The sequence below is a fragment of the Janthinobacterium longum genome (assembly GCF_051380735.1).
GTDB lineage: Bacteria > Pseudomonadota > Gammaproteobacteria > Burkholderiales > Burkholderiaceae_D > Janthinobacterium.
Genome location: NZ_JBNYXQ010000009.1, coordinates 57,672 through 115,002, shown reverse-complemented (window position 1 = coordinate 115,002; position 57,331 = coordinate 57,672). Strand labels below are relative to the sequence as shown.

The window sequence follows — 57,331 nt, the reverse complement described above, 5'->3', positions numbered from 1 at the left end:
GCCGTTTCCACCGACGCATCGTCACGCAATGCCGCCAGCAATGGCGCCTGGCGGCCCGGCTCCACCTCGAGCATGTAGGCGCCGGTGACGGTGGGGCCGCCGATGATCTGGGCGCCGTTGGCCTGCAGGATGCGCTGCACGTCCTGCAGGCGTGCATCGGGCCTGAAGACGACCAGCAGGTCCGGCGTCGACGCCGGGCCGCGCCCCAGCGCCTGGTAAGCCGGCGCTTCGTCGCGCGGCAGCAGCTGCACCGCCACCAGCGCGACGATCGCGGCGAACTGCGCGCCCATGGCCCAGCCTTGCCAGGCTGCGCCTGCCAGCCAGGCGCGCAGGCGCTGGCCCGGCCCGCGCGAGGTAGCCGGCGAGGCCAGTTGCGGCATCAGGCGCGCCAGCGCGCGCTCCGGGTCCAGCCCTGCGGGCAGAGGGCCTTCCGTTTCCAGCAGCTTGCGCTGCCAGGCCAGATCGTCGCGGCAGACGGCGCAGCCGCGCAGGTGTTGCTGCATGCGCTCGGCTTCGGCATCGCCCAGCGCACCGGACGCATACCAGGGCAGCAAATCCTGCAGCGCCTGGTGCTCGGTATCGCTCATTGTGCTTGGGGTACTCATCGCATCTCTTCCCTATGATCGGACAGCATGTCCTTCAGCTTTTGCCGCGCGTGGAACATGCGCGTTTTTACCGTGTTGACGGGGCAGCCCATGGTCTCGGCGATTTCCTGATACGCCATGCCGTGGTAATAGGTCAGGCTGACCACTACCCGCTGTTCCACCGGCAGCGTATCGAGCGCCCGGCTGACGCCGCGCTGCAACTGGCGCGCCGCCAGCGCATGCTCGGGCTGGGCCGCGGCCGCACCCAATTGATCCTCCTGCTGCTCGAGCGGTTCATCGAGTCCGCGCAGCGCCTTCAAACCCTGCCGATAGGCGATGCCAAAAACCCAGGTGGACAGCTTGCAGCTGCCGTCAAAGGTATCGGCCTTCTGCCACACCACCAGCATGGTGTCGTTGATGATCTCTTCGATCAGCGGCACATTGCGGGTCAGCCGGTCCAGAAACCGCGCCAGGCGGGAAAAATAGGCGCGATACAGGGCCTGGAAGGCGAGCCTGTCGCCGCCCCTGATTCGCCCCAGCAAGGCCATTTCATCCAGCTCGTCCGACACAGCCCCCCCAATCCGCATGCAAATTCTTTTTTGACCCGGTATATACCCGGTCGAGGAAAAAAGGTTCTGCGCAAACGCAAAAATATATTTCTCACCTGAAATTGAACCATGTTGGCACGGGCCGGTATAGACCGCGACAACATTAACGGATTGCTCAACCAGCGTGCTTGCCTCGCCCCCCTCCCTGTTTTGCGGCCCGGCCTTGCTGTCGCCAGACATCGCCGCCGTGGCGCGCCTGCTGCTGCTCGCACCTGTGCTCGAAGAGTGGATCATACGCGCCGGCTTGCAGGAGTGGCTGTTGCGCCGGATCTCGCCCATGCCGGCGCTGCTGGCCAGCGCCGCCGTCTTCAGCGCCCTGCATCTCGGCTCGGGTCTAGCGGCAGCGGCGCTGGTGTTCTGGCCCGGGCTGTTGTTTGGCGCAGTGTACCAGCGCTGGCGGGACTGGCGCCTGTGCGTGCTGGCGCATGCCTTGTGCAACTGCTTCGCGATCACTGTTTGTGGGTCTGTTTCTGGATCTGTTTCTGGATCTGTTTTTGGATCTGTTTTTGTACCGCATTTTGCACCCTGATTCGTACCTTGATCTGACTGGAGAACCGATGAAAAGAATTCGACCGCCCCATGGCCGTGCGTTATGCACGGCCGGCATATGGGCCTTGCTGGCGCTCGGCGTCTCGGCGCAAGCCGCCGATGCGCTGAACGGCAAGAGCCTGTACCTGAATGGCCCGGCGTCCGGCGGCACCTCCTGCGCTTCCTGCCACGGCGCGTCACCGGCGGCCAACGTGAACGGCATCCGCGCGGCGGCCAACAATCCCGGCGTGATCAGCAACGCCTTCGCCGCCAACCGTGGCGGCATGGGATCTCTTTTCAACAGCAAGTTCAGCGCGGCAGAAATAGCCGACCTGGCGGCCTTCATCGGCAATCCGGACGTGAGCTCCGCACCGGCAGCGACGCTGGCGCCGGCCACGCTGGCCTTCGGCGGCACCACCGTCGGCCAGGCCAGCACGGCCCTGGGCACGACACTGACCAACAGCGGCAATGCGGCGCTCAATATCAGCGCGCTGGCCGTCGGCGGCGCCAACCCGGGCGACTTCGCCATCAGCGGCGGCAGCTGCGCCGCCGGTGCCAGCGTGGCGGCAGGCGCCAGCTGCAATGTGCAACTGGTATTCCGTCCGAGCGGCACTGGCGCGCGTGGCGCGGCGCTCACTATCAGCCACAACGCCACGGGCGCCAGCAGCAGCGTGGCGCTGAGCGGCACCGGCAATGCGGCCGCCAGTGCCACCGTTGCGCTGTCGGCGAACGCACTGAACTTCGGCGCACTGCTGACCGGCAGCGCGTCGCCCGTACAAAGCATCACCGTCAACAACACCGGCCAGGCGGCGCTGAGCCTGAGCGGCATCAGCCTGTCCGGCGCCAATGCCGCTGTCTTCACGCTCGGTGGCAGCTGCGCCACGGCCACCGCCGTACCAGCGGGCGGCAGTTGCACCGTGACGGTAGTCGCCACGCCCACCACGGCCGGCGCGTTCGCGGCAAATCTGAATCTGGCCTCGAACGCCAGCAATGGCGGCATCACGGTCAGCCTGGCGGGCAGCGCCAGCGCGGCGGCGCCTGCGCTGTCGGCCAATCCGACTGCGCTCTCGTTCGGCGCGCAGACCATCGGCGCCGGCGCCACCACGCAAAGCGTGGCCATCACCAACCGCGGCAACGTGCCAGTGACCTTTGCCAGCGTCGCCGTCAGCGGCGCACCGTCGGTGACCATCGGCAGCGGCGGCTGCGCCGGCACGCTGGCGGTGGCGGCCAGCTGCAATGTGCCGCTGGCCTTCGCGCCCACCACCGAAGGCAGTGTGAACGCCACACTGCTGCTGCGCTCGAACGCGGCCGATGTGTCGGTGGCCGTCACCGGTTCCGGCACCACAGCCGCCGTGGCGCGCCCTGCGCTGTCTGAAACCGGACCAGTCGCTTTTGCCGATACGCAGGTAGGCCAGCAGGCTGCTGCGCACCGCATCACGCTAAGCAACAATGGCAGCGCAGCGCTGAAAATCACCACCCTCACGCTGGGCGGCGGCAATCCGGGCGACTTCGCACTGGCCGGCACCTGCGCCGTGGGCGGCAGCGTCAGCCCCGGCGCCAGCTGCACCATCGACGCCAGCTTCAAGCCTGCCGTCGCTGGCACCCGCAGCGCCGACCTGGTGCTGGTGACCGATGGCGGCGCGCAACTGAGCCTGCGCCTCAATGGCAATGGCCTGGCCGTGCCCACCACCACGGCGTCCCTGAGCGCCAGTCCGCAAGCGTTCGACTTCGGCAGCGCCACTGTGGGCGATACAGGTCTGCTCAAGCGCTTCACGCTGACCAATAGCGGCAGCGCGGCGCTGACCATCAACAGCGCGACCTTCAGCGGCCCCTACGCCGCCGACACCACCGACACCACGGCCTGCGGCGCTTTTCCACTGACTCTGGCAGCCGGTGCCTCGTGCGAGCTGCCGGTGCGCTTTACCCCGACCACCGCCGGCAGCGCAAACGGCAACCTGACGTTGCAAGCGGCTGGCGCCAGCTGGACCATCGCACTGAGCGGCCAGGGCGCGGCATCGGTCGTCGTCAGCGGGCAGTCGCAGAACCATGGCGGCGGCGGCTGCTCCGCCGCCCAGGATGGCAATGATCCGACGCTGGCGCTGCTGGTGCTGCTGGCAGCCGGTGTGCTGGTATGGCGCCGCCGCATGCCGCGCGCGGCCGCCGTGGCCGGCACGCTGGCCGGCGTCGCCGCCTGCGCCCTGTTCGCGCTGCCCCCACCAGCGTCGGCGCTGGAAACGGGCACGCAAGCGCCAGCCTTCGCGCTGAGCGGCCCGGATGGCGCCGTCAAGCTGGAGCAGTACCGCGGAAAACTGGTGTACCTCGATTTCTGGGCCTCGTGGTGCGGCCCCTGCCGCCAGTCCTTCCCGTGGATGAACGAAATGCAGGCGCGCTACGGCAGCCAGGGTTTGCAAATCGTCGGTATCAATGTCGATGCCAAGGCCGATGATGCGCGCAGCTTCCTCGGCACCACGCCGGCCCGCTTCGCCATCGCCTTCGATCCCGGCGGCGCCACGCCGCGCACCTACGGCGTCAAGGGCATGCCCAGCAGCGTGCTGATCGGCCCGGACGGCAAGGTGCTGTTTGAGCACAGCGGCTTTCGTGCCGCCGACCGCGAAGCGCTGGAAAGCCGCATCAAGACCGCACTGGGAGCGATGAAATGAATACACGCACGTTGACACGAACCGTGCTGGCGCTGTGCACCACCGTGGCCGGCTTGTCCGGCTGCGCACTGCCACCGGTGCAGCCGTGGGAAAAAGGCCAGCTGGCGCGTCCGGACATGCTGATCCAGGGCGATGGCCTGGCCACCCGCTTCAATGAACACATCTACGCCAGCAAGGAAGCCGCCTCCGGCGGCAGCGCGGTTGGCGGCGGCGGCTGCGGCTGCAACTGACAAGGACGACCATGGATCACAACAAACAGCCTTCGGCAGGACAAGCGCTGCTGGCGGCAGCCATGCTGCTGCCGGCATTGGTGCACGCCGAAACGCCGCCCGAGCGCGGCGCCATCAGCGTGAAATACCTGGACTACAGGGAAGATCAGCCGGGCCTGGACCGGATTCGGGTGCACGCCCCGTCGATCTCGGTGCTGGCGCCGGTGGCAGGCGATTGGGCGATCGCCGCCAGCGCGACCACCGACGATGTCTCCGGCGCTTCGCCGCGCTACCATACGGCGGTGTCGGGCGCCTCGCGCATGGACGATCTGCGCAAGGCGGGCGATGTCTCCGTCACGCGCTACCGACCCGGCGGCACCATCAGCCTGGGCGCGGCCTTCTCCACCGAGCATGACTACCGCTCGCGCGCCCTGTCGCTGCAAGGAACGGTGGACAGCGAAGACAAGAACACCACCTGGGCCTTCGGCGTGGGCGGTTCGGACGACGCCATCAATCCGGTCAACCGCATCGTCGCCAATGAAGGCCGGCAGACCGTGAACCTGCTGGCCGGCGTGACGCACGTGTTTACGCCGGTCGATATCGGCCAGCTCACCTACACACACACCAGCGGCCATGGTTATTACTCCGATCCGTACAAGCTGGTCGACAACCGTCCGCGCAAGCGCGATCAGGATACCCTGCTGGCACAGTGGAACCACCGTTTCGTGGGCTTTGATGCCACCAGCCGCCTGAGCTACCGCTATTACCGCGACAGCTTCGGCGTCAGCGCGCATACGCTGTCGACGGAGTGGGTGCAATCGCTGGCCGGCGGCTGGACGCTCACGCCAGCCCTGCGCCTGTATTCGCAGCGCGCGGCGCACTTTTATTTCGACCCGGTGTACGGTGCCAGTACCGGCGCGCCTTTCCCGCCCGGCTATGTGTTCGGCGGCACGGCCTTTACCTCGGCCGACCAGCGCCTGTCCGGGTTTGGCGCCGTCACGGCCGGCATCAAGGTCGCCAAACAGATCGACCAGGACTGGAGCGTGGACCTGAAGCTGGAGCGCTATGAGCAGCGCGGCGCCTGGCGCGTGTTCGGCGACGGTAGTCCGGGCCTGGCGCCGCTGCGTGCCACCAGCGTGCAAATCGGTTTCACGCGACTGTGGTAGCCGACATCCACAGCGTCGCCTTCACGGCCATGGGCAGCCGCTGCGACATTCGCGTGGTGGCTGACGATGGCGAGGCGGCGCGCCTGATCGCCGCACCGGCCATCGCCGAAGTACGCCGGATTGAAAACAAATATTCGCGCTACCGCAGCGACAGCATCATCAGCCGCATCAATGCCGCCGCAGGGCTGTCAGTGGTCGAGTGCGACGATGAGACGGCAGCGCTGCTGGCCTATGCCGACCGGCTGCATGCGGCCAGCGGGGCGCTGTTCGACATCACTTCCGGCGTGCTGCGCAAGGTCTGGGATTTCCGCAACAGCCGTCTGCCCAAGTCCGACGCCTTGAACAAGTTGCTGCCCCTGGTCGGCTGGAACAAGGTCGTGCGCGGCAATGCCAGGGTGTTTCTGCCCATGCGGGGCATGGAACTCGATTTCGGCGGCTTCGGCAAGGAGTACGCCGTCGACCAGGCCGCCGCAGTATTGGCGGAGATGGGCGTGGAGCACGGCTACGTGAACCTGGGCGGCGACATGCGCTTTCTCGGGCCGCGTGCCGATGGCGCCGCGTGGAGCATCGGCATCCAGGACCCGCGCGCCATGGCGGACACGGTCGCGAGCCTGCCGATCAGCCGCGGCGCCCTGGCCACCAGCGGTGATTACGAACGTTTTATTGAAGTCAATGGCCGGCGCTACTGCCATGTGCTCGATCCGCGCACCGGCATGCCGGTATCGTACTGGCGCTCGATCAGCGTGGTGGCGCCACTGGCGCTCACCGCCGGCAGCTGCACCACCATCGCCATGCTGATGGAGGAAGACGGACTCGATTTTCTTGACCGTTGCGGCATGGGCTATCTGGCCATTGATCAGCAAGGACACATTTTCAGGAGAACCCCATGAAGTCGATTTTTAACTGGCTGTGCGCGCTGCTGCTGGCCGCCTGGCTGCCGTTTGCTGCGGCGGCGGACTTTCTGCCGCCCGAGCAGGCGTTTGTAGTGAAGGCGGAACTGCGCGATGCGCATACGGTCGCGTTGCGCTGGGCCATTCCGCCGGGATATCACCTGTATCGCGAGCGGCTGTCCTTCACCGGTCCCGGCGTGGGGCAGCCGCAGCTGCCTGCGGGCAAGCGCAAGTTCGACGAAAACTTCGGCAAGGAAATGGAGACGTATTACACCTCGCTCGCGCTGGACGTCCCGGTCAGCGGCACGGCGCCGTTTGATCTGACGCTCGGCTACCAGGGCTGTGCCGACGCAGGGCTGTGCTATCCGCCCGTGGTGCTGACCTACACCGTCAATCCGGCAGCGCCCGGCGTGCTGACCGCCAGGACTGCCGATGATGCCGGCGTACCTGCCGCCACCGCGTCCGCCAAGCCGGCAAAGGCCGCCATACCTGCCCACGCCGAGGACGACACCTCGCTCGCCCAGCGCACCTTGCAAAGCGGCAGCCTGTGGCGCATCGGCGGTGCTTTCCTGGTATTCGGCCTGCTGCTGTCCTTTACGCCCTGCGTGCTGCCGATGGTGCCCATCCTGTCGTCCATCATCGTCGGTGAAGGTGGCGTGACCCGCAGGCGCGGCCTGCTGCTGGCCGCCGCCTACAGCCTGGGCATGGCCCTGGTCTACACCGCGCTCGGCGTAGCGGCGGGCCTGGCCGGCGAAGGCCTGGCCGGCGCCCTGCAAAAGCCCTGGGTGCTGCTGACCTTTGGCGCGCTGCTGTTCGCCCTGGCCCTGTCGATGTTCGACGTCTATCAGTTGCAGCTGCCCGGTTCCCTGCAAAGCCGCCTGAGCGAATCGAGCGGACGCCAGAGCGGTGGCAAGCTGGCAGGCGTCTTCATCATGGGGGCGTTATCGGCAATGATCGTCGGCCCCTGCGTGGCGGGACCGCTGGCCGGCGCCCTGCTCTACATCAGCAAGACCGGCAATGCCGCCACCGGCGGCTGGGCGCTGTTCGCCATGGCCACCGGCATGAGCGTGCCACTGCTGCTGACGGGCCTGTCGGCTGGCAGCCTGCTGCCGCGCGCGGGGGCCTGGATGAACAACGTCAAGAAGGTCTTCGGCCTGCTGCTGATCGCGGTGGCAATCTGGATGATCGGCCCGGTACTGTCGGTCACGGCCAGCATGGCGCTGTGGGGCGTACTCGCCATCCTGTGCGCGAGCTTCCTGCTTGCCGGCGCAGCGTTGCCGAAAGGCGCGGGCATCGGCGCCTACGCCGCCAGGGCGCTGGGCGTGGTGATGCTGCTGGCCGGTCTGTTTGAACTGGTCGGCGCCGCCAGCTCCGGCACCGACGTGCTGCAGCCGCTGGCGCATCTGCGCGGCGGCGGTGCGGTGGCAGGCGCCACGACGACGGCGCATGAGGGACCGCGCTTCACCCGTATCCGCACTGTCGCCGAGCTCGATCAGGTGCTGGCCAGCGCCGGCAAGCCGGTCATGCTCGACTTCTACGCCGACTGGTGCGTGGCCTGCAAGGAGATGGAGCGCATGACCTTCTCCGACGGCCGCGTCGCCACAGCCATGGGCGGCATGCGGCTGGTCCAGGTCGATGTCACCGCCAACAATGCCGACGACCGCGCGCTGATGAAGCGCTTCGAGCTGTTCGGGCCACCCGGCATCATCTTGTTCAACGCCCATGGCAAGGAAGTGCCGGAGGCGCGCGTGATCGGCTTCATGCCGCCCGAAACTTTTGTGCGCCAGCTGCAGCGCACAGCCACTTGACAGGAGCTTGCATGAACCACCACCGTCTTCTTATCCTCGGTTCCGGCCCGGCCGGCTACTCGGCCGCCGTGTACGCGGCGCGCGCCAACCTGCAGCCGACGCTGATCACCGGCATCGCTCAGGGCGGCCAGCTGATGACCACCACCGACGTCGAAAACTGGCCCGCCGATCCGCTCGGCGTGCAGGGCCCGGAACTGATGGAACGCTTCCGCCAGCACGCCGAACGCTTCGGCACGCGCATGGTGTTCGACCATATCCACACTGCCCATCTGGAAGAAAAACCGATCCGCCTGGTCGGTGATGGCGGCCAGTACACCTGCGACGCGCTGATCATCGCCACCGGCGCCTCGGCCCAGTACCTGGGACTGCCGTCCGAGCAAGCGTATATGGGACGCGGCGTGTCGGCCTGCGCCACCTGCGACGGCTTCTTCTATCGTGGCCGTGAGGTTGCCGTCATCGGCGGCGGCAATACGGCGGTAGAGGAAGCGCTGTATCTGTCGACCATCGCCTCGCGCGTGACACTGGTACACCGGCGCGATCAATTCCGCGCCGAGCCGATCCTGGTTGACCGCCTGATGGCGAAGGTGGCGCAAGGCTCGATTGTGCTGAAACTGAACGCCAGCCTGCACGAAGTATGCGGCGATGACAGCGGCGTGACGGGCGTCGCCCTGCGGCGCCAGGATGGCGAGCTGGAACAGCTGCCCGTGCACGGCGTGTTTGTCGCCATCGGCCACCGGCCGAACACCGCCATCTTCGAAGGTCAACTGGCCATGCACAATGGTTATCTGCGTACCCGCAGCGGCACCGAAGGCATGGCAACCGCCACCTCCATCCCGGGCGTATTCGCTGCCGGCGACGTGCAGGACCATATCTACCGCCAGGCCATCACCAGCGCCGGCACCGGCTGCATGGCGGCGCTCGATGCGCAGCGCTACCTGGAGGCCGCGCAGATGTGACGTTTGCATGGCATTGGACCGCCTGGCTTGGCACCTCGAGTCAAACGCCTTCGCCCTGTGCCTCACGCAATAGCCAATGACCGGTTTCAGACCAGCCAAGAAATTGGCGGCCTTGTTTTTCGGTTGACAACGGCGCAGAAGGCATGCGGGCTGATGCGCATGATTTGAGTCCATCCAGCACCGGCCGGTAGCGCAACTGGAATTGTTCCGACTGCTGTTTGTAATACTCCTCCATCCAGTCGAGCGTCAATTTCAGTTCTCCGGGTGGGAGCATGGACAGGAAAAAGACCATCTGGCGCCACGCATAGGCAGAGTTCTTGATTCGGATGAGCTTTGCGTGCCAGTCGACCACCTGCAACTGATTGCGGGCACATATCCATCGGAAGCACGATTGCGCCATGTCGCGGAACCTGCTCTGCAAAGTGTTTTTTAGTTGCAAGCCGGAGATCAATGCCGCCAGGTTGTGGGTTGTCAGAATCTGTTGCTGCTCAATGATCATGCCGTTTGACGCCGGGCACCATTGGCCGAGTTGTACTCCAGCACGTTGCGCGCAAAGCTGCGCGAATCCCGTTTTTGCCTGGCGCTTCGGCGCTGGTTCGCGAGCATGGCTTTCCGCAAGGCTTTCGATTTGGGCTGCATCGATTTCGTAGTAGTCGGCGTAGAGCGAGCCTTGTAGCATCCCGCAGGCGAGCTTTGCCGCTCGCGTGAACTTGGATCCGAACTTGCCCATGAAGATATCGCTTGCGAGTTCCTCCACGAGCGGGATCGCCAGGCCGGAACGTGACGCGAGGTCCGCGATTTCGCGCACAAGCTTGTTCGGCAGAATCGCGTGTGGGAAGTACTCCAATGTGAGGATGACAATCTGCTCCAACGCCTGGCGCGATGCGGCAGCTGCCGAAAAATCCTTGCGGCGGAAGCCCTCAATCGCATTCACCCAAGGCAACTCGGTCAAGCGTACCTGGCTCTCCAGGTTCAGGAGCAACAAGGAACGGCGCTGCCTGAACGCTCGATAGATGGCCGCGTACAACTGTTGCAGACTTCCATCCTCAAGTCCCAGGCTATGCATTCCAGATGTCACTTGCGGGAGCACTTTCGCCATTACCTCTCCCGACGAGATCAAGCCGCGGCGGGTCAGTTCCTCGATAGAGTCCCTGAGGCATCGATCAATCTTGCGCCGTACCGACCGCGGAATTGCGGTTCCCGCCGGCACCCTCGGGGTCGCTTCGGTCTGCGTGACTGCCATCTTGCACAGGTCTGTGTCGTCCAGTCCGTCCAGCTGTTCGAATGACTTCAACCGCTGTTCTATCAGATGAGCGATCTCGGCATGCAGCGGCGCTGAAACTTCCGCGCGATGAAGCTGCCGAACTTGTGCATTTTGCGCTGAAAGCGGATGCCCCCTTTTGGCCACACTGCAACGGAATAATTGACGAATGCGTTCCAGATCTTTCGCTGGCAGCGAACCGAAATCCATGGCACAGGCCTGCAGATAGCCACGAAGCTGGAGATGATGGCTACCAGCTTTACGATATCTGGACGGTAGACTGCTCGCTTGATCGGCCTCTTCGCACTCCAACAATAGCTCACGCGCCCGGTCAACCCAATCCGCTGGACAGACCTGGCACGGCCAGTCATCGTGCGTCATGGTTTGTGCGAACAATGCCAGCAGGCGGTCGTGCAAGGGTGCATATACCGCTACAGCATGACGCTGCGCCAGAATGGCAGCATTCGGCGCGATACGGCGCAGCTGTTCGCGTGTCGTCGCAACGTCTTGAACCTGTACACCTGCGTCGTAACGGTGTGGGCGGAAATCCGGCACTGGATAGAAACGTAGCGTCGGGAACAGCGGTGAGATTATGCTGAGGATATCCCGGGCCATCTCCGCATGTCCTTCACGGCACATCCAGGCAATAGCAAGCAGTGCGCCTTCTTCCGGGTAACGGATCGCGTAGCGTCTGTCATCGAGCCACGACAATAGCTCACCCATCCCTTGATCCGTCACGAAATATGCGTTCAGACGCAGCCTGGCATCCTCGTTTTCCGGGATGGACAGACGCTTGATCAGTTGCGTTTCGTAGGCCTCCAACGGGCCGCCGGCAAGCAGACGGCCGGTTGCAAATCCGCCCGTGGCGACTTCCAGCGTCGCCCATGCCGGGGTATCCGGCAACGGTGTACGTGAGCCGTAGCGCGCTGCGCCACTGAGAACGTTGGAGACAATTTCCTGCCACTGTGTAACGCGGCGCGCTGCCCGTTCCGCCAGTCCGGCATCTTCTGTTTGTTCAGTCGCCAACAATGCCTTGGCTAATTGCCCAGCTGCATAAGCCGAGCATACTGGGACGTCAACACCAGCAACGTCGTCGTCGTTTGATTTCCGCACTGGTTCCTGGTCCTTTGCCTGGGTTCGGGGGCTGGAATCGAACCAGCGCCATCTCGGTTCAGAGCCGAGCGTTCTTCCACTGAACTACCCCGAAATTGTCTGCTGCAGCGTACAGAAAAATAGAAGAATGAGCAACTTGCATGTCTCACAACATCCGTGAACACGTACGCGCTTCCCGGCCCAGCGATCTAAAATCTTTTGTCAGGCTGGACACTTCCGTTCCGGAAACCAAGCCCTCATCATCGCTTGCTCGGAAAAGTGTCAACCTGTTACCGCACGGGTCAGAACAATAAAAAAGCCTCACCAATCATGGCGAGGCTTTGAGTTGTTTACACTTTTAAATGTCTTCCATTAGAACGGAATATCGTCATCCATATCCGAGAAGTTCGGCGCTGGCTTCGGTGCCGGGCGTGGTGCCGGTGCCGGGGCTGGACGCGGGGCTGGGGCCTGGCGTGGGGCCGGGGCGTCGTAGCCACCGCTGTTGCCACCATAGCTGTCGTCGCCACCGCCGGCGTCGCCACCCATGCCGGAACGGCCGCCCAGCATTTGCATGTTTTCCGCGATGATGTCGGTAGCGTATTTCTCGACGCCATCTTTATCCGTGTATTTACGGGTTTGCAGGCGGCCTTCGACGTAGACAGAGGAACCTTTTTTCAGGTATTGGCCGACGATTTCAGCGAGGCGGCCGAAGAACGAGATGCGGTGCCATTCGGTCAACTCTTTTTGTTCGCCCGTGTTGCGGTCCTTCGATTTGTACGAAGTGGCCACGGCGATATTGGCGATCGCGTCGCCGCTAGGCATGTAGCGGATTTCCGGGTCGCGGCCCAGATTGCCGACGATAATGACTTTGTTGACTGATGCCATGAATAACTCCTGTTGAACTGCTGCGGGAGGTGCCGCGCGTTGGATTTTTTACTAAACGACGATTATAAGCGACTCCAAAGCACAAGGCGACTTGTATTGAGGCACGTGCAAGGTGCCATGCAGCGGTGTGGCACGGTCCCGTTTTTTTCAGCAGCGGTGAAAACAAGAAACTTGAATACTGGTATTATATACAGTATTAAAACGGCTGTACGCATCTGCATCAACCTTTGTCCGCACACGCCGGCCAGGCGGCAAAATCCGCCAGGCACGGCCTCAGGCGTGCGCAACAAAACCCGGCTATAGTAACAAATTGGCCGTTGTCGCCCCATCCCGGTCGCCACGTGTCCACCGCATCCCACTGAAAGCAAGGCTAATCACATGGAACAGATCCGCATTCGCGGTGCTCGCACGCATAACCTCAAGAATATCAATCTCGATTTGCCGCGCAACAAGCTGATCGTGATTACCGGCCTGTCCGGTTCCGGCAAGTCCTCGCTGGCCTTTGACACCCTGTACGCTGAAGGCCAGCGTCGCTATGTTGAGTCGCTGTCGGCCTATGCGCGCCAGTTCCTGCAACTGATGGAAAAACCGGACGTCGACCTGATCGAAGGCCTGTCGCCGGCGATTTCCATCGAACAAAAAGCGACCTCGCACAACCCGCGCTCCACCGTGGGCACGGTGACGGAAATCCACGATTATCTGCGCCTGCTGTATGCGCGCGTCGGCACGCCGTATTGCATCAACCATCCGGAACACGCGCTGGCCGCGCAGACCGTGTCGCAAATGGTCGACGCCGTGCTGGCCATGCCGGAAGACACCAAGCTGATGATACTGGCGCCGGTGGTGGCCAACCGCAAGGGCGAACATGTGGATCTGTTCGAGCAGATGCAGGCGCAGGGCTTCGTGCGTTTTCGCGTGCAGAGCGGCACGCACGAGGCGAAGATCTATGAGGTCGACGACCTGCCGAAACTGAAGAAAACCGAAAAGCACACGATCGACGTGGTGATCGACCGGGTGAAGGTCAACCAGGACATCAAGCAGCGCCTGGCGGAAAGTTTCGAGACCGCCCTGCGCCTGGCCGATGGCCGCGCCGTGGCCTACGAAATGGATACCGCGCAAGAGCAGGTATTCTCGAACAAGTTCGCCTGCAACGAGTGCGGCTATTCGCTGCAGGAACTCGAACCACGGCTGTTCTCGTTCAACAACCCGATGGGCGCCTGCCCGGAATGCGATGGTCTCGGTCATATTGAATTCTTTGACCCGAAACGCATCGTCGCGTTCCCGAACCTGTCGCTGGCCTCGGGTGCCGTCAAGGGCTGGGATCGCCGCAACCAGTTTTACTTCCAGATGTTGTCGAACCTGGCCGACTTTTACGAGTTTGACCTGGACCTGCCGTTCGAGCAGCTGGAACTGAACGCCCAGCAAGCCGTGCTGTACGGCTCGGGCAAGCAGTCGATTCCATTCAGCTATGTGAACGAGCGCGGCCGCACGGTGGTCAAGGAACACACGTTTGAAGGCGTGGTCAACAATCTGTCGCGCCGCTACCGCGAAACCGATTCGATGGCGGTCAAGGAAGAACTGGCCAAGTTCATCAATGAAAAATGCTGCCCGTCCTGCGAAGGCGCGCGCCTGCGCGTGGAAGCGCGCCATGTGAAGGTCGGTACCGGCAAGCAGCAGCGCGCGATCTATGAAGTGGCGGAAAAACCGCTGCGCGAGACGCTCGATTTCTTTGAAAAACTGAAACTGACGGGCGCCAAGAAAGAGATCGCCGACCGCGTGGTGAAGGAGATCATTTCGCGCCTGAAGTTCCTCAACAATGTGGGCCTCGATTACCTGTCGCTCGACCGCAGCGCCGATACCTTGTCGGGCGGCGAAGCGCAGCGGATTCGCCTGGCGTCGCAGATCGGTTCGGGCCTGACGGGCGTGATGTATGTACTCGATGAACCCTCGATCGGCCTGCACCAGCGCGACAACGACCGCCTGATCGAAACGCTGAAACACTTGCGCGATATCGGCAACAGCGTGCTGGTGGTCGAGCATGACGAAGACGCGATCCGCACCGCCGACTATATCGTCGACATGGGCGTGGGCGCCGGCGTGCACGGCGGCGAGATCATCGCCGAAGGCACGTTGAAAGACATTCTGAAGAACAAGAAGTCGCTGACGGCGCAGTACCTGAACGGCAAGCTGAAAATCGCCGTGCCGAAAAAACGTCATGAAAGCAATCCGGAAAAGCAGCTGGTGATTACTGGCGCGACCGGCAACAACCTGAAAAAGGTGTCGCTGAGCCTGCCGGTGGGGCTGATGACCTGCGTAACGGGCGTATCGGGTTCGGGCAAATCGTCGCTGGTAAACGATACCTTGTACCCTGCCCTGTCGCGCCATTTGTACGGCTCGCAAACGGAACCGGCGCCGCACGATTCGATCAGTGGCCTCGAGCATTTCGACAAGGTCATTTCGGTCGACCAGGCGCCGATCGGGCGCACGCCGCGTTCGAATCCCGCCACCTACACGGGCTTGTTTACGCCGATCCGCGATCTGTTCTCGACTGTGCCGACGGCCAAGGAGCGCGGCTACAGCGCGGGCCGCTTCTCGTTCAACGTCAAGGGCGGGCGCTGCGAAGCGTGCCAGGGCGATGGCGTGATCAAGGTCGAGATGCACTTCCTGCCGGACGTCTATGTGCCGTGCGATGTCTGCCACGGCAAGCGCTACAACCGCGAAACGCTGGAAGTGCAATACAAGGGCAAGAACATCACCGAAGTGCTGGGCATGACGGTGGAAGAGGCGCATGAATTCTTCAAGCCGGTGCCGCTGATCGCGCGCAAGCTGCAGACCCTGCTGGACGTGGGCCTGGGCTACATCAAGCTGGGCCAGAGCGCCACCACCCTGTCGGGCGGCGAGGCGCAGCGCGTGAAACTGTCGCTGGAACTGTCCAAGCGCGACACCGGCCGCACCCTGTATATCCTGGACGAGCCGACCACCGGCCTGCACTTCCACGATATCGACCTGCTGATGAAAGTGATACACCGCCTGCGCGACCAGGGCAATACTTTGGTGATCATCGAGCACAATCTGGACGTGATCAAGACGGCCGACTGGATCGTCGACTTGGGCCCCGAAGGCGGCGCCGGCGGCGGACAGATCATCGCCACCGGTACGCCGGAAGACGTGGCGCAGAATCCAGCCAGCGTGACGGGTAAATACCTGGGGCCGCTGCTGAAACAGTAAGTTCCGCTTGCTACCATGATCCCGCGGCCAGTTGTCTTGCCCGGGGGATTTTTCTATGGGAAACTGTTTTCTTACGACTGGTCTTTTATATATGCATGCCACGCAATAACCTGTCCTTGTTCAAGCTGATGCGCCACCATATGGCGCTGGCATCAATGTTGCTGCCTGGCACGGTGCTGGCCTGCTTCTGTCCGCCTGAGGAACTTGGTGAGTTCCTGCATCTTGAGCCAGCAACCATAAGGCATCCTGCGTCGATCACTCTGCCTGCGAATGCACGCGGCGTACTATTTCTTTTTGAGCGCTATCCTGAGTTTGTGGTCGGCGACGACGAAGGCTATTTCATCGTCCATCCTCCGGTACCCTTGTCGGCAAAACGATTTCGTATCCGCGAACGCGATACGGGCCGCAGCCTGTCCCCGCAACTGGTAAGACTGCAGGTGGAGAAACAGATGGGTACGCAATGGGAAGGCTTTTTCCTCGGCAGTCCGGAAATGCGGCAATGCAGCAAGCCGGCCAACACCAGCAAGGCTATGTGCCGTACGCTGGAGTCACTAAAGACCGGCGGGGCCGGGCGGGAACAGGATGAGTACAGCGACAGAGTCAAGCGATTTGCCTCACAACATGGCTTACTCGATATCAGTGAAGAGGTCAATGCGGCCGCCGGGCTGTACCGCGTCGAGGCACGTGAAGGATTCAAGCCTGACAGAGTATACGAAATTGAATATCGCGAAGGCAAGCGGCGCCTGAAGGCCGAGCTTCGCATGGGCATCAGGTCTATGGACATCGACGGCGATGCGGCGTTCACCGTACGCACAGATGGCTCAGCCAGACGCGAAAAGCTGCTGGTCGCAAACGCAGGCACTTGCGGCAAGCCGGCGACCATGGCCGTCCAGCCATTGCGCCTGACGCTGCCGACGGCGTATGAGCCATACCGGCCGCAGCTGCTGTACTTCATGCAGCACAAATTGCAGCAGGCAGATCGGCGGCAATTCACGCCAGTCGGACGATATACCCCGTTCCACTACCTGCCCACCGTCTGCACCACGATTCCCCATGGGGGCAGCTTTCACGGCAATGGAAGGGAGCTTGCCCTCGGCGATTGCCAGGCACCTGCACCACGCCAGGTCAAAGCCTATGCGGGCATGCTGGAAGTGGAGGACAGGCTGCATGAAACGGCGCCACTCACCATTACGTTTCCTGCAGAAAAGCCAGGACAATGCCCCAACATGCTGGACGAGGTTTACCCGATCTATTTTGTTCCATCCAAGGCTGGATAGCCCCCACAGCCTGCAATAAAAAACGGCGCGTATTGCTCATGCAATCCGCGCCGTTTCCCTTTTCAGCACGCCAGTCATTGCCGGCGTGTCTTTGTATCACACGCCGGTCTTTGCCAGCGTGCGTCTCCCCCCACTAAACCATCAAACTCTTAGCTGGCCAGGCGCTGTTCCAGCGCTGCCTTGTTGTCTGCCAGTTCCTGCGGCAGATGATATGCCAGCTTTTCAAACAGTTCCGTGTGCAATTTCAATTCTTCTACCCACGCCGACTTGTCGATCGAGGTGATGGTGTCGAATTGCTCTTGCGTGAACGGCAGGCCGTCCCAGTTCAGGTCGCCATATTCGGGCGTGGTGCCGAACAGGTTTTCCACGCCGCCGGTCTTGCCGTCGATGCGTTCCAGCATCCATTTCAGCACGCGCATATTGTCGCCAAAGCCAGGCCAGACGAATTTGCCCGCTTCGTCGGTACGGAACCAGTTGACGCAATAGATCTTCGGCAGCGCGGCCGGGTTGACCTTGCCCACTTTCACGCCCATGTCCAGCCAGTGCTGGAAATAGTCGCTCATGTTATAGCCGATAAATGGCAACATGGCAAATGGATCGCGGCGCACCACGCCCATCTGGCCCACGGCGGCGGCGGTGGTTTCGGAACCCATGGTGGCGGCCATGTACACGCCCTCGACCCAGTTGCGCGCTTCGGTGACCAAAGGCACGGTGGTCGAACGGCGGCCACCGAAGATGAAGGCCGAAATCGGCACGCCGGCCGGGTCGTCCCAGGCGGCGTCGATCACCGGGTTTTGTGTCGCTGCAACAGTAAAGCGGGCATTCGGATGGGCAGCCTTGGTGCCGGATGCCGGCGTCCAGTCCTTGCCTTGCCAGTCGATCAGGTGACTTGGCGCTTCCTTCGTCAAGCCTTCCCACCAGACGTCGCCGTCGTCGGTCAGCGCGACGTTGGTGAAGATGGTGTTTTCACGCATCGAGGCCATGCAGTTGAAATTGGTTTTTTCATTGGTGCCGGGCGCCACGCCAAAGTAACCCGCTTCCGGATTGATGGCGTACAGGCGGCCATCGGCACCGGGTTTGATCCAGGCGATATCGTCGCCGATGGTGGTCACTTTCCAGCCCTTGAAACTGGCCGGTGGTATCAGCATGGCAAAGTTGGTCTTGCCGCAGGCCGACGGGAAGGCTGCCGCCACGTAGTGCTTCTTGCCTTCCGGCGACTCGACGCCGAGGATCAGCATGTGTTCGGCCAGCCAGCCCGGCGCGTCTGCGGACGCTTGCGCTTCCTGGTAGCCCATGTTCGAGGCGATGCGCAGGGCGAAACATTTCTTGCCCAGCAGGGCGTTGCCGCCGTAGCCCGAGCCAAAGGACCAGATTTCGCGCGTTTCCGGGAAGTGCACGATGTATTTGGTGCTGTTGCATGGCCATTTGACGTCGGCCTGGCCGGCGGCCAGCGGCGCGCCCACGCTGTGCACGCACGGCACGAACTCGCCATCGGTACCGAGCACATCGTAGACGGCGCGGCCCATGCGGGTCATGATTTTCATGTTGACGGCAACATACGGCGAATCGGACAGTTCCACGCCGATATGCGCGATCGGCGAACCGAGCGGGCCCATCGAGAACGGCACCACGTACATGGTACGGCCCTGCATGCAGCCGTCGAACAAGCCGTTGAGCGTGTTGCGCATCTCGCCCGGTTCGGTCCAGTTATTGGTCGGGCCGGCCGCTTCTTTTTTTGCCGAACAGATATAGGTACGGTCTTCGACACGGGCCACGTCGCTCGGGTCGGAGCAAGCCAGGTAGGAGTTCGGGCGCTTGTCGGCGTTCAGTTTTTTCATGGTGCCGCTGGCGACCATCTCGGCACACAGGCGCTCGTACTCTTCCTGCGAACCGTCGCACCAGTAGATGCGATCAGGCTTGGTCAGCGCGGCAATCTCTGCCACCCAGTTGATCAGTTTCTGTTGTTTAATATAAGCTGGGACGTTGAGTGTAGCAACGCCACCCATGACGGGCTGATTCATATTACCTCCAATACCAATTAAGAATTCTGGTCGTTCAGGCAGACAACCGTGCCGCGGTGCGTACACGCTGGCTGTTTGGTTGTTTTGCCGGCCGCAGCGCGAGGCGCCGGCGGCAGGTATTTGCGCCTGGTGGCGCGCGGTGCATGCACCAGAATGCTGCAAAGTGTCGGCGATTGTACACCCGTAAAACCGCTATTCTCGCAAAAATGTAGGAAAATAGCCCGACTAATGTAGTAGGCTATTCAGCATTGCCCGTATCCTGTTATTTCCCTACCAAATCCACATTAAGATCGGTCAACTTCCATGAAAATTGCCATACTCGATGATTATCAGGATGCCGTGCGCGGCCTCGATTGTTTCAAATTAACCGCAGGCCACGACGTCAAAGTGTTCAGCAACACGGCACGCGGCCTGGGCCAACTGGCGATCCGCCTGGCACCGTTCGACGCACTGGTGCTGATACGCGAGCGCAGCAATTTCAATCGTGCGCTGCTGGCCAAGCTGCCCAATCTGAAGCTGTTGTCGCAAACGGGCAAGGTCAGCGGCCACGTGGATGTGGCCGCCGCTACCGAACTGGGCATTGCGATTGCCGAAGGCGTGGGCTCGCCGACGGCGCCGGCCGAACTGACCTGGGCCCTGATCATGGCGGCGCAGCGCAAGATCGTGCCGTACGCACAGAACCTGAAAGAGGGCTTGTGGCAGATGGCCTCGCTGGAACCGGCGCAGAACACCCTGGGCACGGCGCTCAAGGGCCGCACCCTCGGTATCTGGGGCTATGGCAAGATCGGCCAGCTGGTGGCAGGCTACGGTCGCGCGTTTGGCATGCGGGTGCTGGTTTGGGGCAGCGATGCAAGCCGCGCGGCGGCGGTAGCGGCTGGCGATGCGGCGGCAGACTCGCGCGAGGACTTTTTTGCGCAGGCCGATGTACTGAGCCTGCACCTGCGCCTGTCCGACAAGACGCGGGGCCTGGTCACGGCGCAGGACCTGGCGCGCATGAAGCCGACGTCGCTGTTCGTCAATACCAGCCGCGCCGAACTGGTGGCCGATGGTGCGCTCGAAGCGGCCTTGCCGCAAGGGCGCCCGGGCGCGGCCGCGCTCGACGTATTTACCGACGAGCCCTTGCCGCCAGCGTCGCCGCTGCTGCAACTGCCCAATGTGCTGGCTACGCCACACCTGGGCTACGTCGAGCGTGACGGCTATGAACTGTATTTCAGCTATGCGCTGCAAAATATCGTCGACTATGAACGTGGGCAATGCACGCGCCTGCTGAACCCCGAGGTGCTGGCGCACGCGCGCCAGCTTGCTTTCAGGAACGCTGGAAACCCTTGAGCAAATCCGGCTCGCCCGTGATGCTGATGGCAGGGGCCGGCAGCACGTGCGAACGCGACCACAGGCCGTCCCAGCCCGGTGGCCAGGCGATTACCGGGCCAGCGTAAGCGGGCAAGCCGGCGCGCACGGCAATCACCGGTACCGGCGGCATCTCGGGCAAGGGGGCGCCCGGTTCGCGCGGCATGTCCAGGCTGTACATATAGTTGGGCAGCAGGGCGTCGCAGACCTGCGCGAACCAGGCCGCATGGTCTTCGTCGCGGCCCAGCGCCTGGGCCAGCCCTTGCGGATCGAAGCGCGCCAGCGCGTCGACCAGTTCGGCGGTGGTGGCGCCCGGCGTATCGCCCCAGCCCATCACGGGATTGACGTTGTAGTCGGCGCCCGAGCCATACCAGCCTTCGCGCCACGGCCGCTGCAGCCAGTTGCGCGGGCCGGTAAACAAATGCCAGCGCCAGTGCAGGCCCGACGGTTTCGGCCAGGAATACAGATACAGTTTTTGATAACCGGCCCGGTGCAGCTCGCGCACCATCGCCATCAGCCGTGCATGCGGCATGCGGTCGGGCGGCGCGCGGCGAAAGCGGATCGCTTCGCCATCGGCAAATTCGACATCATCGGTGGACAGGTTCAGGTCCAGCGTGCGCGACTCGCTGCCAAAGCGCGCAGCGATCCAGCCGGTCAGCAAGTTGACGGACGTGATCACGCCATAACCGCGATGGCGATGAAAAATGACGGTGCCGGGAGCGAGCGCTTTCATGGGGAATCAGCAAGCCGGAGCAGGAACAAAGAAGCCAGTGTACTCACAGATGGCCGAATTTTCCAGATGCGGCTCAACAAGCTTGCTGGCCCATGCATCGCCATTCAGGCTATCATGCGCGTCATTCTCCACTGACATCGTGAGCACATCATGACCTTGCGCATCCTCGCCACCGGCGGCACTTTCGACAAGCATTACAACGAATTGAACGGCACCCTGGGTTTTTCCGACAGTCATTTGCCGGCCGCCATCGCCCGTGCGCGCATGACGGCGCCGGTAGCGCTGGAGCAACTGCCGCTGCTCGACTCGCTCGACATGCAGGATGCCGACCGCCAGCGCGTGCTGGCCTCGTGCCGCGCGGCGCACGAAAAAGCCATTGTCATCATCCACGGCACCGACACCATGCGCGAAACGGCACAGGTACTGGGCGCGGCGCAGTTGCAGCAGACCATTATCCTGACGGGTGCCATGATTCCGTATGAAATCGCCAACTCCGACGCCCTGTTCAACCTGGGCTTTGCCTGCGGCGTGGCGCAAGCCCTGCCGCCCGGTGTCTACGTGGCGATGAACGGGCAGATCTTTGCCTGGGACAATGTGCAGAAAAACCGCGCCGCCGGCGTGTTCCAGCCTTTGTAGCAACGCGCTGGCGCCATGCAAAAAGGAGCCGCAGCTCCTTTTTTACGGCAAGGTTAACAGCAATGCTTACGCCTTTGCTTCGCCGCCCAGTGCCTCGACCACGTCGGCCATCAGCTTGGACAATTCACCCGTCATCAGCATCATGTCGCCGTCGAAACGTTCTTCGTCGTTCTTGGTGCTCGATTCGGTTTCCTTGATCACGTCGAGCGGCTTGATGCTCTTGATGGCCAGCGATTCGGTCAGCACGAACGAGATTTTGTCGTTCCACGTCATGGCCAGGCGCGTGCACTGCTTGCCGGCCGCGATATGGCGGCGCAGATCGTCCGCTTCCAGTGTGTGGCGCACATAGCGCACGGTGGCTTTGCTTTCGCCGGTGGCGCGCAGTTCCGTGTCCATGTCGACCGTAAAGCCGGCCGGCGCATCGTCGGCCTGCAGCCACTCCGTCATCACCGCCACCGGCGAGCGCTGCACGCGCAGGCTTTCCAGCGGCAATTTGTCGACGGCTTTGAGCAACAGCTTGATCACTTCATCGGCTTTCGCCGGGCTGGCCGCATCGACCACCAGCCAGCCATTGACCGGGTCGATCCAGGTCCACACATTGCTGCGGATGCTGAAGGCGCGCGGCAGCAGTTCGTCGGCCACGCGCTCTTTCAGTTCTTTCATGGCTTTCTTGCCCGGTGCAAAACCTTGCGCCTCTTCCATTTCAGCGGCGCGGGCCTTGGCGACCTGGTTGATGACGGTGGCAGGCAGCAGTTTCTTTTCCGTACCCAGCAGGATCAGCATCTGTTTGTTGACCACGTGTACCAGGCCGCCATTCGGGCGCGGCGTATCCCAGCCCTGGCGCATCAGGTCCATGCTGGTGGCCGGCGTAAATTTGTTCGAGGACAGAGCCTCTTCCAGCTGTTCTGGCGTGTAAGCCCACGGTGCGGGCAGGCGGTAAATCTGAAGATTCTTGAACCACATAGTTTTTGTCTTCCGGTTGTTTCGTTGGATCTGATAGGACGCCATTCTACACTTTCGACACGTTCCTGCCGTCAATAGCGTGGACTGGCGCGATGCTTTAAACAGGGTTTTGAATGGCTACAGGGCGGGGAACAGCTCGGCCTGGACCGGTGCCTGCCGGCTTGCCTGGGACGGGTCGCACAGGGTGGAAATGCGCACCCCCAGCAGGCGGATTTTCTTTTCAAACGGCACCCGCCGCAGGCAGTCGCGGGTGGCGCGCAGGATCGCCGCCGCGTCTGCCGTGGCGCTGGGCAAGGTGATATCGCGCGTGACGGTACTGAAGTCTTCGAAGCGCAATTTGATGCCCACTGTACGCCCGGCCAGCGCGTGTTTGTCGAGGTCGCCGGCCACCCGCGTACACAGGCTTTCCAGTTTTTCCGACAGCACGGCGCGGTCGCGCACCACCTGCAGGTCGCGCTCGAAGGTGGTTTCGCGGCTGACCGACTTGGTTTCGCGGCTGGTCTGCACCGGACGGTCATCGATGCCCAGCGCCGCCTGGTGCAGCCAACCCGTATAGACATCGCCGAACTGGGTGTGCAGCATGGCAACGTCCGCCTGGGCCAGTTCGCCGATGGTGACTATGCCCATCGCTTCGAGCTTGGCGGTGGCTTTCGGGCCGATGCCGTTGATTTTCTTTGCCGGCAAGGGCCACACGCGCGTGGCGATATCTTGCGGATGCAAGATCGTCAGCCCATCGGGCTTTTCCAGGTCGGAGCAGATTTTTGCCAGCAGTTTGTTCGGCGCCAGGCCGATCGAGCACGACAGGCCGGTGGCTTCGAACACGGCCGCTTTCAGCCTGGCGGCAAACGCCGGCGCGTCCTCGCCATGTTCGGTCAGGTCGATATAGATTTCATCGATGCCGACGTTCTGGATCACCGGCGCCAGGTTCGCCACTGCCTGCTTGAAGCGGGCCGAATACTCGCGATACGCTTCGAAGTCAGCCGGCAGCAAGATGGCGTCGGGCGCCAGCTTGGCCGCTTTCATGATGCCCATCGCCGAAAACACGCCAAACGCGCGCGCCGCGTAGGTCGAGGTGGTGACCACGCCGCGCCCCACATAGTCGCGCATGCGGGCGAACTGGCGCGTGCCGTCCGGCTGAAACACGGGCTGCTGCAAACGACCGCCGCCGATAACGACGGCTTCGCCGCGCAATTCAGGATACTTCAGCAGTTCCACGGAGGCGAAAAAGGCGTCCATGTCCAGGTGAGCGATCCAACGGCGCGCAGCGGGTGTTTCAGGCGATGGGCAAATGGATGCGGTCAAGGACACCTCGCGGCGGTTGGGCTTGCCGCAGCACGGTAGCGGCAAAATACTGGTCATGCATACAGTATTACCCGAAACGGCAATTCTCGCAAGTTGAAACGGACCAGCAAGATCAGCGGTTGCTTTTCTGAGTAGCAAGAATAGAATCTTGCCACAACACTACAAAGGAGTTGCCTTGTCTCGTACATCACGCTATTTCCAAACCGTCCGCCTGGCCATCAGCCTGCCGGCCCTGCTGCTGTCTACCCTGGCGCCACTGGCGATGGCGGCCGACGCACCTGTCGCCGCCAAGTCTGCCTGGCAGGAAACCCGCCACGGCACGGTCGTTACCGACGACTACCGCTGGCTGCAAAAAAAGACCGATCCCGCCGTGATCGATTACCTGAATGCGGAAAATGCCTACACGGCAGCCGTGACAGCCCCGATACAGCCACTGGCCGACAAGCTGTTTGGCGAGATCAAGGGCCGCATGCAGGAAGTGGATCTGTCGGTGCCTGTACGCATGGGCAACTTCTACTATTACACGCGCACCGAAGCGGGCAAGCAATATCCGATCAACTGCCGCCGCCTGGTCGGCGCCAACGGTGCCTATGACGCGCAAGTAACAGAAGAAATCCTGCTGGACCAGAACCAGCTGGCCGAAGGCCACGCCTTCTTTTCGGTGCGCGCGTTTGCCGTCAGCCCGAACGAACAGTTGCTGGCCTACACTACCGACACGACCGGCTTTCGCCAGTACCAGCTGCATGTCAAGGATCTGAAAACCGGCAAGCTGCTGGCAGACACCATGCCGCGCGTGACTTCGCTGGCCTGGGCGGCCAACAACGCCACCCTGATGCTGGCACAGGAAGACGCCACCACCAAGCGCTCGGACCGGTTGTTCCGCCTGGACCTGGGCGGTGCGCCGCAGCAGGTGTATCACGAGCCGGTAGAGCAGTTTGCCATCGGCATCAACCGCACGCGCGACCAGCAATTTTTCGTACTGGAGTCGCGCAGCACCGATACCACCGAAGTGCTGCTGCTGCCGACCAGCAAACCGGACGGCACCTTCGCGCCGGTGCTGAAACGCGAAAAAGGTCACCGCTACAGCGTGGAGCACCGCGATGGCCAGTTGTATATTCTCACCAACAAGGACGCAAAAAACTTCCGCATCGTCAGTGCGCCGTTGAACGCGCCACAACCGAAGAACTGGCGTCCCCTGGTGCCGCACGACAAGGGCGCAGTCATCAAGTCGCTCGATGTATTCCAGGATTACCTGGTGGTCATGGAAAAAGCGCGCGCCCTGAACCGTGCCCGTATTTATGACTTCAACAGCAAGCAGTGGAAAACGGTGAAGTTCGACGACCCGGTCTACCTTGCCAACGCGACCGGCACGCCGCAATTCAATGCGACCCAATTTCGCATGTCCTACCAGTCGCCCATCACGCCGCCGACGGTGATTGACGTCAACATGAAGGACGGCCAGCGCACGGTGCTGAAACAGCAGGAAATCGTCGGCGGCTATGACGCCAGCCGCTATGCCACCGAGCGTTTGTGGGTCAAGGCGCGCGACGGCGTACAAGTGCCGCTGTGGATCGTCTACAAGAAAGGCGTCAAGCGCGACGGCTCGGCGCCGCTGCTGCTGTATTCGTATGGTTCCTACGGCATCTCGACGGAAGCGAGCTTTGCCATCAGCCGCATCAGCCTGCTCGATCGCGGCGTGGTGTATGCCCAGGCGCATATCCGTGGCGGCACCGACATGGGCGAAGCCTGGCATGAAGACGGCATGCTGATGAAGAAGAAAAACACCTTCAACGACTTTATCGACAGCGCCGATTATCTGGTGCGTGAAAAATGGACCAGCCCGAACCGCCTGATCATCCAGGGCGGCAGCGCCGGCGGCTTGCTGATGGGCGCGGTCGTCAATATGCGCCCGGAACTGTTCCACGCAGTGCACGCGGCCGTGCCGTTTGTCGACGTGATGAACACCATGATGGACGCCAGCCTGCCCTTGACCACCGGCGAATACCTGGAATGGGGCGACCCGAACCAGAAGGCCGCCTACGACTACATGCTCAGCTATTCGCCGTATGACAATATCGCCCGCAAGGCGTATCCGGCGATGCTGGTAACCACCGGCCTGAACGACAGCCAGGTGATGTACTGGGAACCGGCCAAGTATGTGGCCAAGCTGCGCGCCTATAAAACGGACAGCAATCCACTGCTGCTGAAAACCAATATGGGCGCTGGCCATGGTGGTGCATCAGGTCGCTATGACGCCATCAAGGAAAATGCCTTCAATATGGCCTGGATGCTGTCGCAATGGGGTATCACGCAATAATCTGAAAAAAGCGCTTGCAGAACGATTTTAACCATCCTATAATAGCGCCTCTTCCAGACGTGGTGACAAACGTCGGGATAGTTTTCTGAGACAAGCAAGCTTTGGGTGCTTAGCTCAGTTGGTAGAGCGGCGCCCTTACAAGGCGTAGGTCGGGAGTTCGAGCCTCTCAGCACCCACCAAATCAGAAAACTGTCCAGTGCTTCATGGATCAGCAACACAGATCATACGAGCTTGGAGTGGTAGTTCAGTTGGTTAGAATACCGGCCTGTCACGTCGGGGGTCGCGGGTTCGAGTCCCGTCCGCTCCGCCAATAAAAGAAAAGCCCTTTGGTTCTCTGAACCGAAGGGCTTTTCCCATTGGGGGTCTGACTCCGGCACTAAAATAAAATCTGCATTTTTAGTTGCACAACCGGGAAACCGCCCTCTATAATAGTGCCTCTTCCAGACGTGGTGACAAACGTCGGGATAGTTTTCTGGGTATGCGGGTGCTTAGCTCAGTTGGTAGAGCGGCGCCCTTACAAGGCGTAGGTCGGGAGTTCGAGCCTCTCAGCACCCACCAACAATCAGAAAACTGTCCAGTGCTTCATGGATCAGCAACACAGATCATACGAGCTTGGAGTGGTAGTTCAGTTGGTTAGAATACCGGCCTGTCACGTCGGGGGTCGCGGGTTCGAGTCCCGTCCGCTCCGCCAATAAAAGAAAAGCCCTTTGGTTCGCTGAACCGAAGGGCTTTTCCCATTTCTGGGCAGCAAATGCACTAGAATCAGCGCTCACTATCACTCCCCCTCTGCACGTATGCGCTTGCCCAGCAGCACACATCCCTATATTGCACTGCGGCTGCGCCTGAGCCACCATGCTTTGCTGCAATTTGCCGCCAGCATGGCCAGTTCCATGGAAATCGTCGTGTTTCTGGCCGGCCCCGTCTTGCTGGCACTGCTGAGCATGATCGCCCTGCCCGGCTTTCTGGCCATGACCCTGCCCTGGCCGGCTGCGCTGGGCGTGCTGTGTGCGCAAGCCTTGCTCACTTGCCTGCCGGCCTGGCTGCTGCGCAAGCGATTGTTGCCCGCTGCTGTCGCCGCGTGGTTGCGCCAGTTGCCCTTGCCGCCACGCCTGCGCTGGCAAGCCGATATGGCGGTCGCGGGCCTGCTGATGCTGCCGCTGGGCATCGCTTACTTTGTTTCGGCCAGCGTCTGGCTGCTGCAGTCGCCACCATGGCTGCGCCCGATTGCCGCGCCCGGTATCGCCGCCACCGTCACCGCGTGGCTGCTGGCCTGGCTATTGTCGAGCTGCATCATGGCGCTGCGCCTGCGTACGCCACGCCCGGCGCAAAAGACACGCGCGCCCACACTGGCAGCGTATGCGTACCACCGCCCCCGCTGGCCTGCCGTATTCCTGTGGCGACAGCTGTTCTGGCTGCCCTTCTGGCGTAACGACAATGTAATTGGCATCCAGCAAAGCGTGCTGCTGGCCGGCGCGCTCGCCAGCATGCTGGCCTGGCTGTTGCGCGTGCCGCTGGTGCCGGCGCCACTGCTCGCTTTGCTGGCCAGCGCCAGCCTGATCATTGTGACGGACCGTGGCGACAAGGCCGTGCGCGAGCAGATCACCGTGCTGCGCCCTTCGCTGGACGCCTGGCCCCTGGCCAGCGCCACCGTGCTGCGCCTGGCCTGCACGGCCAGCCTGCTGCCCGCCTTTGCGGTGCTGCTCAGTGCAGCGATCTTGCTGTTTTGTATCAATCCCGCCGCCTTGCAGCAGCGCGTGACCAGCGTCTACGCCATCACTGCCTGCGTGGCCGTACTGGCCATTGTCGGCCTGACCCGCTTGACGGCGCGCACACGCGTGGCCCTGGTCGCCTTGTCCATCCTTGCCTTGAGCGCTATCGGAAGCGAATTATGGAATTGAACCTGCCTTCTCCCGTTCTGCATGTCGAGCAGCTCGATTTTCATTTCGCCACGCACAGTGTGTTCCAACGCTGCAATCTGCGATTCGGGCCCGGCATCACCTGGTTGCGCGGTGCCAATGGGGCCGGCAAAACCACTTTATTGAAACTGGCGGGCGGCGCCCTGCTGCCGGCGCGGGGCAGCATACGCCTGGACGAACTCGACAGCGCCGGCATGCCGCTGGCCTACCGCGCCCAGGCGTTTTATTGCGGTGGCGACGCGCCCGCCCTGCCCTGGCTGCAAGTACACGAATGGCTCGACCTGCACCTGGCCCTGTATCCGGGCAGCGAGCTGGCCCTGCTGAACGCCGAACTGGACGCTTTTGCCATCAGCTCGACCTTGCGGCAAAGCGTTACCGCCCTGTCGCTGGGCCAGCATAAAAAGCTGCAACTGGCACTGGCGCTGGTGTTGCCGGTGAAGCTGCTGCTGATCGATGAACCGTTCAATGGGCTGGACGCCGATGCCATGGCATATCTACGCCAGCGCCTGTCCGATCCGGCCCGTCTGGCGCGCCAGTGCATCGTGCTGACCAGCCACCTGGAGCCGCAATTGCCGCTGGCGGCCACCGTGCAGCTGTAGGCAGGCGTAAAAAAACCGGAACGGCCATGCGGCGGTTCCGGTTTTTCAAGTGCGCCAGCTTACGCTGTCATGGCTTCTTTCGAGGCCGACTCTTCCACCACTTCTTCGTCGCCCGAACGGATCAGGTGATCAAAGGCCGACAAGGCTGCCTTGGCGCCTTCGCCGGTGGCGATAATGATCTGCTTGTACGGCACCGTGGTGACGTCGCCGGCCGCAAATACGCCAGGGATCGAGGTCTGGCCACGCGCATCGACTTCGATTTCGCCGTGACGCGACAAGGCCAGCGTGCCCTTCAGCCATTCGGTGTTCGGCACCAGGCCGATCTGCACGAATACGCCTTCCAGCTCGACCTTGTTCGACGCGCCGCTGACGCGGTCCGTGTAGCTGAGGCCATTGACGATCTTGCCGTCGCCGTGGATCTCGGTGGTTTGCGCCGAGGTGATCACGGTGACGTTGGCCAGGCTGCGCAGCTTGCGTTGCAGCACCGCATCGGCGCGCAGTTCCGCGCCAAATTCGATCAGGGTCACGTGCTTGACCAGGCCGGCCAGGTCGATTGCCGCTTCCACGCCAGAATTACCGCCGCCGATCACGGCCACGCGCTTGCCCTTGAACAGCGGGCCGTCGCAGTGCGGGCAGTAGGCAACACCCTTGTTGCGGTATTCCTTCTCGCCCGGCACATTGATTTCGCGCCAGCGGGCGCCGGTTGCCAGGATCACGGTCTTCGCTTTCAAGACGGCGCCACCGGCCGTTTCAATCTCGATCAGCTTGCCGGCCGTCAGTTTCGCGGCGCGCTGGGTATTCATGATGTCGACGTCATAGGTCTTGACGTGCTGCTCCAGCGCCATGGCGAATTTCGGGCCGTCGGTTTCCTTGACCGAGATAAAGTTCTCGATCGCCATGGTGTCGAGCGTCTGGCCGCCGAAACGCTCGGCCAGCACGCCGGTGTTGATGCCCTTGCGAGCGGCGTAGATGGCGGCTGCCGCACCGGCAGGGCCACCGCCGACGATCAGCACATCGAATACGTCTTTTTTGCTCAATGCTTCAGCCTGGCGTGCGCCGGCATTGGTGTCGAGCTTGGCGAGGATTTCCTCGACATTGGTGCGGCCCTGGCCGAAATGCTGGCCGTTCAGGAACATCATCGGCACGGCCATGATCTGGCGTTCTTCGACTTCTTTCGGGAACACGCCGCCGTCAATCGTGGTGACCTTGATGCGCGGGTTGATCACCGACATGGCATTCAGGGCCTGCACCACTTCCGGGCAGTTATGGCAGGACAGCGAGATAAAGGTTTCAAATTCAAAATCGCCGTCGAGGTTGCGGATCTGTTCGATCACGGCCTCGTCGAACTTGATGGTGTGGCCGCCCACTTGCAGCAGCGCCAGCACCAGCGAGGTAAATTCATGGCCCATCGGCACACCGGCGAAACGCACGCCGATATCGGTACCGGCACGGTTGATGCTGAAGGACGGGGCGCGTACGCCAGCTTCCAGGCGCTCGACCAGCGTGATTTTGTCGCTCAACAGGACTATTTCCTGGAGCAATTCTTTCATCTCGCCAGCTTTTGCGCTGTTATCGAGAGAGGCGACCAGCTCAAGCGGATACACCACTTTTTCCAGGTAGGATTTAAGTTGGGTTTTGAGGGTTGCGTCTAACATGATTACTTTTCCTTTTACAAATATTTAGGCGAATGCCGGGCCGGACGCCCGGTCCGGCATCGCGGTAACTACTTGTTTGCTACGTCGTGCATTGAAGCTTAGATCTTGCCGACCAGGTCCAGCGATGGGGTCAGGGTCGACGCGCCTTCCGTCCATTTGGCTGGGCACACTTCGCCTGGGTGAGCGGCGACGTATTGTGCGGCTTTGACTTTGCGCAGCAGTTCCGACGCGTCACGGCCGATGCCGTTGTCATGCACTTCCATCACTTTGATAAAGCCGTCAGGATTGATGACGAAGGTACCGCGCAGTGCCATGCCTTCTTCTTCGATCATGACTTCAAAGTTGCGCGACAGGGTGCCGGTCGGGTCGCCGATCAGTGCGTATTGCACTTTCTTGATCGCGTCCGAGGTGTCGTGCCATGCTTTGTGCGCAAAGTGCGAATCGGTCGAAACGCCATACACTTCGACGCCCATTTGCTGGAACGTGGCGTGGTGATCGGCCAGGTCTTCCAGTTCGGTTGGGCAAACAAAGGTGAAATCGGCTGGGTAGAACATGAAGATCGACCACTTGCCTTTCAGGGACTCTTCCGTCAGGTCGACGAATTTGCCGTTGTGGTATGCGGTTGCCTTGAATGGTTTAACTTGGGTATTGATAATCGACATGGTCATTTCCTCTCGGGGTTGTGAATCAGTAAGACCCTAGTGTATAGGGTTTTGGCTCATATTCAAAATTGATTGTTACAATAGATTCAATTGCTTTTGACTATCGTAACAGTATGAGAACCCCATCACAGGCAGTTCCCATTGGCTTGAAAGTGCTTAGTTTTTCAGCGAGTCCGGCACCTTGCCGCCATTTTCGGCCAGCTTGATCATCACCTGGCGGTGCAGCCAGATGTTCATGCTGGCCGAGTCATTGGTATCGCCCGTGAAATGCAGTTCCTGCGCCAGTTCCTTGCGAGAGGCCAGGCTGCTGTCGAGCTGCAGCAGTTTCAGCAGATCGACAATCGACGTACGCCAGTTGAGCTTTTCCGCGTTTTTCTCGGCCAGGCTGGTCAGCACGGCTTCCACGTCGACAACTTCTGCCGGCGCAGCCGGGGCGGACGCAGGGGCAGCCGGTGCTGCAGGAGCGGCAGGAGCGGCAGGAGCGGCCGGGGTGGCGGCTTCGCCATGATGAAAGATCTTGTTGTAGATATTGGTAAAAATGCCCATGTATGCACCTCTTTGGTCAGTGGATGGAAGTATCGTTGGAGAACCAGCCAGGCGAGTATAAGCCGGGAATGACAACGCACGGCGTCCCGCTGGCCAGGTATCAGCTGGCGGCGGGAGACGCGGGTTTCAAGGGAGAGATGTCACCATGGGCATGGCGGCGCGGGGTGCAGGCAGGTGATGATGGTCAGAAGACCACGCCGGCAACCAGGATCACATTCGCGTACGGGCTGCATTCGCCGGTGCGCACGATGGCGCGCGCGCGTTTGCTCAGTTGCTTGAATTCTTCATGCGACAGCGCGCGCGCGTCCGGCAGGCCCAGCGCCGCCACTTGCGCGGCAATCGCCGGGTTATGGTGCGGCAATTCGGTAGCGAGGAAATGGTGTTCTACCTGCATTTCACTGAGCACGGTTTTCACCGTGTCGATAAAGCCGGGTATGCCATGCGTCAGGGCCAGGTCGATCAGGGGCACGCCGGGCTGCGATGGCAGGCCGGCGTCGCCGATAACGACCATGTCGCCATGGCCCAGCGAGGCGACCAGTTGCGACAGGGCGATATTGAGCAGCGGTGATTTTTTCATGTGAGCGCTTAAAACAGTTCGTGCAAATGGGGGATCGAGGTCTGCGCACCGGGCTTGGTGACGCTCCAGGCGGCGGCACGCTGGCCTTGTGCAATCGCTTCGGCTTCGTCCAGGCCGGACGCGAGACCGGCCACAAAGCCGCCGATAAAGGTGTCGCCAGCGGCCGTGGTGTCGACTGCCTGCACTGCTTGCGCGGGGAAGTCAAAGTCGCCGCCATACAGCGCCGCATGCACGCCCTTGGCGCCCAGCGTGATGATGATATTGTCGCTGCCCTGTTTCTGCAGTGCGGCGGCCAGCGCTTTCACGTCGTTGGCGTCGACCCCGGCGCCAGCCAGCATGGCCGCTTCGATTTCGTTCGGGATCAGATAATCCACCAGCGCCAGCACATCGGCGGGCACACGGGCGGCCGGCGCCGGGTTCAGCACCACGGTCTTGCCCAGCGAGCGCGCCAGCCTGATGGCGTGCACCACGGTCTCCATCGGCACTTCCAGTTGCAGCACCACGATGTCGGACTGTTCGATCAGTTCCTTGGCCGCATCGATATGCGCGGGGCTCAGGCAGTCGTTGGCGCCGCCGGCCAGCACGATGCTGTTCTGGCCGTTGTCGTCGACCAGGATCGAGGCGATGCCCGAGGCCACACCCGGCATGGTCGTCAAGTGGCGGTCGATGATGCCGTCAGCCACCAGCGCGGCGCGCAGGGTGGCGCCGAATTCGTCGTCGCCGACGCAGGCCACCATCGCCACCTGCTGGCCACCGGCGGCAACCTTGCCGCTCATGCGCGCGCAGGCCACAGCCTGGTTGGCGCCTTTGCCGCCGGGAATGGTACGGAAGGCGCCGCCTGTCAGGGTTTCGCCGGGAAGCGGCATGCGCGGCACGCGCAAGACCAGGTCCATGTTAATGCTGCCAATAACCACGATCATGGTGTCATCCCATCAGTTCAGTAAAAGGTGAAGTCAAAGCAAGGTCGCCGGACGAACCGCGCACATGCAGCTCGGGCGCCACGCTGCGTTGCTGGCGCGGCAGGTCAGGGTTGGCGATGCGCGCCAGCAGGCAGGCGGCCGTGATATGGCCCAGCTCGCGCGTATTTTGCGCCACGCTGGTCAACGGTGGATGCACGAAGCTGGCCAGGTCAATATCGTCAAAGCCCACCACGGCCAGCTGGCCTGGTACGGCAATGCCCAGTTCGGCAGCAGCGCGCAGGGCACCAAACGCCATCAAATCATTGCAGCAGAACAGCGCGTCGGGGCGCTGGGTGGCAGGCAGCGCCAGCAGTGCCAGAGCGGCCGCATAGCCGCCGGCGCTGGAAAAGTCGCCATGGCGGCACAGTGCGGCATCGAACACCACGCCGGCGTCCTGCAGGGCGCTGCGCACGCCGTCGATGCGTTCATTCGAAATACCGACCTCCCGCGGGCCAGCGATGCAGGCGATGCGACGCCGCCCCAGGCCCAGCAGGTGGCGCGCGGCCAGGAGGCCGCCAGCACGGTTGTCTACCGCCACCGCATCGAGCGACAGGTCGCATGGCGCGCGGTCGAGCAGCACGGCCGGCACCTTCATTTTATGCAGCAATTCGCCGTCGCGATCGGCCAGGGCAGACAGAATCAACCCGTCGCAGCGCTTGGTCAGCAGCACGTTCAGATACTCGCGCTGCTTGATCGGATCATCATCGGAATTGCACAGGATCACACTGTAGCCGGCCGCATAGCAGCTGTCTTCGATGCCGCGCGCCACTTCCGAAAAATACGGATTGGTATTGTTGGGAATGATCAGGCCGATGGTGCCGGTGCTGCGGCATTTGAGCGCACGCGCCAGTGCGCTGGGCACGTAATGCAGTTGCTCGACCGCCGCCAGCACGGCCGCACGCGCCTCGTCACTGACGGGGCGCGTGTTGTTGAGCACATGCGAGACGGTGGTAAACGACACCCCGGCCACCTGCGCTACCTGTTTGATGGTCGCCATGGACTGGAATTCAAGCGCGTTCGCCGCGGCGACGATAGGTGTCGAGTACCACGGCGGCGACGATCACCAGGCCGGTGACGATGCGCTTTACCGGTTCCGATACGCCCACTTGCGCCAGGCCCGCTTCCAGTACGGAAATAATCAACACGCCGATAAAGGTGCTGATCACGGAGCCACGGCCACCCATCAGGCTGGTGCCGCCAATCACCACGGCGGCAATCACCTGCAGTTCCATGCCAACGCCGCCGTTCGGATCGGCCGCTTCCAGGCGCGATACCTGGAACAAGGCGCCGACACCGGCCAGCAGGCCCATCAGTGCGAACACCAACACTTTCGACGGCTTCGGATTGATGCCCGACAGGCGCACCGCTTCTTCATTGGTGCCAATGCCGATCCAGTGGCGGCCCAGCACGGTGCGCGTCAGTACCAGATGGCCGATCACGACAATGGCGATCGAGGCGATAAACGCTGGCGACAGGCCGAACGCGATCGGCGAGCTGATGCCTTCGACGGCGCTGCCGATATATTCGGTGCGCGAATTGGTCACCTGGTAGGCCAGGCCGCGCGCCATTTCCAGCACGCCCAGCGAGACGATAAACGAGGGGATGCGCCAGCCGACCGAAATCAGGCCGGTAATCGCGCCGCAGGTGCCGGCCACCAGCATGCCCAGCAGCGCCGCGCTCCACACGGGCCAGCCCCAGTGCACCACCGCCAGCGACAGGACGGAGGCGGCCAGCGCCATCACGGAGCCGACCGACAGGTCGATGCCGCCGATAATCAAAATAAACGTCATGCCGACCGCCATTACCACCAGGGTGGGAATATTGTTCGACAGGGTGCTGAGGGTGGCCAGGGTAAAGAAGTTTTCGCTGGCAAACGAGAACAGCACGCACATGGCCACCAGCGCGCCGATCAGGCCCGCATAGTTTTTCAGGTCGGCCAGGCTGCGTTGCAGATACGAAGGAGAAGTAGGTGTCGTCATGGAAAGCTTTCCGGCGGCATCAAGCCGCAGCGGGGGTGGAAGGAGTGTTCATATAGCCGGAGAACGCCGCCGACAGCAGCGCGTCCTGGCTCCAGGCGCCGCGCTCGAAGGTGTCGACAATCTTGCCGGCGCTCATCACGGCGATGCGGTCGCAGATCAGCATCAGTTCACGCAGGTCGCTCGAGACAATGACCAGGCCCTTGCCCTGGCGCGCCTGTTCGGCCAGCACCTGGTAGATGTCGAACTTGGCACCGATATCGATGCCGCGCGTCGGCTCGTCAAACAGCATCACGGGGCAGTCGCGGTACAGCCAGCGCCCGATCACCACTTTTTGCTGGTTGCCGCCCGACAGTTCGCCGACCGGCTGCTGGCTGTTGCGCGAACGCACGCCGAGCTGGCCGATATAGTCGTTGGCCACGGCCGCTTCGGCGCCGTGGTCCATCCAGCCTCCACGGTTGACGGTGTCAAGCGAAGCCAGGGTGGTGTTGATGGCGATCGACTGGCGCAGCAGCAGGCCCTGGCCCTTGCGGTCTTCGGTGATCATGGCGATGCCGGCCTTCACGGCGGCCTGCGGCGAGCCGAGCACGGCCGGCGTTTCGCTGTCACCAAGGAACACCTGGCCGGCGTCGGCGCGGTCGGCGCCAAAGATCAGGCGCAGCAATTCCGTGCGGCCCGAACCGATCAGGCCGGCGATACCGAGGATTTCGCCGGCGCGCAGGTCGAACGACGTGGGATGCACCACATTGCCACGCGCCAGGCCACGCACGCGCAGCAGCGGCGCCCCTAAGGTGCGCCCGCTGAGGTCGATTTCGTCGTCAGCCGAGCGGCCCACCATCAGGCCCACCAGGTCGGCGGCGGAATGGCCGGCGATATCATCGTCGCACACCAGCTGGCCGTCGCGCAGCACGGCGATGCGGTCGGCCACGCGCTTGAGCTCTTCCAGGCGGTGCGAAATATAGATGATGGCCACGCCTTCGGCCTTCAGGCGTTCAATCTGCAGGAACAGCAGCTCGACTTCGCGGTGCGTCAGCATGGCGGTCGGCTCATCGAGCACCAGCAAGCGGCAGGTACCGATCAGGTTGCGTGCGATTTCAATCATCTGCTGGTGGCCGATGCCCAGTTCGCCCACCAGGGTCCATGGGTCGAGCGCGCCCAGGCCGACTTTTTCCATCTGCTCGCGCGCATCGCGCTCGAGGCGGCCACGGTCGATCCAGCCGAAACGCTGCGGCAAATTCTTCAGGTACAGGTTTTCGGCGATCGACAGGGTCGGAATCAGATTGAGTTCCTGCATCACCATGCGGATGCCCAGCGCTTCGGCGGCGCCGCGCGAGGCCGGCTGGTACGGTTTGCCATCGAGCAACATAGTGCCCGTGGTGGCTTGCTCCAAGCCGCAGACGATCTTCGACAGCGTGCTCTTGCCAGCGCCGTTTTCGCCCGTCAGCGCCAGTACCTGGCCGGGAATGAAACGCAGGGCCACGCCACCGAGCACGGGCCCCACATAGGACTTGCCGATATTATCGAGCGTGAGCAAAGGGGTGGCGGCAGAGGACGCCGCAGGGATGTCGGTAGGCATGAAAGCTCCGCGTAAAAGGACAAACGGGGCTGGCGCCTGCCATTGCGGCACACGCCAGCCCCGGCGGGATCAGACGATCAGGACTTGGCGCCCTTGGCGACCAGTTCCACCTTGGTTTCGATGGTGCCGCCCAATTCGGCCTGCTTTTTCTTCTCAGCAATGGCTTTCAGCACGGCTTCGATACCGAATACGGCTTGCTGCGAACCGAACTGGTCGGCGGTCGCCAGCACGCGGCCGTCGGCCAGCATCGGCTTGATGGCGTTGATGTTGTCGTAACCGACGACCTTCACCTTGCCGGTCTTGCCGGCGGCCTTGATGGCCGACACGGCGCCGATGGCCATGTTGTCATTGCCGGCCAGGATGGCGGTAATGTTCGGGTTGGCGTTCAGCATGGCGGCGGCCACCGTGTTGGCAGGTGCGATTTCCCACTGGCCCGACTGGACGCTGACGACTTTCGCGCCGGCGCTGGCCATCGCGTCCTGGAAGCCCAGGGTACGCTGCTGCGCGTTGTAGGTGGTCGACACGCCTTCGATGATGGCAACCTGGTCGCCCTTCTTGATCTGCTTGGCCAGGTAGTCGCCGACCAGCTTGGCGCCCTTGCGATTGTCCGGGCCGACGAACGGTACCGAGATGCCCTTTTCTTTCAGGGCGGCATCGTCGAGCTTGTTGTCGATATTGACCACCAGGATACCGGCGTCTACCGCCTTCTTCAGCACCGGCACCAGCGCTTTCGAGTCGGCCGGGGCGATTACCAGGGCGTTCACGCGCGAGACGATCATCTGCTCGACCAGCTTGATCTGGCTGGAAGTATCGGTTTCGTCCTTGATGCCGTTCGACAGCAGGTCGTACTTGGCGGCGTTGGCTTTCTGGTGCGCCTTGGCGCCGTTTTCCATGGTCAGGAAAAATTCGTTGGCGAGCGACTTCATCACCAGTGCAACCTTCGGCTTGGCAGCCGTCTGCGCCATCGCGGGCAGGGCAGGCAGGGCGCACACGAAAGCGGCGGCGGCGATCATTTTGAGGCGAATACGGGATGTCATGGCAGTCTCCAGGGTATGGTTGGGCAAGCACGTCTGAGCAATGCTTTTTTGTAAAACGCTGTGCGCAAACGTTTGCGCGAAGCGAAGTGTGCCTCAATGCGCCATTGGAGTGCAAGCGATTCTGTATGTGCAGTGCAGCAAAATTGCCACTTCCCCAAGAAAAAACCCGGCGCGTGGCCGGGTTTCGAAGAACAGCTACAGCGTTGCCTTGTCGGCTGGCTATTTATCTGCGACCGCGTGCCGGTGCACCGCCCTTGGCTGGCGGCTTGCCACGAGCCATCGGCGCCGCAGCGGCCGGCTTGGTTTTCGTCTTGATGGTCGACAGAATCGATGGCCGTACTTTTGATTCGGCCGCCGACGCTTTGGGCGCCGCTGCCGTGCCGCCCAGGGCAATGCGGCTCTTGCCGGGTGCGACCTTGAACTTGTCGGGCGTGCCGGCGCCGTGCGTCTGGCGGCTGCGTTCGCCTGCGGCCAGGCCGCCCGCTTCGGACGAAGTCCAGGCCGGGATCAGATGCTTGTCGCCATTGCCGATCAGGTCGCCACGGCCCATGCTGACCAGCGCTTCGCGCAGGATCGGCCAGTTGGCCGGGTCCTGGTAGCGCAGGAAAGCCTTGTGCGTGCGGCGGATCTTGCCGCTGCGCGCCGTTTCCACCACTTCCGAATCAGCGGTCACCTTGCGCAAGGGATTCTTGCGCGTGTGATACATGGTGGTGGCCATCGCCATCGGTGTCGGCATGAAGGTCTGCACCTGGTCGAGCTTGAAGTTGTTTTTCTTCAGCCACAGCGCCAGATTCAGCATGTCCAGGTCGGTGGTACCGGGATGCGCGGCGATAAAGTAGGGAATCAGGTATTGCTTCTTGCCCGCCTCGAGCGAGAAGCGGTCGAACATTTCCTTGAATTCATCATACGCGCCGATGCCGGGCTTCATCATCTTCGACAAGGTGCCCTCTTCCGTATGCTCGGGCGCGATTTTCAGCAGGCCGCCGACGTGGTGGGTCACCAGTTCCTTCACGTATTCGGGCGAGCGCACGGCCAGGTCGTAGCGCAGGCCCGAGCTGATCAGGACCTTCTTGATGCCGGGAATCGCGCGCGCCTTGCGGTACAGCGAAATCAACTTGCTGTGGTCGGTACCGAGGTTGACGCAGATCGACGGATACACGCACGACAGGCGGCGGCACGATATTTCGATCTCTTTTTCCTTGCAGGCCAGCCGGTACATATTGGCGGTCGGGCCGCCCATATCGGAAATGGTGCCTGTAAAGCCTTTGGTTTTATCGCGGATATGCTCGATTTCGCGCAGGATAGACGGCTCCGAACGGCTCTGGATAATCCGGCCTTCGTGTTCGGTAATCGAGCAGAAGGTGCAGCCGCCAAAACAGCCGCGCATGATGTTGACGGAAAAACGGATCATTTCCCAGGCCGGGATATGCGCCTTGCCATAGCTTGGGTGCGGCGCGCGCGCGTAGTTCATGTCATACACGCCGTCCATTTCGTCCATCGCCAGCGGCAGCGGCGGCGGATTGAGCCACACGTCGCGTTCGCCATGCGCCTGCACCATGGCGCGTGCATTGCCGGGGTTCGATTCCAGGTGGAACACGCGCGAGGCGTGCGCATACATCACCGGGTCGTCCTTGACCACGTCATACGCGGGCAGGCGCACCACGGTTTTGTCGTGCTTTTCCTTGGCCATCGCCAGCCGTTCTTCGCGGCTCATGATGCGGATCGGCTTGATCACTTCGGCAGACTTCGACGCGTTCTCGGTGGCGCAGGCGGTCTTGTCTTCCTGCATCATTTCGTACGGGCTGTAATGCGGATCGATCTTGCCCGGCACGTCGACGCGGGTGGAATTGTGCACGCCCCAGTCGTCGCCGGGCAGCCAGCCGGCCGGTACCATGAAGGCGGTGCCGCGCAGGTCGCGGATATCCTTGATCGATTCGCCTGCAGCCAGGCGGTGCGTCAGGTCGACCAGCGCACGCTCGGCGTTGCCGAAAATCAAGAGATCGGCTTTGGAGTCGGGCAGCACGGAACGGCGCACTTTGTCCGACCAGTAATCATAGTGGGCGATGCGGCGCAGGGACGCTTCGATGCTGCCGATCACCACCGGCACGTCCGGATAGGCTTCGCGCGCACGCTGGGCGTAGACGGTAACGGCGCGGTCCGGGCGCTTGTTCGGTTCGGCGTTGGGCGTATAGGCGTCGTCGGAGCGGATCTTGCGGTCGGCCGTGTACTGGTTGACCATGGAATCCATATTGCCGGCGGTCACGCCGTAGTACAGGCGCGGCTTGCCGAGCACGCGGAAGGCGTCGGCCGACAGCCAGTCGGGCTGGCTGATAATGCCGACCCGATAGCCTTGCGCTTCGAGCAGGCGGCCAACCAGGGCCATGCCGAAACTCGGATGGTCGATATAGGCGTCGCCAGTGACTAAAATCACGTCGCACTGGTCCCAGCCCAGCGCATCCATCTCGGCGCGCGACATGGGCAGGAAAGGCGCTACGGCAGCGCGGGCAGACCGCTTGGGTACGGTCGCAAATAAATTGGCAGGGGAGTTCATTGCCCGGATTGTACCGGAATTGGCCATTTCAAACCTGACAGCCTGTCGTTGACTGTTGGATTCTGGTGCAAAAAACGTTTATATTTCAATCACTTGGGGGCAATGCGCCCCAGTGGGGCGCATTGCGATAGCGAAGCGACAGACCGCCTTTAAATCCCCATATTGGCGAGAATTTCACCAAGTTCGCGCAGCGCCGGCTCCAGTTTCGGATGCTTGACAGCAAACTGGGCCGACAATTCCTGGCTGCGCTCGGCCAAGCCATAGGTGGTCGATTCTTCTTCCTGCGACTCCTGGGCTTCCAGCGCGGCGCGCTTTTCCAGCAGCAGATGGATGTCGCCATCGAGCTTTTGCAGCAAACCTTGCAACTCTTCATCGACGGGGCCGCTGGACTCCAGGTTCGAGCGCAGCTGTTGTAACGATTCCTTGAGTTTGGTTTCCATGTTTTTTCCTGTCAGTCAGTAAATTGCGTGTCCAGGTACAGTTGTTCCACCTTGCTCCTGGCCCACGGGGTCTTGCGTAAAAACTTCAGGCTCGACTTGATGCTCGGCTCGCTGATAAAGCAATTGATGTCGATGCGCTTGCCCAAACCATCCCAACCGTAATGGGCTTGCAGTCGCGTCACGATCGCTTCCAACGTGACGCCATTCAAATCTTGCTGATTCATTTTGTTCTTTCAACTACGTGTCTTGATATCTTACTCAATTCTACGCTGCGCGCACATGACGCTTGCATTGTTCGCTCAGGAACAATGCAAGCGCAGGCGCAGACTTACTGCGTTTTCAGGCCACGGCGTTCCAGCAGCGGCTCGACGGTAGCATCACGGCCACGGAAATCGCGGAACAGCTGCAGCGCGTCAACGCTGCCGCCGCGCGACAGCAATTTGCTGCGGAACCAGTCGCCGTTCTTGCGTGTCAGGCCGCCATTTTCCTTGAACCAGTTGACCGATTCGGCATCGAGTTTTTCCGACCACAGATAGGCGTAATAGGCGGCAGAATAGCCGCCCGAGAAACTGTGCGAAAAGTAGCTGGTGCGGTAGCGCGGCGGCACCGGCGCGTAGTCGACGCCGGCCTCTTTCAGCGACGCCGCTTCAAACGCCAGCACGTCGGTCGGGATCTGGTTCGGCGCCAGCTGGTGCCAGCGCTGGTCCAGCAAGGCCGCCGACAGATATTCCGTGGTCATGAAACCCTGGTTGAATTTTTTCGCCGCCATCACTTTGTCCAGCAGCTCCTGCGGCATGGCCGCACCGCTCTGGTAATGCTTCGCATAGTTCTGCAGCACTTCCGGCCAGACGGCCCACATTTCGTTGACCTGCGAAGGGTATTCGACAAAGTCGCTCGGCACGCTGGTGCCCGAGAAGCGCGGATATTTCACGTTCGAAAACATGCCGTGCAGCGCATGGCCGAATTCGTGGAACATGGTGGTCACTTCGTCGAACGTCAGCAGGGTCGGCTGGCCGGCTGGCGGCTTCGGAATGTTGAGCTGATTGGCCACTACGGGATGGGTGCCCATCAGACCGGACTGCGACACATATTCATTCATCCAGGCGCCGCCGTGCTTGTTGCCGCGTGCATAGAAGTCGGCGATAAACAGCGCCAGCGGCTTGCCGTTGGCGTCGATCACGTCGTACACGCGCACGTCCGGGTTGTATACCGGCAAGTCTTTACGTTCCTTGAAGCTGATGCCGTACAGTTTATTGGCTGCAAAAAACACGCCGTTGTTCAGCACGCTATTGAGTTCCAGGTAGGGCTTCAGCTGGTTCTCGTCAAAATTGAAACGCTGGTTGCGCAGCTTGTCGGTGTAGATGGCCCAGTCGGCGGCGGCCACCTGGAAACCGCCTTTTTCCGCGTCGACCACGCCCTGCAAATCGGCCGCTTCGCGGCGCGCATTGGCCACCGCCGGTTTCGCCAGTTCCGACAGCAAGGTGTTCACCGCCGTGGTGGTTTTCGCCGTCTGGTCTTCCAGCGCATAGGCCGCGTAGTTCGGGTAGCCAAGCAAGGTGGCGCGTTCGGCGCGCAGCTTGGCCAGTTTCAGCACGATGGCGCGGTTGTCGAATTCGCCGCCCTGGCTGCCACGATTCAATGACGCATCCATCAAACGCTGGCGCGTGGCGCGGTTGGTCAGCACTGCCAGTGGCGGCTGGCCACTGGTATTGACCAGGGCAATGACGAACTTGCCGTCCAGGCCGCGCTCCTTGGCGGCGGCAGCGGCCGTGTCGATATCGCTGTCGGTCATGCCGGCCAGCTCTTCGCGCGTGTTCACCACCAGGCCCTTGGCGTTGGTTTCCTTCAGCACGTTTTGTGCAAAGGCCGTTTCCAGGCCGGCCTGTTCGGCATTGAAGGCCTTCAGTTTTTCCTTGTCGGCATCCGACAGTTTGGCGCCGGCGCGCACGAAATCGGTGTGGTAGCGGTCCAGCAGGCGCAGCGATTCGGCATCCAGGCCCAGCTGGTCACGCTTGGCGTACAGGGTGTCGATGCGGGTAAACAGTTTCGGATTGAGGCTGATGGCGTCGGCGTGGGCGGCCAGCTTGGGCGAGATGTCGGTTTCCACCGCTTCCAGCGCGGGGTTGGTATTGGTCGAAGTCATGTTGCTGAAAATGCTCTGCACGCGGTGCAGCAGCTGGCCGGTACGCTCAAGCGCGACGATGGTGTTTTCAAACGTCGGCGCCTGGCGGTTGTTGGCGATCGCATTGACTTCGGCCAGCTGGCGCTTCATGCCTTCGGCAAACGCCGGTGCATAGTGCGCGTCCTTGATCAGGCCGAACTGCGGCATCTGGAATGGCAAGGGACTGGCTTTGAGCAGCGGGTTTTGCGCGCTGATGGCGACGGGCGCCTTGGCAGGCGCTGCGGCGGGCGCATTGGCGGGCGCTGCAGCGGCGGCCATGGCTTGTGGGGCGGCGTGGGCCAGCATGACGCTGGCGGCGATGACGAGCAGTTGTGGACGGATCATGACATCTTTCAAGGTGCAGGGAAGAACCGCGAGCATGTCGCGGACCAGTGGCAAATCATAGCAGGGTGATCTGCCAGCGTGGCGCAGCAGGCCGAATGCGCGGTTTACCACGGCGCCGGTTTTGATTGACCAAATAAAAATGGCCGCCAATACGCGGCGGCCATTTTTAGCTTAGTGAGCTTATTTGCCGCTCAAGCCACGGCGCTCCAGCAGCGGCTCGATTTTCGCATCACGGCCACGGAAATCGCGATAGATCTGCAGCGCATCGGCGCTGCCGCCGCGCGACAGCAGTTTGCTGCGGAACCAGTCGCCGTTCTTGCGCGTCAGGCCGCCGTTTTCCTTGAACCATTCGACGGTGTCGGCGTCCAGCTTTTCCGACCACAGGTAGGCGTAGTAGCCGGCCGAATAGCCGCCCGCAAACGCGTGCGAGAAATACGTGGTGCGGTAGCGCGGCGGCGCTGGTGCAAAATCGATACCGGCCTCAAGCAGTGCGGTTTTTTCAAACGCCAGCACGTCGGTCGGGATCTGGGCCGGGGTCAGTTGGTGCCAGCGCTGGTCGAGCAGGGCCGAGGCCAGGTATTCGGTGGTTTTGTAGCCCTGGTTGAAATTGTCGGCAGCCTTCACTTTCGCCAGCAGTTCGGCGGGAATCGCCACGCCGGTCTGGTAGTGCCTGGCATAGTTCTGCAGCACTTCCGGCCACAGCGCCCACATTTCATTGACCTGCGACGGGTATTCGACAAAGTCGCGCGGCACGCTGGTGCCCGAGAAGCGCGGATATTTCACGTTCGAGAACATGCCGTGCAGCGCATGGCCGAATTCGTGGAACATGGTGGTCACTTCGTCGAACGTCATCAGGGTCGGCTGGCCCGCTTCCGGCTTCGGAATGTTCAGGTTGTTGGCGATCACGGGCTGGTTGCCCAGCAGGGCCGACTGGCTGACATAGGCATTGGCCCAGGCACCGCCGCGCTTGTTGCTGCGCGCGTAAGGGTCGAGCGTGAAGATGGCCAGTTGCTTGCCGTCTTCGTTGAACACGTCGAACACCAGCATGTCGGCGTTGTACACCGGCAGGTCGGTGCGCTGCTTGAAGGTGAGGCCGTACAGCTTGCCGGCGGCAAAGAACACGCCCTTGGTCAGCACGCTGTTCATTTCAAAATAAGGCTTGAGCTGGTTCTGGTCGAAGTTGTAGCGTTCGGCGCGCACCTTGTCGCTGTAATAGGCCCAGTCGCTGGCGGCGACCTTGAAGCCGCCTTTTTCCGCGTCGATCACTTTCTGGATATCGTCCGCTTCGCGGCGCGCGTTGACCACTGCCGGCTTGGCCAGTTCACCCAGCAGCGCATTGACGGCGGTGGTGGTCTTGGCGGTCTGGTCTTCCAGCGAATAGGCCGCGTAGTTCGGGTAGCCCATCAGCGCGGCGCGTTCGGCGCGCAGCTTGGCCAGGTCCAGCACCACCTGGCGGTTGTCGAATTCGCCGCCATGGCTGCCACGCGCCTGCGAGGCGGCCATGATGCGTTCGCGCAGTGCGCGGTTGGTCAGTTGCGACAACGGCGCCTGGCCGGTGGTGTTGACCAGCGCAATCACGTACTTGCCGTCCAGGCCGCGTTTTTTGGCCAGGCCGGCGGCCACTTCAATCGCCGCCGGCGACAGTCCGTCGAGCTCTGCGCGCGTATCGACCACCACCGCCGAGGCATTGAGTTCCTTCAGCACGTTCTGCGCAAACGTGGTCGACAGGGCAGCGAGCTGGCCGTTGTAGGTTTTCAATTTGTCTTTGTCGGCCGCCGACAGCTTGGCGCCGGCGCGCACGAAATCGGTGTGGTAGCGTTCCAGCAAGCGTTTGGATTCGGCATCGAGACCCGGCTTGTCGCGCTTGGCGTACAAGGTGTTGATGCGCTGGTAGAGCTTGCCGTTGAGCATGATCGCGTCGCTATGGGCCGCCATTTTTGGCGCCAGCTCGCGCTCCAGTGCCTGGATGGTCTCATTCGTGTTCGAGCCCGACATCACCGAAAACACGGTGCGCACGCGGCCCAGCAGCTGGCCGGCGCGTTCCATGGCGACGATGGTGTTGTCGAAGGTGGCCGCTTTCGGATTGTTGGCAATCGCGTTGATCTCCGCCAGGTGCTCGGCCATGCCGGCCGTAAAGGCAGGCGCGTAATCGGCGTCCTGTATCTTGTCGAACGGAGGATAGTGGAATGGCAGGCTGCTGGCCTGGGCAAACGGATTGCTGGCAGGCAGGGAGGCAGCCACGGTAGTGGCAGCGGCAGCAGGCGCCTTGGTCGCGGCAAAAGCGGCTGGCGCCAGCATCAGGCTGGCGGCGATGACGAGCAGTGTTGGACGGGTCATGACATCTTTCAAAGTACGCAAGAGAACCGCGATTGTGTCGCGGACCAGCCTGAAATAATAACAGCCTGACAAACTTGCGTCACCCGCAACGACTGCAGGTATCACGTCATACAGTAATGATTAGTAATGCGGCGGGCGCTCGTTGACCTGGCCGCCGTTGGCCTGCTGCGCGCCTTCGCGCACGTGTTCGCCCAGCTTGTGCAGCATCGCTTCCAACTGGTCGATGCGGCGGCCCTGCTGGTACACCATCTGGTTCAGCGACTCGACCAGGTCTTCCTGCTGCGCCAGCTTGATTTCGATATCGACGAAACGGCTTTCCATCTGTTCATTGTCCATAGTGCTCACGGTAACTCCTGGCATCAAACACGCATTTTACCCTCCAGCCTCGCGATCCACCGCAAACAAGCTGCGGTCATGACCACGCAATGCAGATTGCGTCGCTATCCTTGAGATTGCATGAAACTCCTTGACGAATGAGAACAAACGATTACAATGGATACGTCTACTGATCTTCAACCATGTTTGATCGAGACCTTCAAGACGGCGCAATATCGCCGCTGGGAAGACAAGCTGCATGATGTCGCGACGGCGGCCATCGATGCGCGCATCAAGAATCTGCAGCACGGTAAAAAAGGCGACTGGCGCGCGGTAGGCGACGGCGTCTGTGAGCTGCGCTTTTTGCAGACAGGACCGGGCTGGCGCGTGTATTTTCATGAAACCAATCTGGGCGCGTTGATATTGTTGCTGCTCGGCGGCGACAAGGCCAGCCAACAACGCGATATCGACAAGGCGAAAAAGATCCTCGCCGAATTGAAAGCCACGCAGGCAGCGATCCGCAAGCAGAAACAGGCTGCCATCAACGACAAGCAAGGACGAAAAAAATGAACCGTGACCACGACAGCTTCGACCTCGATGATCTGGAGGCGCTGGGCCTGAGCCGTTTCGACCCAACCCAGCATCTGACCAGTCCGGACGCCATCGCCGCCTATATGAGCGAAATCATTGCCACCGGCAATGCCGAGCTGTTCCAGGCGGCCATGAACGACGTGGTACGCGCGCATGGCATGGGCAAGGTGGCGGCAAGGGCCGACATTACGCGTGAAGGCGCGTATAAAGCCTTGCGCGAAGGCAGCAAGCCGCGCTTTGACACCATCCTGAAAATGCTCGACGCGCTGGGCATGCAGTTTGCCATCGTGCCCAAGCTGACATCGGACGCTGGCTGACTTCAGGTCTTGGGGGTTGCCAGCAGCGCCTTCATGCGCGCCAGCCGTTCTTTGGGTGAAATCACTTCCGACTCGGTCGGCACGGCGTCGCCCACGTCGAGTTCCATTTCCTTGATAAAACGAGACACGTCGCAATGCACCTGCTCGCCGGCCCGCTTGCGCTTCTTGCACCAGGTAATGTGCAAGGTGCGCTGGGCGCGTGTAATGCCCACATACATCAGGCGGCGTTCTTCCTGGATACGCGCCGCCATGGTTTCGGCCGGCGCGTCGGCGTCGCCCTTGTGCGGCAAGATGCCCTCTTCCACGCCGACCAGGAAGACGTGCGGAAACTCCAGCCCTTTCGATGCATGCAGGGTCGACATGCGCACCGCATCCTGCTCTTCGTCCTTGCCCTCGAGCATGGTCATCAGGGCCACCATCTGCGTCAGTTCCAGCACGTTTTTTTCTTCGCCATCGCGGTCCTTGCCGCCCCGGCCCCGCTCCTTGAGCCAGTTGACGAATTCCAGCACGTTCTGCCACTTGCTTTGCGCCTGCCGCTCTTCGAAAGCGTCGTACAGGTAGGACTCGTAATGAATTTCCTTCATCATGTCGTCCAGCACTTCGGCCGCCGCATCGCCGCTGCCGGCTGCACCAGGGCGGCTGGCGCGCGACTCAAGATCATTGATGAAGTTGCAGAAGTCGCGCAGCGGCCCCAACTGGCGGTCGGTCAGCTTGGCTTCGATGCCGCCCTTGAACACCGCCTGGAACAGCGAACACTGCCACTGGCCCGAGAACGCGCCCAGCACCTCCAGCGTCGATTGCCCCACGCCACGGCGCGGCGTGGTGACGGCGCGGATAAACGCCGGATCGTCGTCTTCGTTGGCCAGCAGGCGCAGATAGCTGATGATGTCTTTGATCTCGGCCTTGTCGAAGAAACTCTGGCCGCCGGAAATCGTGTACGGGATGCGCTCCTTGCGCAGGCACTGCTCGATAATGCGCGCCTGGTGGTTGCCACGGTACAAAATGGCGTAATCGGAAAACTTGTTCTTGCGCTCGAAATGGTCGGCCGAGATCATGATGGCCACCTGTTCCGCCTCCTGCTCGTCGGTCTGCATGCCCAGCACCTTGATCGGCTCGCCCAGGCCGTGTTCGGACCACAGCGATTTTTCAAACAGTTTCGGGTTGTTGCCGATCACGGCATTGGCCGCATTCAGGATGCGCATGGTGGAGCGGTAATTCTGTTCCAGCTTGATCACGCGCAGGTCGGGGAAATCTGTTTCCAGGGTTTTCAGGTTTTCCACGGTGGCGCCGCGCCAGGCATAAATCGCTTGGTCGTCGTCGCCCACGGCGGTAAACATCGGCTTTTTGCCGATGCCCGTCACCATCAGTTTCACCAGTTCGTACTGGCAGGTATTGGTATCCTGGTACTCGTCGACCAGCAGGTAGCGCAGGCGGCGCTGCCATTTGTCGCGCACGGCGTCGTTGTTGCGGAACAATTCGACGGGAAGACGGATCAGATCGTCGAAATCGACCGCCTGGTAGGCTGACAAGGTAGCCACATAGCTGCGGTAGATGCGCGCCGCGTTGGCGTCGTCCTCATCCTTGGCTTGCGCCAGCGCCGTGTCGGGGTCGATCAGGCCGTTTTTCCACAGCGACATGGCGGTCTGGATCTGGCGGATGATCTGTTTGTCGGTGGTTATGGCCAGGTCTTGTACCAGCGAAAAACAGTCGTCGCTGTCCATGATGGAAAAGCGGTCTTTCAGCCCCACGCCATTGGCTTCCTGGCGCAAGATCTTCACGCCCAGCGAATGGAAGGTCGATACCGTCAGCTGCTTGGCCTGACGCGGCTGCTTCAACAGCTTGGCGATGCGCTCCTGCATTTCCAGCGCCGCCTTGTTGGTAAAAGTCAGGGCGGCGATGGTGCGCGGGTCGTAGCCGCGGTCTTCGATCAGGTGGGCAATCTTTTGCGTGATCACGCGCGTCTTGCCCGAGCCAGCGCCGGCCAGCACCAGGCAGGGGCCGTCGAGATAGGTGACGGCTTCGCTTTGGGGAGCGTTCAGGCCGAATTGTGGTGCTTTGGACATCAGGGTATTTCCGCAGGGAACAGCAGTCCATTGTAACAGCGTCGTGTACGCCGATTGCACGCACCGGGTCTTGATAAATGCCGTCCGGGCGCCATCTTGGCAGACTGAATCTACGCCGCACAACCCGGCCTGGAGTACCATCCCGGCTATTATTCCAGCTATCACTCCGGCCTTGCGCCCCAACCTCTTGAATGGCCGCCCCATGAAATTTGAACATCTGATTGAAATCAACGATCCCCTCAACCCGCTGATCGATACCTTGACGGTCGAACAGGTCTGGCGTGGCCTGGTATTGCGCGCCGAGTCGCCCAAGCTGTTCGTGCCGCACCTGGACGAGTGCGAGATCAGCGAGCGCACCGACAACGGTTTTTCACGCCGCCTGCGCTATGGCGAACTGGTGATCGAAGACAAGGTCGTGCTGCTGCCGCAATTACAGGTGCGCTATGCAGTGGCGGCGCAAAAGGATATCAGCGCCTCCTCGCTGGTGATGACCATCGAAATGCCGGATGAACACAGCCTGTGGGTGCGTTTCCAGTATGACGACGGCAATGACGCGGCCACCGATGCGGCCAACGCCATGTACGACGACTTCCGCCGCTCGGCCTACCAGGAGTCCGATATCGACACCATCCGCATACTGCGCGAGCTGGCGGCCGAGGGTCGCCTCGACGCCGGCCTTCTGAATTAACATCTGACCAAACCTACTGCGCGTCGCGCTTTGCGGCCTGTGATGCTCACTGTGCTCCAGCACAGCTGCGCTTCTCGGCAACAAATCACTGCCGCTCGCTACGGTTTTGTCAGGTGTTATAAACCATCTGAAGCTCAAGTACCGGGCGTGCAGTCGACGCAGTCCGGCACATCGCCCGGGCCTTTTTGCAGGTGCAGCGCCAGTTCGCGCAAGGCCGTGCGCACGCCCTCTTCGATCACCGGATGGTAGAACGGCATGTCGAGCATGGCGTGCACCGTCAGCTGCGCCTGGCAAGCCCAGGCCAGCAAATGGCCCAGGTGCTCGGCGCGCGGGGCTATCATCTCGGCGCCCAGGAAACGCTGGCTGCCGAACTCGGCATACACACGCAGCATGCCTTTGTTTTGCAGCATCACCCGGCTGCGGCCCTGGTTGCCGAATGACACGGCGCCAACGGCAAAACGGCCCACATGGCTGATGCACAGCTGCTGGTAGGTGGCGCCGACGGTGGCAATCTGCGGTTCGGTGAATGCCACGCCCAGCGGCGTGCGGCGCAGGCCCGGCTGCACATCGGGAAAACGCGCCGCATTGTCGCCGGCGATACGGCCCTGGTCGGCCGCCTCGGGCAGCAGCGGCAGTTCGTCGCTGGCGTCGCCGGCGATAAAGATGCTGCTCTTGCCGCACTGCATGGTGTGCTTGTCGTACAAGGGCACGCCATGGCGGTCGAGTTCGATCTGCGCCGTTTCCAGGCCGATACCGTGCACATTCGGGCTGCGGCCAATGGCGGCCAGCACATACTCGAACTGCTCGGTTTTTTCCTTCCCTTCGCCATCGCGGCTGGTCAGCAGCAGGCCCAGTCCATCGTCGGTTTTTGCGATATGCGCGACGCTGGTCTGGAAGCGGATATCGAATTGCCCGGCCAGCACTTTGCCGGCCTCTGCCAGCACCAGCGGATCGGTCAGCTGCGCCACTCTGGCGCCACGTGCAAACAGGGTCACGCGTACGCCCAGGCGGGCCAGCGCCTGCCCCAGTTCCAGGCCGATCACGCCGGCGCCGACCACCGCCAGCGAGCGCGGCAGGTCGGTCCAGCCAAACACGGCATCGCTGGTGATCACGCGCTCGCCGGCCGCCTTCCATTCCGGCGGCACGATGGGCGAAGAACCGGTGGCGATCACCACGCTCGCCGCTTCGACGATGGTGTGTTCATCGACCTGCAGCTTGCCGGGGGCGATAAAGCGGGCGTGGCCGCGCAATTTTTCTTCATCGGCAATCGCATCGACGCCTTCGAGCACGAAGCCGACAAAGCGGTCGCGCTCGCTGCGCACGCGCGCCATCACTTGCTGGCCGTCGATCCGCAGCGCGCCCGGATGCACGCCGAACGCGGGCGCGGCCGTTACAGCGTGGGCCGCTTCGGCGGCCGAGATCAGCAGTTTGCTGGGCATGCAGCCGACCCGCGCACAAGTGGTGCCATAAGGGCCGCTTTCCATCATCAGCACGCGCTTGCCGTGCAGGCGCGCCGCCTTGTGCGCCGTCAGGCCGGCCGTGCCGCTGCCGATCACGGCCACATCCACCTTGATAGTCTTGATATTGTTGTTCATTATTGCCGCCACAGAGGTCATTCGATGAGCATGCATACTACTCTGTTGGCATGAAAAAGGTTTTACCAAGCGGCAATTCGTATATACGCCGTTTACCAAATTGCTGTCCGAGCAGATCGTGCGCCCGGCGCGGGCCTGGCTGCATTGATCAGATATCGAGCGGATCGACTTCCAGCGACCATTTCACGCGCGTCTTCATGGCGCGCAGCTCGGCCAGCCATTCCTTCAGAAAGGCCTGCAACGCGGGCCGCGACGCCGATTCGAGCAGCAGCTGGGCGCGGTCGACGTTGTAGACACGCGTCATGCTCATCGGAATCGGATCGTTGATGGTAATCGCCGGATGCGCCAGGCAATCCTTGGCCGCCTGCAAGAACTCGATGGCGCTCGCCAGTTCCGGCGCTTCGGCACGCAGCAGCGCCTGGAACAGGTACGGCGGCAACGCCGCATGGGCCCGCTCTTCCAGCAAGGTGGTGGCGAAATGGTCGTAATCATGGTTGACCACCGCGTCGTACAGCGGATGGCGCGCATAGCGGGTCTGGATCAGCACCTCGGAGACGCTGCCGCCCTCGGTCTGCGCGGCCCGTCCCGCCCTGCCCGCCACCTGCATCAGCTGCGCGAACAGGCGCTCGCTGGCGCGATAGTCCTGCGAAAACAGCGCCGTGTCGGGATTCAAGATACCGACCAGGGTCAGCTTTTTGAAATCGTGGCCCTTGGCCACCATCTGCGTGCCGATCAGGATATCGACCTCGCCGCGGTGCACGGTATCGAACGCTTCCTGCGCGCTACCTTTCTTGCGCGTGGAATCGGCATCGATCCGTAAAATGCGCGCTTCGGGAAACAGTTGCTGCAAGCCCTCTTCGACGCGCTGCGTGCCACGCCCCAGCGGTTGCAGGTCGACATTGCCGCAAGTGGGGCAATGGCGCGGAATGCGCAGTTCCAGGCTGCAATGGTGGCAGCGCAGCCGGTGTTCGGGCTTGTGCAGCACCATGAACGAGGTGCAACGGGTGCAATTGCTGATCCAGCCGCACGATTCGCAGCAGATCACGGGCGAATAGCCGCGCCGGTTCAGGAACAGCAGCGACTGCTCGCCGCGCTCCATGCGCAGTTTCAGGGCCGCCACCAGGTGCGAGGTCAGGCCGTCCTTCGGCTTGTCGCGTTCCATGTCGAGCAGCTTGACACGCGGCAGCACGGCATTTTTGACGGCCCGCTCGCGCAATTCGAGCTTGCGGTAGCGTCCCGTCTGCGCGTGGTGCCAGCTTTCCAGCGACGGCGTGGCCGAACCGAGCACGATGGGGATCTGCAGCTGCCAGGCGCGCCACACGGCCAGGTCGCGCGCCGAATAGCGCAAGCCTTCCTGCTGCTTGTAGGAAGGATCGTGCTCCTCGTCGATAACAATCAATTTCAAATTAGGCAACGATGCCAGGATGGCCAGCCGCGTGCCCAGCACGATGCGCGCCTGGCCCTGGTGGGCGGCAAGCCAGTGCAGCATGCGCTCGCCTTCGGACAGGCTGCTGTGCAAGGTAGCCAGCATGACGCCGGGAAAGCGCGCGCGGATATTGCCTTCCAGCTGGGGCGTGAGGTTGATCTCCGGCACCAGGATCAGGATCTGCGCCGCCTCCTCGCGCGCCAGCACCTGGGCGCAGGCCTGCAGATAGACTTCGGTCTTGCCGCTGCCCGTCACGCCGTACAGCAGGGTCGGTTTGAAACCTTGCGCGCCACCGATGGCATCGGCCGCTTCCTGCTGGGCAGGGTTGAGCGGCGGCATGTTCAGCGGCCTGCCGTCATGCGCATCGTTCAGCTTGGCCAGCTTCTTGATGGCGCGGTCGAGCGCCACGGTAGTCAGCACCCGCAGGTTTTTTGGCAGCCCCGGCAGCGCCACTTCACCGAGCGGACGCTGGTAGTAGTCGGCGGCAAACGCGGCCAGCGCCAGCCATTGCGCCGACAGCGGCGTGAGCTGGCTGCGCACGGCCAGCACATCTTTCATTTTCGCATCGGGTACCTCGGTGCTGCCGGCCACGCCGACGATCAGGCCCATCACTTCGCGCCGGCCGAACGGCACCAGCGCCAGTTGCCCGATCTGCGGCAGGGGCGCGTCGTCGCTGCTCCAGCGATAGTCGAACAGGACGTTGAGAGGGGTATCGAGCGCGATTTTCAGGATGCACTGCGCCATGGGTCTTGCCTATTCCAGGTTGATAACAATGCGGTGGGCGCACGGCCGGCCATGATACTTGGTCTGGCCGGTAAAGCAGGCCAAGCCTGAAGATAATTCTGTGGATAACTTTGTGGACAAAGAAAAATTAACTTTCCAAATTTCCATTGCATACAATGCCAATTACCGTCAAGAGCGCACGAAAAATAAATTAAACGTTTAAAATCAATGGCTTAAAAACTTGCAACGGGCATGGCTAAAATGGCAGGCTTTACTCGGCAGCTGTGCATAACTGAGCAATTCGGTTTCTTGTTTCCGGGCATTAAGCGCGGTGTTCATGATATGCATCAAGGCATTTTCGCGATATCGGCGCAAAGTAATACACCAGCGTAACAGCGGCAAGTTGGTGCCAGGCCAGCGCGCTCAAACCATGCTTCTCATGTAAAACCTGCAGATCGCCGCTAAGTCCCGGTAAACAAAATACTTTTCATTTTTATCCACAGAATCTGTTGATAACTTTGTGGACAATGAAGGAACAACGGCGCCACCAGGCAGAACAACCTTGCCAGATACTGCAAGATAGTCCATCAAAGCTGTTTTTTATCCCTTAAAAATCAACCACTTGCAATACTCTCCCGGGCATGCATGCGCGAGTGCCTTTTATTTCCGCAGCAAAAAAAATTGTGCATAAGTCGGCTTTCCAGCTGCCGTCGCGCACGTGAAAAAGGCAGGCTTCCTGTGGAAAACCTGCCTTTGCAGTGCCTGCGGGCGATCTTACTGGCCGCTACGCATGGCGCGGCTCTGGCTGTGCACGGCTTCCACCATGGCTTCCACCGATTCTGGCGGGGTGAACTGGGAAATGCCATGGCCAAGGTTGAATACGTGGCCGGTGCCTTCGGACGGCGCACCAAAGGCATTGAGGACCTTGGCCACTTCGGCGCGGATCTGGTCCGGGCTGGCAAACAGGATGGCCGGGTCCAGATTGCCCTGCAGGCCGACTTTATGGCCCACCAGCTGGCGCGCGCGCGTCAGGTTGACGGTCCAGTCCAGGCCGACGGCGTCGGCGCCGATATCGGCGATCTGCTCTATCCATTGGCCGCCGCCCTTGGTAAACACGATGGCGGGAATCTTCACGCCATCCTTGTTGCGTTTCAGTTGCGCCACCACCTGCTGCATATAGGCCAGCGAAAACTCCTGGTAGGCGCCATCGGCCAGCGCACCGCCCCAGGAATCGAAAATCATGACCGCTTGCGCGCCGGCATCGATCTGCGCGTTCAGGTATTGCGCCACCGAGGTGGCGTTGATCGCCAGGATGTGGTGCATCAGCTCGGGGCGGTTGTACAGCATTTTCTTGATGGTATGGAATTCCTTCGAGCCGCCGCCCTCCACCATGTAGCACGCCAGGGTCCACGGGCTGCCGGAAAAGCCGATCAGCGGCACCCGGCCATTGAGTTCGGTACGGATCTGCGTGACAGCCTTGAAGACGTAGTCGAGCGACTCCAGGTCCGGTACTTGCAAGGCCATCACGTCCTGCTCGGTGCGCAGCGGACGCTCGAATTTAGGGCCTTCGCCATCGGCGAAATACAGGCCCAGGCCCATCGCGTCGGGCACGGTCAGGATATCGGAAAACAAAATCGCTGCATCGAGTGGAAAACGCGCCAGAGGCTGCAAGGTCACTTCGGTGGCGTAATCGGGATTTTTCGCCAGGCCCAGGAAGGAACCGGCCCGCTCGCGCGTGGCGCGGTATTCAGGCAGGTAGCGGCCGGCCTGGCGCATCAGCCACACTGGCGTATGCTCGGTCGGCTGGCGCAGCAGGGCGCGCAAAAAGGTGTCGTTCTGGAGCGGAGCAAATTGTGGCATGGCAAGCAATCGGGCTGGGAGAAGCGGTATTATCGCATCCAATTGCCGCCACTTCATTGATTCCGGTAACGGTTTGCAGCATTGGCGCAGCGGGTCGCCTTCCTTTATGATGATGCACGCCTGGCGCCTGACGCCCCATCCAACAATGGAGTTCCGCATGACATCCACTACCGCCCCCGTCATCCCCTACGGCACCTGGCCTTCGCCAATCAGCGCCGACATCGTCGCGGCCGGTGCTTCGCCGCTGACCCAGCTGGCGCTGGGCGGTGCGGACGGCGGCGATGTGTACTGGCTGGCGGGGCGCGCCAGCGAAGCGGGCCGCAACACCCTGCTGCGCCAGCGCGGCGCGCGTGTCGACGAGATCACGCCGGCGCCGTTCAATCTGCGCACGCGCGTGCATGAATACGGCGGCGGCGCCTATGCCATCGACGGCGAAAGCGTATATTTTTCACATTTTCTTGACAACCGCTTGTACCGCATCGAGGGCGACGCTGCGCCCGAAGCGTTCAGCGCCGGCGGCAATACCCGTTATGCCGACTTCGTGGTCGACCACGCGCGCGACCGCCTGATCGCGGTGCGCGAACAGCATCCGGCACAAGGCCATGCCCATCCCGAAAACACCCTGGCGGCGGTCGGCTTCGATGGCACCGAAACGGTATTGGCGCAGGGCCACGATTTTTATGCCGCGCCGCGTTTGTCAGCGGATGGCCGGCAACTGGCCTGGATTACCTGGGACCATCCGCGTCTGCCGTGGCAGGGCACTGAGTTGTGGCTGGCCGAGGTGCAGCCTGACGGCGGCCTGGGCACGCCACGCCTGGTGGCGGGCAGCGCAAGCGAATCGATATGCCAGCCGGAATGGTCGCCCGCCGGCGTGCTGCATTTTGTGTCGGACCGCAGTGGCTGGTGGAATCTGTACCGCCTGCACGGCGGCGCGGTGGAAGCGCTGTGCCCGATGGAAGCCGAATTTGCCACGCCGCACTGGACCTTTGGCGGCAGCCTGTACGGTTTCGTCTCCGACGATGAACTCATTTGCAGCTATATCGTGCAGGGCGTGAGCCACCTGGCCCGCCTGACGGTGGGCGCGGCCAGGCTGGAAGCCTTGCCGCACCCGTACCAGGAAATCCGCGAACTGCGGGTCGGGCCCGGCTATGTGGCCTTGCTGGGCGGCAGCCCCACCATCGCGCTGGAACTGGCGCGCATCGACCTGTCGAACCATGAACTGGAAGTGCTGGCGCAATCGATCACCGAGCTGCCTGCACTCGACTACTTGTCGGTGCCGCGCAGCATCAGCTACCCGACGACCGGCGGCCGCACCGCGCACGCGTTTTTCTATCCACCGGTCAATGGCGACGTGCAAGCACCAGCCGATACCCTGCCGCCTGTCATCGTCATCAGCCATGGCGGCCCGACCAGCATGGCCAGCAATACCCTGAAGCTGGCGACGCAGTACTGGACCAGCCGCGGCATCGGTGTGCTCGACGTCAACTATGGCGGCAGCAGCGGCTTTGGCCGGCAATACCGCGACGCGCTGCGCGGCCAATGGGGCATCGTCGACGTGGATGACTGCATCGCCGGCGCGCGCTACCTGGTCGAACAGGGCCTGGCCGATGGCGAGCGCCTGATCATCCGCGGCGGCAGCGCCGGCGGCCTGACCACCTTGTGCGCGCTGACCTTCCACGATGTGTTCAAGGCCGGCGCCAGCTACTATGGCGTATCGGACCTGAAAGGGCTGGACCTCGATTCGCACAAATTCGAATCGCACTACAATGACTACCTGATCGCTTCGCAGCCCGAGGCCGAAGCGCTGTACCGGGCCCGTTCGCCGATCCACCACACCGATAAACTGTCGCGGCCGATGATTTTCTTCCAGGGCCTGGACGACAAGGTGGTGCCGCCGCAGCAGTCGCAGTTGATGGTCGACGCCCTGAAAGCCGGTGGCGTGCCG

45 protein-coding genes and 5 tRNA genes (2 of these 50 only partly in view) are annotated in these 57,331 nt (G+C 62.0%); 22 read left to right on the top strand and 28 right to left on the bottom strand.

Annotation, left to right across the window (positions count from 1 at the left end; all coding sequences use genetic code 11):
- Together ACQ4WM_RS20315 and ACQ4WM_RS20310 are read right to left on the bottom strand one after the other, a co-directional pair.
- Positions 1 to 605, bottom strand: the 5' portion of a protein-coding gene (locus tag ACQ4WM_RS20315) for a zf-HC2 domain-containing protein (RefSeq protein WP_436548463.1). Its footprint begins 31 nt before the window's first position; 605 of the gene's 636 nt are visible here — the first part of the coding sequence; it begins with the start codon at positions 603 to 605; the stop codon falls past the left edge of the window.
- Complete coding sequence (locus ACQ4WM_RS20310; RefSeq protein ID WP_436548462.1) at positions 602 to 1,372, bottom strand: RNA polymerase sigma factor; 771 nt, start codon at positions 1,370 to 1,372, stop codon at positions 602 to 604. The genes ACQ4WM_RS20315 and ACQ4WM_RS20310 overlap by 4 nt, the downstream gene beginning before the upstream one ends.
- Here ACQ4WM_RS20310 and mrtJ point away from each other — a divergent pair.
- From mrtJ to trxB, 7 genes are read left to right on the top strand one after another with little or no spacing between them, the layout of a single operon-like run.
- Entirely contained in the window at positions 1,356 to 1,721 is a 366-nt protein-coding gene (mrtJ, locus tag ACQ4WM_RS20305) for a JDVT-CTERM system glutamic-type intramembrane protease MrtJ (protein ID WP_436548461.1), read from the top strand. The genes ACQ4WM_RS20310 and mrtJ overlap by 17 nt on opposite strands.
- A gap of 28 nt (positions 1,722 to 1,749) precedes the next feature.
- Positions 1,750 to 4,380: a choice-of-anchor D domain-containing protein gene (locus tag ACQ4WM_RS20300; RefSeq protein WP_436548460.1), complete on the top strand. Its 2,631-nt coding sequence runs from the start codon at positions 1,750 to 1,752 to the stop codon at positions 4,378 to 4,380.
- A complete protein-coding gene (locus tag ACQ4WM_RS20295) occupies positions 4,377 to 4,610 on the top strand; it encodes a DUF4266 domain-containing protein (protein WP_436548459.1) in 234 nt (77 codons plus the stop codon). The genes ACQ4WM_RS20300 and ACQ4WM_RS20295 overlap by 4 nt, the downstream gene beginning before the upstream one ends.
- 11 nt (positions 4,611 to 4,621) lie before the next feature.
- The gene (locus ACQ4WM_RS20290; protein ID WP_436548458.1) at positions 4,622 to 5,755 is read left to right on the top strand and encodes a DUF3570 domain-containing protein; all 1,134 of its coding nucleotides are present in this window, start codon (positions 4,622 to 4,624) and stop codon (positions 5,753 to 5,755) included.
- Positions 5,749 to 6,645, top strand: coding sequence for an FAD:protein FMN transferase (locus tag ACQ4WM_RS20285; protein WP_436548457.1), 897 nt, complete (start codon positions 5,749 to 5,751; stop codon positions 6,643 to 6,645). Before ACQ4WM_RS20290 ends, ACQ4WM_RS20285 begins: the two co-directional genes overlap by 7 nt.
- Positions 6,642 to 8,453, top strand: a complete 1,812-nt coding sequence (dsbD, locus tag ACQ4WM_RS20280; RefSeq protein ID WP_436548456.1) for a protein-disulfide reductase DsbD — start codon at positions 6,642 to 6,644, stop codon at positions 8,451 to 8,453. Before ACQ4WM_RS20285 ends, dsbD begins: the two co-directional genes overlap by 4 nt.
- A gap of 11 nt (positions 8,454 to 8,464) precedes the next feature.
- Positions 8,465 to 9,409, top strand: coding sequence for a thioredoxin-disulfide reductase (gene trxB, locus ACQ4WM_RS20275; protein WP_436548455.1), 945 nt, complete (start codon positions 8,465 to 8,467; stop codon positions 9,407 to 9,409).
- Positions 9,410 to 9,449: 40 nt separating this feature from the next.
- Here trxB and ACQ4WM_RS20270 read toward each other — a convergent pair whose 3' ends face one another.
- The 3 genes from ACQ4WM_RS20270 to ssb form a co-directional block, all read right to left on the bottom strand.
- Positions 9,450 to 11,696, bottom strand: a complete 2,247-nt coding sequence (locus ACQ4WM_RS20270; RefSeq protein ID WP_436548454.1) for a hypothetical protein — start codon at positions 11,694 to 11,696, stop codon at positions 9,450 to 9,452.
- 106 nt (positions 11,697 to 11,802) lie between these two features.
- Positions 11,803 to 11,877: transfer RNA gene (locus tag ACQ4WM_RS20265), tRNA-Gln, on the bottom strand.
- A gap of 257 nt (positions 11,878 to 12,134) precedes the next feature.
- Positions 12,135 to 12,647, bottom strand: a complete 513-nt coding sequence (gene ssb / locus ACQ4WM_RS20260) for a single-stranded DNA-binding protein (RefSeq protein WP_426077953.1) — start codon at positions 12,645 to 12,647, stop codon at positions 12,135 to 12,137.
- A 378-nt stretch (positions 12,648 to 13,025) separates the two neighbouring features.
- Here ssb and uvrA point away from each other — a divergent pair, with 378 nt between their 5' ends.
- Both uvrA and ACQ4WM_RS20250 read left to right on the top strand, forming a co-directional pair.
- Positions 13,026 to 15,875, top strand: coding sequence for an excinuclease ABC subunit UvrA (gene uvrA, locus ACQ4WM_RS20255; protein ID WP_436548453.1), 2,850 nt, complete (start codon positions 13,026 to 13,028; stop codon positions 15,873 to 15,875).
- A gap of 116 nt (positions 15,876 to 15,991) precedes the next feature.
- Entirely contained in the window at positions 15,992 to 17,152 is a 1,161-nt protein-coding gene (locus tag ACQ4WM_RS20250) for a hypothetical protein (RefSeq protein ID WP_436548452.1), read from the top strand.
- 149 nt (positions 17,153 to 17,301) lie between these two features.
- Here ACQ4WM_RS20250 and ACQ4WM_RS20245 read toward each other — a convergent pair whose 3' ends face one another.
- Positions 17,302 to 19,173, bottom strand: a complete 1,872-nt coding sequence (locus ACQ4WM_RS20245; RefSeq protein ID WP_436548451.1) for a phosphoenolpyruvate carboxykinase (GTP) — start codon at positions 19,171 to 19,173, stop codon at positions 17,302 to 17,304.
- Positions 19,174 to 19,476: 303 nt separating this feature from the next.
- Between ACQ4WM_RS20245 and ACQ4WM_RS20240 the strand changes: the two genes are divergently transcribed.
- Entirely contained in the window at positions 19,477 to 20,502 is a 1,026-nt protein-coding gene (locus ACQ4WM_RS20240; RefSeq protein WP_436548450.1) for a D-2-hydroxyacid dehydrogenase family protein, read from the top strand.
- On the opposite strand, the gene ACQ4WM_RS20235 is transcribed toward ACQ4WM_RS20240, so the two are convergent.
- Positions 20,480 to 21,253 (bottom strand): L-asparaginase, encoded by a 774-nt coding sequence (locus ACQ4WM_RS20235; protein WP_436548449.1) that lies wholly within the window; start codon positions 21,251 to 21,253, stop codon positions 20,480 to 20,482. The genes ACQ4WM_RS20240 and ACQ4WM_RS20235 overlap by 23 nt on opposite strands.
- Positions 21,254 to 21,403: 150 nt before the next feature.
- On the opposite strand from ACQ4WM_RS20235, the gene ACQ4WM_RS20230 reads away from it, so the two are divergent.
- On the top strand, positions 21,404 to 21,889 hold the full coding sequence (locus ACQ4WM_RS20230; RefSeq protein ID WP_065306114.1) for an asparaginase domain-containing protein: 486 nt from the start codon (positions 21,404 to 21,406) through the stop codon (positions 21,887 to 21,889).
- A gap of 66 nt (positions 21,890 to 21,955) precedes the next feature.
- Here the strand turns inward: ACQ4WM_RS20230 and ACQ4WM_RS20225 are convergent, their stop codons facing one another.
- Both ACQ4WM_RS20225 and dinB read right to left on the bottom strand, forming a co-directional pair.
- The gene (locus ACQ4WM_RS20225) at positions 21,956 to 22,852 is read right to left on the bottom strand and encodes a recombination-associated protein RdgC (RefSeq protein ID WP_436548448.1); all 897 of its coding nucleotides are present in this window, start codon (positions 22,850 to 22,852) and stop codon (positions 21,956 to 21,958) included.
- Between the two features lie 117 nt (positions 22,853 to 22,969).
- Positions 22,970 to 24,211: a DNA polymerase IV gene (gene dinB / locus ACQ4WM_RS20220; protein WP_436548447.1), complete on the bottom strand. Its 1,242-nt coding sequence runs from the start codon at positions 24,209 to 24,211 to the stop codon at positions 22,970 to 22,972.
- A 118-nt stretch (positions 24,212 to 24,329) separates the two neighbouring features.
- On the opposite strand from dinB, the gene ACQ4WM_RS20215 reads away from it, so the two are divergent.
- The 7 genes from ACQ4WM_RS20215 to ACQ4WM_RS20185 all read left to right on the top strand — a co-directional run bounded on the left by ACQ4WM_RS20215 (position 24,330) and on the right by ACQ4WM_RS20185 (position 28,986).
- A complete protein-coding gene (locus ACQ4WM_RS20215) occupies positions 24,330 to 26,471 on the top strand; it encodes a S9 family peptidase (protein ID WP_436548446.1) in 2,142 nt (713 codons plus the stop codon).
- Between the two features lie 103 nt (positions 26,472 to 26,574).
- Positions 26,575 to 26,650 (top strand) — tRNA-Val (locus ACQ4WM_RS20210).
- A gap of 54 nt (positions 26,651 to 26,704) precedes the next feature.
- Positions 26,705 to 26,781: transfer RNA gene (locus tag ACQ4WM_RS20205), tRNA-Asp, on the top strand.
- A 172-nt stretch (positions 26,782 to 26,953) separates the two neighbouring features.
- Positions 26,954 to 27,029 (top strand) — tRNA-Val (locus tag ACQ4WM_RS20200).
- 56 nt (positions 27,030 to 27,085) lie between these two features.
- Positions 27,086 to 27,162: transfer RNA gene (locus ACQ4WM_RS20195), tRNA-Asp, on the top strand.
- Between the two features lie 109 nt (positions 27,163 to 27,271).
- Positions 27,272 to 28,369: a hypothetical protein gene (locus tag ACQ4WM_RS20190; RefSeq protein WP_436548445.1), complete on the top strand. Its 1,098-nt coding sequence runs from the start codon at positions 27,272 to 27,274 to the stop codon at positions 28,367 to 28,369.
- Positions 28,360 to 28,986, top strand: coding sequence for an ABC transporter ATP-binding protein (locus tag ACQ4WM_RS20185; RefSeq protein WP_436548444.1), 627 nt, complete (start codon positions 28,360 to 28,362; stop codon positions 28,984 to 28,986). Before ACQ4WM_RS20190 ends, ACQ4WM_RS20185 begins: the two co-directional genes overlap by 10 nt.
- 59 nt (positions 28,987 to 29,045) lie before the next feature.
- Here ACQ4WM_RS20185 and ahpF read toward each other — a convergent pair whose 3' ends face one another.
- The 15 genes from ahpF to ACQ4WM_RS20110 form a co-directional block, all read right to left on the bottom strand.
- Positions 29,046 to 30,641 carry an alkyl hydroperoxide reductase subunit F gene (ahpF, locus tag ACQ4WM_RS20180; RefSeq protein ID WP_436548443.1) on the bottom strand — a complete coding sequence of 532 codons (1,596 nt, stop codon included), beginning with the start codon at positions 30,639 to 30,641 and terminating at the stop codon, positions 29,046 to 29,048.
- A 98-nt stretch (positions 30,642 to 30,739) separates the two neighbouring features.
- Positions 30,740 to 31,303, bottom strand: coding sequence for an alkyl hydroperoxide reductase subunit C (ahpC, locus tag ACQ4WM_RS20175; RefSeq protein ID WP_436548442.1), 564 nt, complete (start codon positions 31,301 to 31,303; stop codon positions 30,740 to 30,742).
- A 156-nt stretch (positions 31,304 to 31,459) separates the two neighbouring features.
- Positions 31,460 to 31,849, bottom strand: a complete 390-nt coding sequence (locus ACQ4WM_RS20170; protein ID WP_436548441.1) for a DUF3597 domain-containing protein — start codon at positions 31,847 to 31,849, stop codon at positions 31,460 to 31,462.
- 184 nt (positions 31,850 to 32,033) lie between these two features.
- The gene (gene rbsD, locus ACQ4WM_RS20165) at positions 32,034 to 32,426 is read right to left on the bottom strand and encodes a D-ribose pyranase (RefSeq protein WP_436548440.1); all 393 of its coding nucleotides are present in this window, start codon (positions 32,424 to 32,426) and stop codon (positions 32,034 to 32,036) included.
- An 8-nt stretch (positions 32,427 to 32,434) separates the two neighbouring features.
- Positions 32,435 to 33,346: a ribokinase gene (gene rbsK / locus ACQ4WM_RS20160; protein WP_436548439.1), complete on the bottom strand. Its 912-nt coding sequence runs from the start codon at positions 33,344 to 33,346 to the stop codon at positions 32,435 to 32,437.
- A gap of 4 nt (positions 33,347 to 33,350) precedes the next feature.
- On the bottom strand, positions 33,351 to 34,382 hold the full coding sequence (locus ACQ4WM_RS20155; protein WP_436548438.1) for a LacI family DNA-binding transcriptional regulator: 1,032 nt from the start codon (positions 34,380 to 34,382) through the stop codon (positions 33,351 to 33,353).
- 10 nt (positions 34,383 to 34,392) lie between these two features.
- Positions 34,393 to 35,364, bottom strand: coding sequence for an ABC transporter permease (locus ACQ4WM_RS20150; RefSeq protein WP_436548437.1), 972 nt, complete (start codon positions 35,362 to 35,364; stop codon positions 34,393 to 34,395).
- A gap of 19 nt (positions 35,365 to 35,383) precedes the next feature.
- The gene (locus tag ACQ4WM_RS20145; protein ID WP_436548436.1) at positions 35,384 to 36,937 is read right to left on the bottom strand and encodes a sugar ABC transporter ATP-binding protein; all 1,554 of its coding nucleotides are present in this window, start codon (positions 36,935 to 36,937) and stop codon (positions 35,384 to 35,386) included.
- Between the two features lie 77 nt (positions 36,938 to 37,014).
- Positions 37,015 to 37,974, bottom strand: coding sequence for a sugar ABC transporter substrate-binding protein (locus ACQ4WM_RS20140; protein ID WP_436548435.1), 960 nt, complete (start codon positions 37,972 to 37,974; stop codon positions 37,015 to 37,017).
- Between the two features lie 223 nt (positions 37,975 to 38,197).
- Entirely contained in the window at positions 38,198 to 40,450 is a 2,253-nt protein-coding gene (locus ACQ4WM_RS20135) for a YgiQ family radical SAM protein (RefSeq protein WP_436548538.1), read from the bottom strand.
- 224 nt (positions 40,451 to 40,674) lie between these two features.
- A complete protein-coding gene (locus ACQ4WM_RS20130) occupies positions 40,675 to 40,965 on the bottom strand; it encodes a DUF4404 family protein (protein ID WP_436548434.1) in 291 nt (96 codons plus the stop codon).
- Positions 40,966 to 40,976: 11 nt separating this feature from the next.
- Positions 40,977 to 41,189, bottom strand: coding sequence for a VF530 family protein (locus tag ACQ4WM_RS20125; RefSeq protein WP_436548433.1), 213 nt, complete (start codon positions 41,187 to 41,189; stop codon positions 40,977 to 40,979).
- A gap of 104 nt (positions 41,190 to 41,293) precedes the next feature.
- A complete protein-coding gene (locus ACQ4WM_RS20120; protein WP_436548432.1) occupies positions 41,294 to 43,471 on the bottom strand; it encodes a M3 family metallopeptidase in 2,178 nt (725 codons plus the stop codon).
- 180 nt (positions 43,472 to 43,651) lie between these two features.
- On the bottom strand, positions 43,652 to 45,808 hold the full coding sequence (locus ACQ4WM_RS20115; RefSeq protein ID WP_436548431.1) for a M3 family metallopeptidase: 2,157 nt from the start codon (positions 45,806 to 45,808) through the stop codon (positions 43,652 to 43,654).
- A gap of 120 nt (positions 45,809 to 45,928) precedes the next feature.
- Positions 45,929 to 46,144, bottom strand: a complete 216-nt coding sequence (locus ACQ4WM_RS20110) for a SlyX family protein (protein ID WP_436548537.1) — start codon at positions 46,142 to 46,144, stop codon at positions 45,929 to 45,931.
- 156 nt (positions 46,145 to 46,300) lie between these two features.
- On the opposite strand from ACQ4WM_RS20110, the gene ACQ4WM_RS20105 reads away from it, so the two are divergent.
- On the top strand, positions 46,301 to 46,693 hold the full coding sequence (locus ACQ4WM_RS20105; RefSeq protein WP_436548430.1) for a type II toxin-antitoxin system RelE/ParE family toxin: 393 nt from the start codon (positions 46,301 to 46,303) through the stop codon (positions 46,691 to 46,693).
- Complete coding sequence (locus tag ACQ4WM_RS20100; RefSeq protein WP_436548429.1) at positions 46,690 to 47,031, top strand: addiction module antidote protein; 342 nt, start codon at positions 46,690 to 46,692, stop codon at positions 47,029 to 47,031. Before ACQ4WM_RS20105 ends, ACQ4WM_RS20100 begins: the two co-directional genes overlap by 4 nt.
- Before the next feature lie 2 nt (positions 47,032 to 47,033).
- Here the strand turns inward: ACQ4WM_RS20100 and ACQ4WM_RS20095 are convergent, their stop codons facing one another.
- Entirely contained in the window at positions 47,034 to 49,094 is a 2,061-nt protein-coding gene (locus tag ACQ4WM_RS20095; protein ID WP_436548428.1) for a UvrD-helicase domain-containing protein, read from the bottom strand.
- A 202-nt stretch (positions 49,095 to 49,296) separates the two neighbouring features.
- Between ACQ4WM_RS20095 and ACQ4WM_RS20090 the strand changes: the two genes are divergently transcribed.
- Positions 49,297 to 49,782: an SRPBCC family protein gene (locus ACQ4WM_RS20090; RefSeq protein ID WP_436548427.1), complete on the top strand. Its 486-nt coding sequence runs from the start codon at positions 49,297 to 49,299 to the stop codon at positions 49,780 to 49,782.
- Positions 49,783 to 49,916: 134 nt separating this feature from the next.
- Here ACQ4WM_RS20090 and ACQ4WM_RS20085 read toward each other — a convergent pair whose 3' ends face one another.
- From ACQ4WM_RS20085 to hemE, 3 genes are all read right to left on the bottom strand, one after another.
- The gene (locus ACQ4WM_RS20085) at positions 49,917 to 51,377 is read right to left on the bottom strand and encodes a dihydrolipoyl dehydrogenase (protein ID WP_436548426.1); all 1,461 of its coding nucleotides are present in this window, start codon (positions 51,375 to 51,377) and stop codon (positions 49,917 to 49,919) included.
- Positions 51,378 to 51,525: 148 nt separating this feature from the next.
- Positions 51,526 to 53,547, bottom strand: coding sequence for a primosomal protein N' (locus ACQ4WM_RS20080; protein ID WP_436548425.1), 2,022 nt, complete (start codon positions 53,545 to 53,547; stop codon positions 51,526 to 51,528).
- Positions 53,548 to 54,300: 753 nt separating this feature from the next.
- Positions 54,301 to 55,386 (bottom strand): uroporphyrinogen decarboxylase, encoded by a 1,086-nt coding sequence (gene hemE / locus ACQ4WM_RS20075; protein ID WP_436548424.1) that lies wholly within the window; start codon positions 55,384 to 55,386, stop codon positions 54,301 to 54,303.
- Positions 55,387 to 55,543: 157 nt separating this feature from the next.
- Between hemE and ACQ4WM_RS20070 the strand changes: the two genes are divergently transcribed.
- Positions 55,544 to 57,331, top strand: the 5' portion of a protein-coding gene (locus ACQ4WM_RS20070) for a S9 family peptidase (protein ID WP_436548423.1). The gene runs 159 nt beyond the window's last position; the window shows 1,788 of its 1,947 coding nt (coding positions 1–1,788); the start codon lies at positions 55,544 to 55,546; the stop codon falls past the right edge of the window.

What these genes read in the sequence shown, in the direction of transcription:
- ACQ4WM_RS20150 (WP_436548437.1), bottom strand. Translation starts at nt 35,364, where the DNA reads ATGACGACACCTACTTCTCCTTCGTATCTGCAACGCAGCCTGGCCGAC.
- ACQ4WM_RS20170 (WP_436548441.1), bottom strand. Translation starts at nt 31,849, where the DNA reads ATGGGCATTTTTACCAATATCTACAACAAGATCTTTCATCATGGCGAA.
- ACQ4WM_RS20130 (WP_436548434.1), bottom strand. Translation starts at nt 40,965, where the DNA reads ATGGAAACCAAACTCAAGGAATCGTTACAACAGCTGCGCTCGAACCTG.
- ACQ4WM_RS20145 (WP_436548436.1), bottom strand. Translation starts at nt 36,937, where the DNA reads ATGCCTACCGACATCCCTGCGGCGTCCTCTGCCGCCACCCCTTTGCTC.
- rbsD (WP_436548440.1), bottom strand. Translation starts at nt 32,426, where the DNA reads ATGAAAAAATCACCGCTGCTCAATATCGCCCTGTCGCAACTGGTCGCC.
- ACQ4WM_RS20240 (WP_436548450.1), top strand. Translation starts at nt 19,477, where the DNA reads ATGAAAATTGCCATACTCGATGATTATCAGGATGCCGTGCGCGGCCTC.
- ACQ4WM_RS20100 (WP_436548429.1), top strand. Translation starts at nt 46,690, where the DNA reads ATGAACCGTGACCACGACAGCTTCGACCTCGATGATCTGGAGGCGCTG.
- ACQ4WM_RS20140 (WP_436548435.1), bottom strand. Translation starts at nt 37,974, where the DNA reads ATGACATCCCGTATTCGCCTCAAAATGATCGCCGCCGCCGCTTTCGTG.
- ahpC (WP_436548442.1), bottom strand. Translation starts at nt 31,303, where the DNA reads ATGTCGATTATCAATACCCAAGTTAAACCATTCAAGGCAACCGCATAC.
- ACQ4WM_RS20135 (WP_436548538.1), bottom strand. Translation starts at nt 40,450, where the DNA reads ATGTCGCGCGCCGAGATGGATGCGCTGGGCTGGGACCAGTGCGACGTG.
- ACQ4WM_RS20295 (WP_436548459.1), top strand. Translation starts at nt 4,377, where the DNA reads ATGAATACACGCACGTTGACACGAACCGTGCTGGCGCTGTGCACCACC.
- ACQ4WM_RS20110 (WP_436548537.1), bottom strand. Translation starts at nt 46,144, where the DNA reads ATGGACAATGAACAGATGGAAAGCCGTTTCGTCGATATCGAAATCAAG.
- hemE (WP_436548424.1), bottom strand. Translation starts at nt 55,386, where the DNA reads ATGCCACAATTTGCTCCGCTCCAGAACGACACCTTTTTGCGCGCCCTG.
- ACQ4WM_RS20115 (WP_436548431.1), bottom strand. Translation starts at nt 45,808, where the DNA reads ATGACCCGTCCAACACTGCTCGTCATCGCCGCCAGCCTGATGCTGGCG.
- ACQ4WM_RS20290 (WP_436548458.1), top strand. Translation starts at nt 4,622, where the DNA reads ATGGATCACAACAAACAGCCTTCGGCAGGACAAGCGCTGCTGGCGGCA.
- ACQ4WM_RS20225 (WP_436548448.1), bottom strand. Translation starts at nt 22,852, where the DNA reads ATGTGGTTCAAGAATCTTCAGATTTACCGCCTGCCCGCACCGTGGGCT.
- ACQ4WM_RS20235 (WP_436548449.1), bottom strand. Translation starts at nt 21,253, where the DNA reads ATGAAAGCGCTCGCTCCCGGCACCGTCATTTTTCATCGCCATCGCGGT.
- ACQ4WM_RS20310 (WP_436548462.1), bottom strand. Translation starts at nt 1,372, where the DNA reads ATGTCTGGCGACAGCAAGGCCGGGCCGCAAAACAGGGAGGGGGGCGAG.
- ACQ4WM_RS20185 (WP_436548444.1), top strand. Translation starts at nt 28,360, where the DNA reads ATGGAATTGAACCTGCCTTCTCCCGTTCTGCATGTCGAGCAGCTCGAT.
- dinB (WP_436548447.1), bottom strand. Translation starts at nt 24,211, where the DNA reads ATGACCAGTATTTTGCCGCTACCGTGCTGCGGCAAGCCCAACCGCCGC.
- ACQ4WM_RS20090 (WP_436548427.1), top strand. Translation starts at nt 49,297, where the DNA reads ATGAAATTTGAACATCTGATTGAAATCAACGATCCCCTCAACCCGCTG.
- ACQ4WM_RS20155 (WP_436548438.1), bottom strand. Translation starts at nt 34,382, where the DNA reads ATGGCGACCATCAAACAGGTAGCGCAGGTGGCCGGGGTGTCGTTTACC.
- uvrA (WP_436548453.1), top strand. Translation starts at nt 13,026, where the DNA reads ATGGAACAGATCCGCATTCGCGGTGCTCGCACGCATAACCTCAAGAAT.
- ACQ4WM_RS20095 (WP_436548428.1), bottom strand. Translation starts at nt 49,094, where the DNA reads ATGTCCAAAGCACCACAATTCGGCCTGAACGCTCCCCAAAGCGAAGCC.
- ACQ4WM_RS20105 (WP_436548430.1), top strand. Translation starts at nt 46,301, where the DNA reads ATGGATACGTCTACTGATCTTCAACCATGTTTGATCGAGACCTTCAAG.
- trxB (WP_436548455.1), top strand. Translation starts at nt 8,465, where the DNA reads ATGAACCACCACCGTCTTCTTATCCTCGGTTCCGGCCCGGCCGGCTAC.
- dsbD (WP_436548456.1), top strand. Translation starts at nt 6,642, where the DNA reads ATGAAGTCGATTTTTAACTGGCTGTGCGCGCTGCTGCTGGCCGCCTGG.
- ahpF (WP_436548443.1), bottom strand. Translation starts at nt 30,641, where the DNA reads ATGTTAGACGCAACCCTCAAAACCCAACTTAAATCCTACCTGGAAAAA.
- ACQ4WM_RS20300 (WP_436548460.1), top strand. Translation starts at nt 1,750, where the DNA reads ATGAAAAGAATTCGACCGCCCCATGGCCGTGCGTTATGCACGGCCGGC.
- ACQ4WM_RS20230 (WP_065306114.1), top strand. Translation starts at nt 21,404, where the DNA reads ATGACCTTGCGCATCCTCGCCACCGGCGGCACTTTCGACAAGCATTAC.
- rbsK (WP_436548439.1), bottom strand. Translation starts at nt 33,346, where the DNA reads ATGATCGTGGTTATTGGCAGCATTAACATGGACCTGGTCTTGCGCGTG.
- ssb (WP_426077953.1), bottom strand. Translation starts at nt 12,647, where the DNA reads ATGGCATCAGTCAACAAAGTCATTATCGTCGGCAATCTGGGCCGCGAC.
- ACQ4WM_RS20085 (WP_436548426.1), bottom strand. Translation starts at nt 51,377, where the DNA reads ATGAACAACAATATCAAGACTATCAAGGTGGATGTGGCCGTGATCGGC.
- ACQ4WM_RS20125 (WP_436548433.1), bottom strand. Translation starts at nt 41,189, where the DNA reads ATGAATCAGCAAGATTTGAATGGCGTCACGTTGGAAGCGATCGTGACG.
- ACQ4WM_RS20120 (WP_436548432.1), bottom strand. Translation starts at nt 43,471, where the DNA reads ATGATCCGTCCACAACTGCTCGTCATCGCCGCCAGCGTCATGCTGGCC.
- ACQ4WM_RS20245 (WP_436548451.1), bottom strand. Translation starts at nt 19,173, where the DNA reads ATGAATCAGCCCGTCATGGGTGGCGTTGCTACACTCAACGTCCCAGCT.
- ACQ4WM_RS20080 (WP_436548425.1), bottom strand. Translation starts at nt 53,547, where the DNA reads ATGGCGCAGTGCATCCTGAAAATCGCGCTCGATACCCCTCTCAACGTC.